Raw genomic sequence first — 55,704 nt, 5'->3', positions numbered from 1 at the left:
GCACCGCGTCATCAGTGGCTCCGAGCTGCGGGCCACGTTCGTGGAGCAGAACGCTACGGACAACCGCGTCCGGCTGCGGCGCAGGATCCTGCACGGCGTGGTCCTGGTGATGCTGGTCTGCCTGATCGCGGCGGCGATCATGGTGGCCCTCGCCATCATGAACGGCCAGATCAAGCTGCCCGCGGCGGAGCGGAGCAAGGCGGCAGTGTCGGTGTGCCCGGCGGCCACCTACGACTACACGCCGCCGGGTAAGGTCCACGTCAACATCTACAACTCCACGAGCCGGCCGGGCTTGGCCCGGACCGTGGCCGATCAGCTCGCCGCCCGGAAGTTCCTCGTGGGGGCCGTGGGGAACACGACGTCGAGCTACCGCGGCGTGGCGCTGATCGTCTCCGGTGCCGCCGGCCAGTCGGCCGCCTTCAGCGTCCAGCGCAACGTGCCGGGCTCGGACTATGTCCAGGACGGCCGCACGGACCCGAGCGTCGACGTCATCGTTACCGGCGACTTCAAGGCATTGGCCAAGCCGGCACTCGTGGACCAGACGCCGGGCCGGCTCAGCTGCCCTCGCGAGGACCGGCGCATCGTGGATGACTCCACGCTGCCCGTCGTGCCGACGGGCACGCCGGCGGCCACGCCGGCTAAGGGCTAGGGCACGCAGCCAGGGCGCGGCCGTCCGAGGGCGCAGCTTAGCTGCTGGTGCGGACCGGGCAGCCGGCGTCGTCGAACCTGGCCCCGGCGCCCAGTTGAATGAACCGCACCGTCCGGGCGAGCCGCGCCTCGGCCTCGGCGTCTTGGCCCGCGCCGTCGCCCCGGGCCGCGCTCGAGGAGAGCGTGCCGTGGATAAGCTGGGCGAGCTGGGCGATGTCCGACTCGGGCAGGTAGCCCTGGGCCATGCCGTCGCGCAGGATGCCCCGCAGGAGCACGCTGAGCTCGCCCACGTGGTCCGCGAGCTTGGCGAACGACGACGGCGAGAGCACCGCGGCCATGGCCGGCCCCGGCGGCAGGTGGCGCCGGCTCAAGTCCTCCACCTGGGCCCGGACGTACACGGCCAGCCGCTCCACCGGGTTCTCCAGCGCATCGAGCGATTCGCGCAGATCGAGCAGGAACCGCTCCGTCTCGTCCAGGGCGTAGGCGATCAGGAGCTCTTCGATGTCCGCGTAGTAGTTATAGACGGCGGTCCGGCCGATCTGGGCGTGGCGCGCGACGTCCGTCATGGTCAGGCCGGGCAGTCCATGGGTGAAGAGGAGCTCCCCGAATGCGGTCAGGATGCGTCGCTGGGTCTCGGCACGTTGGGCGGCGTTGCTCGCGGCCGAAATCCTAGGCATACGGACACTTTAGCGCGATCTGTCAGCAAAGCACCGGGGTGGCGGACTGTGACAAGCCCCGGCGCGGCTGACAGATCCGTCGGTAGATGAGTTTTTCTGTTGGCTAGCGCCGTCACCTGGGCGGGGACGCCGGTGTGTCGCCGAGACGGTCGACCTGTTCGGCCAGTGCGTCGATGACTGCCCGAAGCTGCACCTGTGCGACCTTCGTGTAGGTGCGGACGTACTCGATCTCGTCGATCGGTGTTGTATTGGCCGGGGCGGCAGCGGTCGTGGCCAAGGCCTGACTTCCGCTGCGCTTGGCCGCGGATTCCTCGGCGCGCCGGAGAATCTCGCTGTACTGGGTCCGGGCGCTAGCGACGAGATCCTTGGAGTACTCCTCGGCCTCCGCGACAAACTTCTCTGCCAGGACCTGCGCCTGGCTGATGATCTTGACCATCTCGTCCTTGGTGTTGACCTTCTGTGCCTCGATCTGGGCACGGTCAGCTTCCATCTGGGCAGAAACGGCCTGGAGGAAGTGCTGGACGGCGCCTGTATCGTAACCGCTCTCGACCACGTAGAACGTGGCGTTGCTGACCTCTGACGGGCTGATCCGTCCGCCGTGGCTGGTGGTGCTCATCGTGATCCTTCTAACTGGTCTTCTCCGGTCGGTGAGGAGTTGTCCTCGACACCGCTGTAATCCTCGTATCGGATGTCGCTGCGGGGAATTCCCGCCGCGATGAGTTCGTCGACCGTGTGTCGGACCATCGGCCCCGAGCCGCACACCAGGGCCAGCGGGCCCGCCGTCGACACGTGCGCGGCGGCGGCAGTCCCCACGTACCCGGTGAGGCCAGGGAAGGAGGGATCGTCCGAGACGACGGGGTGGAACGCGAACCACGGTTCTGTGGCCGCGAGCTCGGCGAACCGCGCCTGGTCGTAGAGGTTCCATGGAACCCGCGCTCCATGGAACAGGTCCACGTACGGTCCCCTGCCCGTTTCGCGCCACCGGGTGGCGACGCCGTCGAGCACTGCGGAAAGTGGCGCCAGCCCCGTACCGCCGGCGATCAGGAGGAGGTCGCGTTGGCCGTCTACGGTGAGCTGGTCGCCAATGGGGGCGCCGACCCGGAACGTGTCGCCCGGCTGGGTCTTCCGGACCGCGGCGGTGCTGAAGAGGCCCCCTGGGATCAGCTGGACATGGAACTGGACAACGCTGTCGGCTCGGGGAGCGTTCGCCGGGCTCAGATACCTCCACGTGCGCGGAAGGGCGGGAAGCTCAACAGCGGCCGACTGGCCAGGATCATAGGTGAAGCCCTCAGGCATACGGACCTCGATTACCGCCACGTCGAGGCTGCGGCGGTCCACGGAGAGGACCTCGCCTTCCCACCACGGCGGCGTCGTGTCCGAGGAATCCTCGGCAGCTACCACCATGACCTTTGCGATGAGCCCGTACGCCTCGGACCAGCTCCCCGCGACCTCGTCGGTCCACGCGTCGCCCAAGAACTTCTTCAGCGTCGCGAGGAAGGAGGCGCCGACCATGGAGTAGTGCTCGGGTGCCACCGAGAAGCGGCGGTGATCACGGCCGAGCTGGCCGATGAAACCTTCGACTTCGCCGATCCTGTCGGCGTGGCTGATGATATGCCCGAGCGCGGTGAAGAGCTTGTCGCGCTGGGCGCCCATGGCGACGGGGAACATGTCCCGCACCTCTGGGTGAAATGCGAACAAGTGGGAGTAAAAGTACAGCGGGACCTCGTCCCCAAGCGCAGCGGCCATCGACCACGTCCGTTTCAGCGCACCGGAGTCCACTCGGCCACCCCTCCTGCGCCGGAGCGCACCGTTGCTTGTTTCAGATAAAAATGGGCGGCCGGGGCACACCCCCATGCGGCACCTCGATCGACCCGAAGGACATTACACGCCACATTTACGGCATGTCGAGCCAGCATCCCACTCCTCGGGCGGGCTTGTCGGTGGTTGGCCAGCGTGTCCACCGATCCCCTGGAGGCCGTGGCATCGTCGTAGTCGCACGCCGCTTTGGCCGCCCGGGCATAGTCCTCGTCGCAGGTCAGCACGGCGTGCAGCTCTGGTTCCAGGGCCGCGTTTGCCGCCTTGAGCAGGCCCCGGATTCCCGAGTGCCCGAGCGTGACGGTGCCCATGGCGGCCACCCTTCCTGAACAAAAAAAGAAAAATTTCGGCAGCAGCGTAACCTTTCGGGGTTTCCCAGCGATTACCCCTCTGTAAGCGCCGCCGGAGCCCGGACCCCCATCAGTGATCCGGCTGGCCTTCCAAATTAAGTGCGGGCTGGCGCCTGCCCCCAATCAGGTGCCGGCCAGCCTTCACCAACCAAAGGATGAATGTCTCGTGAAGCGTGTCAGCAACTCATCCCGCACACGCTGGGCTACCAGCCCCAAGACTCGTTCGTCGTACTGAAGATCGATGACACGTAACTGGGCGCGACCCTGCGGCTCGACGCCCCGCAGGAAATCTCCCCCGTCCGACTCCGCGCCGGCAACCGTGACCTACCTCGCGGCACGCGACGCCGCCATGACGGCCCAGTTGGTTGTCCACTCCGACGAAATCGGGCCCGAGGGCCGGCGCCCCTACGGCGCCCACATCGACGCACTCATCCGGGAACTGTCAATCGCGTCGATGCCAATGCGGGACGGCTGGCGGGTCACATCACACCACCGGCGGACCCCGCTGTGCGAGGACAAATGCTGCCCGGATGAGCCGCCTGACGCGATCACCGGTTCGGTGGCCAGCGCCTCCCTGGTCTACACCGGAAGCAGCGCGGACACGTTCACCGCGCCGGCACCGTTCACCGGGGACGACGGAACCCGCGAAGCAATCGCGGCCTGCCGCCCCGATGGCTGGCCCGAGGAACTGGAGAACAGCCGGGCCCAATGGGCCCAGGTTCTGGAGAGGCCCGCCACCCTGACCGCGCGGACCGCGCAGGAGCTGGCAGGAGCATTCCAGCACTCCACCATCAGGGACTACCTGATGACCCACGTCCTCACCAATGCACCGGATCAGTTCACGTCCGTCATGCTCGGAGTGCTTCCTGCCCGTCCGGACTGGGCACGCGTGGACACAGCCCAGGAGGTCGCTTTCGAACTGATGAAGGCAACCCCCGAAGGACAGCGCGCCCCGATGCTGTGCCTGATCGGCTGGCTGGAATGGCTCAAAGGCAAGTCCAGCTTCGCCGCCCGCTACTTCAAGCTCGCCATGGACGACGTGCCGGGGTTCCGGCTCGCGTTCCTGCTGGCCGAACTGGTCAACCGCGGCATCGTCGCCGACGTCGCCCTGAACAAGGCCACCGCCTACGCCCCGCCCGCACGGACCTAAACCGCCCCGGTCGGACCCCTCACACAGGGGGGGCGGCCCAAGGCCCGTTTCCCGCCGTGAGTGCGCCCGGCGGCCTTCCCCGCATTTTAGGAGCGGTTGGTACTGAAGGGGCCGTGGCCGCGACCCGACCCGAGGCGCTTAGACCGCAGTCTCTGAGTCTCGGGCCTTTTCCATCTCGTATGAGCGCAACCCGTGCTTCACTCCCAGGCGGATGATCCAATACAGGGCCATTACAGCCAGGACTACAGGCACAGATAAAGCAGCGACTCTGATGACTATCGAAACCATGTCCAAAGCGTTTCCCCCATGTGAGATCTTTTCTGCAAGCTTCTCATGAGGCTCGGCCCTAGGAACATCTCCTTCGGCCGCCGGCAACGCTGTGCGGGCGAAGCAGCCTGCCAGCCAACCGGCAGGAACCGCCGCTAGGGTGAAAGTACAACGCCATCCGATCAAACCTGGAAGGACTCTTTGGCAGCAAATTTCCGCATGACCGAAGACGACACGGCCGGCCCCGACGCCAGCCTGGCCGAAGACCTGCTGGAGCTGCGCCTGCTCACCGCGGAAGACAAGGGACTCGGCCCCGTAGACTTTCCCGTCAAAGACCACCGGTTCGACGAGCTGCAGATCGACGACGAACGGTAACACCGGCAGCGACAACGCTGCCCCGAGGCGCCTGAGCGCACTCAGGCCAGCAGGCCAGCAGTCCCGGACATCGGACTCGAGTCCGGGGTGGCGGCCGCGAACCGCGGCGCCGCCCGCCTGCACCTCGGCGGCGCGGTCCTACGTGTAGGCCGCTGTCCTACCTATAGATGGTCGGGATGGCGGGCTCGCCGGGCTGGAGCTTGTCTACCACCCGGGGCAGCTCTGCCATGGAGGCCGTGTGCCGTTCCTGCGCCCGCCCCACCGCGTCCGGCCCGGTCCAGCCCGGCAGGATTTCGCCGTCTTTCATGAACTGCTGCAGGAGGGGGCGTCCGTTCCTGCCGGTGGCCGGCTGGTGGCCCACGCCGAGGACCTCGTGGGTGGCGATGCCGCGGTCATCGAGGCGGCGCACGGCGAACTTGCGCCCGCCCATGTTGATCTTGTCCTTCGAGGTCTTCGCCACGGCAGTCAGCTCACCGGAGTCACCGGCCCGGCTCACCAGCTTGTAGACCATCCCGGCCGTGGGCGCCCCGGATCCGGTCACCAGCGACGTGCCGATGCCATAGGAATCGGCCGGGGCAGACCGGAGCGCGGCGACGGAGAATTCGTCCAGGTCCGAGGTCACCACGATCCTGGTGTGCGTATTGCCTAGGCTGTCCAGGAGTTCGCGTACCCAGCGCGCCTGGGCTACGAGGTCTCCGGAGTCCAGCCGGATAGCCCCGAGTTTGTCTCCGGCGAGTCCGACGGCGGTGCGGACCGCCGCTTCGACGTCGTACGTGTCCACCAGCAGCGTGGTGCCGGGGCCCAGCGAGGCCAGCTGCGCCGCGAAGGCGTCGCGCTCGGAATCGTGGAGAAGGGTGAAGGAGTGGGCCGCGGTGCCGATGGTCCGGAGGCCGTAACGCCGCCCGGCGGCCAGGTTGGACGTGCCGGAAAAGCCGGCGATCACGGCCGCGCGGGCCGCCGCGGCGGCCGCTTCCTCGTGGGTGCGGCGGGATCCCATCTCGATGCAGGGCCTGCCGCCGGCGGCGCTGGTCATCCGGGACGCGGCGGACGCGATCGCGCTGTCATGGTTCAGCACCGACAGGACGTAGGTCTCCAGGACGCAGGCCTCGGCGAACGTCGATTCGACGATCAGGACGGGGGAGTGCGGGAAATACGCTTCACCCTCCGGGTAGCCCCAGATGTCGCCGGAGAACCGGAAGGCGCCCAGATGGTCCAGCGTGTCCTCGTGGACCACGCCGGCGCCGGCCAGAAAATCGAGGTCGTCCTGGTCGAAGCGGAAGTCCGCGATCCCCTCAAGGAGCCGGCCGGTGCCGGCCACGATGCCGTACCGGCGCCCGGGGGGCAGCCCCCGGGCAAAGGCCTGGAAGACGGACCGGCGGTGTGCGGCCCCGGAGTGCAGAGCCGCCTGGAACATGGTCAGCTCGTAGTGGTCGGTAAACAGGGAGGTCCGGCGTCCGCCCGGCCCGGCCGAAGTGTCCATGCTCCACTCTAGGCCGGGCTTCGCCCGGAGCAGCAGGGAGCGGCCAGGGCCGGGAGTTCGCCGAAAACCTGCGGCGTCGCCGGAAACTTCCAGCGAACTCGGGCGTTTCCGGCGAATTCGACGACGCCGGGTTCAGACGGCGCAGCCGTCAGGGCCGCAGGCGCCTGGGGCCTCGTCGCTGTCGGGTGCGTCGCCGGCACCGGCGGCATTGACCATGACCAGCGGGTTGCTGTCCTGCCACGCCTGCTCGAGGGCCGCTTTGAATGTCTCCGCGGGCTGGGCACCGGAGAGCCCGAATTTGCGGTCAATCACGAAGAACGGGACGCCGCTGATGCCGAGGGCGCGGGCCTCAGCGATGTCGTGGCGGACGGCGTCGGCGTAGGTGTCCGTGCTGAACAGTTCCGCCAGTTCGCCGGCGTCGAGCCCGAGGTCCAGGCCCAGGGCGGTCAGGTACTCGTGGCTGCCGATGTCCAAGCCGTGCTCGAAGTGGTCGCTGAGCAGGCGTTCCTTCGCGGCGTCCTGCTTGCCGTGGGCGGCGGCGAGGTGGATCAGCCGGTGGGCCGTGAAGCTGTTGGCCACCACGACGGCGTCGAAGCGGTAGTTCAGCCCCTCGGCCTTGGCCTGGGCCGCGACGTGCTCGAACATCTGGGATACCTGCGCCGGTGCCATGCCCTTGCGCGTGCTCAGGTAGTCCAGTTCGGTGCCGTCGTAGTGCTCCGGGAGCGCGGGGTCCAGCTGGTAGCTGCGCCACTGCACCTCCACGGAATCGCGGTGCGGGAAGGCCGCGAGGGCGGTTTCGAAACGGCGTTTGCCGATGTAGCACCAGGGACAGGCGACATCGGACCAGATCTCAATCTTCATGCCGCCAACAACCGCGGCGGCGCCGGGTCCATTCCCCGGCGGCCTGTCGGCTTCGTCACGGCTTGGTATTGGTCTCGGCTGGCCGGGCGGGCTCGCGCTCACGGCGCGACCGGGCGCTCCATCACGAAGTCGTGTTCCACGGTGTTGCCCAGCTGGAAGGACTTGGTGCCGACCTTGCGGAAGCCGGACTTCTCGTAGAACCGGATGGCCCGGGCGTTTTGGCTGTTCACGCCGAGCCAGAGCCCGCGGGCGCCGGTCGCCGCGGCCGAGCCGATGCTGGCGTGCATCAGTTCGGCCGAGGCGCCGAGCCCGTGGTGCTCCGGGTGGACGTAGCACTTGCTGAGCTCGGTGCACGGCACTTCGTTCAGGACCGCGGCGACATCCGGGTCCCGGGTGGGGCGGGCCACCAGCAGGCTGTAGCCGCGGAGGTCGCCGTCGGCGTCGATCACTAGCACCGTTACCGCGGGATCGGCCAGATAGGCGCGGAAATTGGCCTCGCTCAGGGTATTGGCCACGTGTGCCGCGATGTCCTCCGGCCGGGATTCCGGCGGGCACGCCAGCGGAAAGGTGATGGCCGCGAGTGCGGCCAGCCGCCCGGCGTCGTCCGCGGTGGCTGTCCGGATCTGGTGCGTCATGGCTAAAACCCTAGCCCCTGGACGGATCCGCCGGTCGGCCCACCGGGTAGGCGACGTACGCGAACCGTGCCGAGTCCGGGGACCAGCTGTTGACGTTGAGCGTCCCCTGGCCGCCGAACAGGGACCAGGAGTGCAGCGTCGCGGTCCAGTCCTGTACCGCGACGGCGACGATTTCGACCGGCAGGTCGGCCGGATGGCCAACGGTTCCGGGCGGGAACCTCAGGTAGGTGGCAAGGGAACCGTCGGGTGAGATGTGCGGGAACCAGTCGACCGTTTCGCTGTCGATCAGGCGCTGAACGCCGCTTCCGCCGCCCATGCGGACGCGGGCAATTTGGGCATGGCCCGGGCGGCTGGTGAACGCCTCCGCTCATCCGCCGTGATCCGGGTTGCCGGGCCACCTGCAAGTTCGGCCCGGTAGATGTGGCCGTCGTTGGCGGAGAGGTAGACCCGGGTGCCGGTGGGCCCGAGCACGTGATCATTGTTCAGATCCGGGATGCCGGTGATGGGCAGCCCGTCGAGCGAGCCGGTGCCGAGGTCGAGTCTCCACAAGGCCCCAGCCCCGTTGAGCACGAGCGCCGCATTGTCAGGTGTCCAGTTCGGCGCCTCGAGGAGCAGCTCCTTGGTGGTGAAGATGAGCTCGCGCGCCCCTGTTGCCGCTGAGGCCATCCAGACCTCGCAGCGCTGGCCGGGCTGCAGCTGGCGCGGCGCGATGGTGTTTTCCGCCATGGTTGGGGACGTAACGCCTTACTGCTTGAAGGCGGCGTCGAAGGAGGTGTTCGACGCCGGGAAGTCGAACTTCTTGAGCGCCGCGAGGGCTTCGGGGGCGCCGTGGAGCCGGTCCATGCCGGCGTCTTCCCATTCGATGCTGATGGGGCCGTCGTAGCCGACCGCGGCCAGGGCACGGAAGGACGATTCCCAGGGCACGTCGCCCCGTCCCGCGGAGACGAAGTCCCAGCCGCGGCGCGGGTCGCCCCAGGGAAGGTGGGAGCCCAGAACGGTGTTCCGGCCGGTGGGGCGCAGCTTGGTGTCTTTGCAGTCCACGTGGTAGATCCGGTCCTTGAAGTCCCAGATGAAGGAGACCGGATCGATGCCCTGCCACATGAAATGGGACGGGTCCCAGTTCAGCCCGAACGCCTCCCGGTGGCCGATCGCTTCGAGGGTGCGGACGGTGGTCCAGTAGTCGTAGGCGATCTCACTCGGGTGGACCTCGTGGGCGAAGCGGACCCCGCATTCGTCGAAGACGTCCAGGATGGGGTTCCAGCGGTCGGCGAAGTCCTGGTAGCCGGCCTCGATCACTTTTTCCGGCACGGGCGGGAACATCGCGACGTACTGCCAGATGGAGGAGCCGGTGAACCCGACCACGGTGTTGACGCCGAGGGCCTTGGCGAGCCGGGCAGTGTGTTGCATTTCCTCGGCGGCGCGTTGGCGGACGCCTTCGGGGTCGCCGTCGCCCCAGACTTTGGCCCCGACGATGGCCTCGTGCCGGAAGTCGATCGGGTCATCGCACACGGCCTGGCCCTTGAGGTGGTTGGAGATGGCCCAGACCTTCAGGTTGTACTTTTCCAGCACGGCGAGTTTGGACTCGACGTAGCCGGGCTCGTCCCAGCGCCAGGCGTCCAGGTGGTCGCCGGAGACGGCGATTTCCAGGCCGTCGTAGCCCCAGCCGGAGGCGAGCTTGGCGACTTCCTCGAAGGGGAGGTCGGCCCACTGGCCGGTGAACAGGGTGTACGGGCGGGGCATGTCAGGCTCCTTCGGTGGGGGCGGCGGGGGTGAGCTGGATGATGGAGGACTTGGCGTTGGCGGATTCTTCCACGGCGGCGAGGATCCGCTGGACGTTCAGGCCGTCCTCGAACGACGGCGAGGGCGCCGTTCCGTTGCCGACCGCCAGGAGGAAGTCGCGGATCTCGTGCGTGAACGTGTGTTCCCAGCCGATGACGTGGCCTTGCGGCCACCATGCTTCAAGATACGGGTGCTCGGGTTCGTTGACGAGGATGCGGCGGAAACCCTGCTCGCGGACGGGCAGCGTGGAGTCCAGGAAGCCGAGCTCGTTAAGGTCCTCCAGATCGAACAAAAGCGAACCCTTGTCCCCGTAGATCTCCAGCTTGAGTGAGTTCTTCTGGCCGGTGGCCACGCGGGAGACCTCCACCGAGGCGACGGCCCCGGAGGCGAGGGTCAGCGTGGCCCAGGCGGCGTCGTCGACCGTTACTTCTTCCGGTCCGTGGCGGCCGGGGCGCTGCGGGGTAAAGGTGTGCAGCCGGCCGGAGACCTCGGTGACCTGGTCGCCGAGGAGGAACAGGACCTGGTCGATCGCGTGCGAGGCGATGTCACCGAGGGCGCCGGAGCCAGCGGTCTCCTTGTTCAGCCGCCAGGTCATGGGCGACTCCGGATCCACAAGCCAGTCCTGCAAATACGCCGCGCGGACGTGCCGGATGGTGCCGAGGCGCCCCTCTGCGATCAGCTCGCGGGCCAGCGCCAGGGCCGGGACCCGGCGGTAGTTGAAGCCGACCATGGACTGCACCCCGTTGTCCTGGGCGCTCCGGGCCGCCGCCGCCATTGCCTCGGCCTCGGCCAGGGTGTTGGCCAGCGGCTTTTCGACGAGGACGTGCTTGCCGGCGGCCAGAGCGGCGATGGCGATTTCCGCGTGCATGAGTCCAGGGGCGCAGATATCGACGATGTGGACGTCATCGCGGGCGATCACCGCGCGCCAGTCAGTGGCGGACTCGGCCCAGCCGTATTTGGCGGCGGCCTCGGCGACCCCCGCCGGGTCGCGTCCGACCAGAACGCGCTGTTCGAAGGCCGGGACGTCGAAGAAGGAACCGACGTTCCGCCAGGCATTCGAGTGGGCCTTGCCCATGAACGCGTACCCGATCATGGCCACCCCCAGGGGGGTGTTGTCCGGGTTGGTGCGGTCCTTGCTGTCTGGGGAGTTCATTGCCTGATTCCTAGAGTGTGGACGCGGTGGGGTCCCAGTCCTCGGGGAGGGCGGGGGAGGCGGGGGCGGAGCTTTCGACATTGACAAAGGTGCCTGATTCCACGGATTCGGAGATTGAGACCATGGTGTCCAGCACGTGGTAGGCGAGGTTGCCGGTGGCGCGGTGCGGGATGCCGGCCCGGATGGAGCGGGCCATGTCCAGCACGCCCATGCCGCGGCCCTGGCTGGGGCCGGTGGCGGGAACGTTGGTCCAGTCCTCGTCGCCCGCGCGCCAAAGCTTGACGTCGCCGGTGAAATAGTTTGGATCCGGCAGCGAAATGGTTGCTTCCGTGCCCGTGATCTCCACAAAGCCCATCCGCTGCCGCGGCGACTCGAACGAAAAGACGCTGTGGGATGACGCGCCACCTTCGAACTGTGCCATCGCGGACACGTGGGTGGGGACGTCCACGATGAACTCCTCGCCCAGCTTGGGGCCGGAGCCGATCACCCGGACTTCCTTGGCCTTGGAGCCGATGGCCGCGACCCGGCGCACGGACCCGAACGTCTGCACCAGCGCGGTGAGGTAGTACGGGCCCATGTCGAACAGGGGCCCGGCGCCGTACTGGAACAGGAACGCCGGGTTCGGGTGCCAGGATTCCGGCCCCGGCGTCTGGAACGTGGTCATGGCCGTCAGCGGTGTGCCGATGTCGCCGCGTTCGATAATTCGCCGCGCGGTCTGCAGTCCGGCGCCGAGGAACGTGTCCGGGGCGCAGCCGAGCCGGAGCCCGGCGGCGTCGGCCGTTTTCAGCAGTCCGAGGCCGGATTCGCGGTCCAGCGAGAACGGCTTTTCCGTCCAGACGTGCTTGCCGGCATTGACGGCGGCCGTGGCCACTTCGACGTGGGCGGCAGGGATGGTCAGGTTCACGATGATCTCGACGTCGGGGTGGTTCAGGGCGGCGTCCACGCCGCCGGACTCGGGGATCCCATATTCTTTGGCGCGCGCCGCGGCGGCGTCCTCGAAGAGGTCGGCGATGACGTGGACCTTCAGGTCGGGGAAGACCGTCAGGTTGTCCAAGTACTGCTTACTGATGTTGCCGGCGCCAATGACCGCTACGCCCACCGGGCCGCGCCCGGTTGCCTGATTCGGTGCGGCGCTCATGCGTTCACGCCCTGCGCGCCGGCGGAACCGCTCTGCAGGTAATCGAGGCTCTGGGCGATGCCGTCGAAGATGTCGCCGGAGTAGTCGTCGAATTCCACGACGCCGACTTCGAGGGACTGTGCCGCGTTGATGACATCCCATACGGCGATCTTGCCCTGGCCGGCCGGCAGCTGCGCCTTGGTGTCCGTGGTGAGGGGGCCGTCCTTGATGTGGATAAACTTGACGCGGTCGCCGAGGCGTTTCAGCAGCTGGGCCGGGTCCTGGCCGCCGACGGCGGCCCAGTAGGTGTCCACTTCCAGGACGAGTTCCGGGTCCAGGAGCCCGGCGAAGTACTCCAGAGCGGTCTGGCCCTCGATGCTGGACTCCAGCTCCCAGGCGTGGTTGTGGTAGCCGACGCGGATGCCGTACTCGGCGCCCTTCTTGGCGGCGGCGTTGAGCTTCGCTGCGGTGGTCTGGATGTCCTCGGCGGACTGCCAGTGCTCGGCCGGGAGGTACGGATCGATCACTGTGCTGATGCCCAGTTCCTTGGCCGCGGTGAAGATCTCGTCCTGGTCTTGGCTCAGCAACGGGGCGTGCCCGGACGGGGCGGTCAGGCCGTTTTCCTTCAGGGCCGCGCCGAGCTCAGTGGCCGTCGCCACGAAGTTGTAGGGCTCAACCTGGGTGAAGCCGAGCTCGGCGACCTTCTTGATGGTGCGGGGCAGGTCTTCCTGCAGGGCGTTGCGGAGGGTGTACAGCTGAATTGAATACGACATGGGATTCCTTTGCGGGAGTTGGTTTCGAAGATGTGGGGGACGGGGGCGGGCCGGCCGGCGTCGGGGTTGTGGGTTGGGTGCCTAGCGGCCGGCGAGGGATCCGCCGATACCGCCAACGCTGAAGTACTTGTTGAGGGCGGCGAAGACGATGATGGGCGGGAGCATCATGACCACGGCCAGGGCCATGACGGATGTCCAGTCCGTTTGATTCTGCTGGAAGAAGGACTGCACGCCCATGGGCAGCGTGAAGATTTCTGTGGAGCGGAGGAACACAATGGCCACCAGGTAGTCGTTCCAGGCCAGCAGGAAGGCGAAGATGGCGGTGGAGAGGACGCCCGGGAGGGAGTTGCGCAGCACCACCTTGGTGAAGCTGCCGAAGACGGAGCAACCATCGATCCAAGAGGCTTCTTCCAGGCTGATGGGGATGGAGTCGAAGTAGGCGGCCATCATCCAGGTGGCCACGGTCATGGTCGAGCCGACGTAGATGATGGTCAGGCCCATCAGGTTGTCCACGAGGCCCATGCCGGCGAAGAGGATGAACAGGGGCACCACCGAGGTGATGATGGGCAGCGACTGCATGACGAACAAGAGCAGGGAATAGCCGGAGACTGCTTTGCTGCGGCCGCGGGAGAGGACGTAACCTGCCGGTGCGGCGACGGCCACCGCGACGGTCACAGTGGACAGCGTGGTGATGAGGCTGTTCTGCAGCCAGGTCGAGGCGAGTGTCTCGGAGAAGACGGAGCCGAAGTTTTCCAGCGTGAAGCCAGTGGCTGTGCTGGTGGGACCGGGCGTGACGGCGAGCACCACGGTGACCATGATGGGGACGAGCACGACGGCGGTGATGGCGAGGATCAGGGCGAATCGCCACCAGCGGCCGCGCAGGCCCGCGTCGGACAGGGCACGGTTGGGCTTGCCGGTGACTCCGAGTACGGGGCCGGACTGGGGGTGGGCGTGAACTACTGCGCTCATTATTCGACGCTCGACTTTCGGATCTGGCGGTACAGGATGACAGACACCACCACGAGGGTAATGGTCATGAGGAAGGCGATCGCGACGCCCGGTCCGGTCTGGAAGTCCTGGAAGACGGTCCGGTAGGCCAGCACCACGAGGGAGGTCGTGGCATCCACGGGTCCGCCGCCGGTGAGCAGGTAGATGGTGGGGAAGTCGTTGACGCAGAAGATCGTCATGAGGATCCAGCTGATGTAAGTGGAGCGGGCGATCAGCGGCAGCGTGAGCTGGCTGAACTGCTGCCAGCGGCTCGCACCGTCCATGCTGGCGGCTTCATAGACGGTTGTGTCCACGGACGCCAGGGCCGCCGAGGTCATCATCATCATGAACGGGAAGCTGATCCAGACCTTGAACACCATGACCGTGATGGCCGCGAGGGTCGGGTCGGCCAGGAAGAGCGGCGTGCCCAGTCCGAGGTTCCGGAAGATGCTCGGGATGAGGCTGTCCGGGGTGCCGACCAGCCAGTTCCAAGCGGTGGAGGACACCACGACTGGCACCACCCAAGGCAACAGCAGGAGAACCTTGAAGAGGCCGCCGGCCGGGATCTTGGTCCGCAGCAGCAGGGCCAGGCCCAGCCCGAGGAGCCAGGAACCGAAGACCCCCACGATCGTAAACAGCAGCGTGAAGCGGGCCGCCTTCCAGAATGCCTCGGAGGACAGGACGTTGGCGAAGTTTTCCAGGCCGACGAACTCGCCGGTGTCGAGGAGGGACCCGTCATGCGTGGCCTGCACGCCGGCGTACACGAGGGGGTAGCCGTGGATCAGGACGAGCAGTACGACCGAGGGCAGCAGCAGCCAGAAAAAGGTCTTGCGGGTCTGCGAGCTGAGTTTGCTCTTGCGGTTGGCGGGCTTGCCCGACCCGCCGGGGGCGACGCCCCGGCGGGCCCGGCTCAGGCCGGTCTGGGCTGTGGTCAATGCCATCGAAGGGTCCGCTTACTTCTTCAGGACGGATTGCAGTCCGGACTGGAACGTCTGAAGCGCGGACTTGGCGTCGGTCTTGCCCGTGAGGATCGTCTGCGTGAACTGGTTGAGGGCCTGGCCGCCGTCGAGCACGGCAAGGTTGGCATTAAGAGTGTTGCCCTGTGAGGCGAACGTCTTGGCGATGGGCTGCCAGTCGTTGACGATCTTGACGTTGTTGGGGTCGCTGGCAAACTCGGGAAGTTCAGTGATCGATTTGAAGACAGGCAGCGCAGACATCAGCTTCTGACGCCACAGTTCCTTCAGTTGCCCCAGGTAGGCGACCAGGAAGGCTTCGGACGATGCCTGCGACGGCGTGTTCGTGTACATCATGATGTTGTTGGGGAAGACAATTGTGGCTTTGTCCCCGTGCGGGCCTGTGATGGGGTCCGCAACAAGGAGGTCTCCCGAGGTGTCGCCCACGCGCTGCGGAACGTTGACCTGGAACAGGCCGAAGCCTGCCTTCTTGTCCTTCCACTGGGCGGACATGTTGTCGGTGGTGTAGCTGACTGCGGCGGGGTCCACGATGCCGTTGGAGACGAGTTCCAAGATGAACTCGATGGCCTCGACGTTGCGGTCGTTCATGACGTCCAGCTCGCCGTCCTTCGTAAACACGCCGCCGCCGTTGTTCACCATCATCATGATCATGGAGTGGTTGCCGTAGTTGTTGCCTGCACCGGACCCGGTGGTGAAGCCGAAGGCGCCGACCTTCTTCAGTGCCTTGCCCGCCTCCAGCAGGGTCGGCCAGTCGGTGGGGAGGGCCACTCCGGCCTTCTCGAAGAGCGACTTCCGGTACCAGAACACTCGCATGTCCAGCTGCCACGGCACGGCCACGTAGCCCTTGTCCGACTTGAATGGGTCCAGGACGCCTGGCAGGAAGTCGTCGTACATGCCGTTCTTCTTCAGGTCGTCTACTACTTTGTCCGCGTAGGCGATCTGGCCCTGCTGCGCGAACTGGAAGGCCTGGAAGCCGCCGCCGGTGGACACTGCCGGTCCGGTTTTGGAGGCGATGGCCGAGGAGAACGTCTGGTAGAAGTTGTTCCACTGGATGGTCTGGTAGCTGGCCTTGAGGTTGCCCGAGGCCGGCGCGTAGCCCTCTGCGATCTTCTTGGCGGCGTCGTTGTAGGCCGGCGTGGCCCACGGCATATCCCAGAACTTGATGACGCCGCTGCCGCCCCCGGACTGGGATGCGGAGCCGCCGCCGCACGCTGCGAGGAGCGGGGCACTGGCCGCAGCTGCGGCAAAGCCCAGGAATCCCCGGCGGGAGAAAGCGGTGGAGGTAACAGAGGACTTGATCGTCACGATGATTTCCTTTCATGACCGGCCCGCGACGTCGCGGGCCGGTCTTCTCGACAGTGAGTTGATGCGGAAGGTGTTGCTGGCCGTGCAGTGAGCTAGTGCAGTTAGTTAGTGCAGTTAGTTAGTGCGGCGGTGCGGGTTCGTCGTGGAGCTGCCCGACGAGTGCGGTCAGGGCGGCGAACCGTTCCAGATCGGCCGCCGGGACGCCGGAGTCGACGGCGGTGCGGAGCCGCCTCCAGCTGTGCCGGTGGGCCGATTCGTAGAGGGTGGGGAACGTGGCGGCCCCGGCGGACGTGACGGACCGGACCTCTGCCGGCCAGCCTGCGGAGGCGTCGGGCAGGGTGATGTCCGCCCGCCCGGAGGAGGTCAGGACGGAAACGGTGGCCGTGGCAGGGACCGAGGACGTGGTGATCCCCTGCAGGGCCGCCGGTGCGCCGCCCGGGAGGCTGCCGATCACGGTGTAGCCGTTGGCGTTGCGCTGGATGACCCGCAGGCCGGTCAGTTCGACACCGCAGGCCAGGACCGCTGCAAGATGCCGCGTGAGCAGCACCTCCGTGTCGATCCCGGGGGCGCCCCAGGCCACGGAGTCCAGCAGCACGGCGTCCGCCAGTGCGTCCGCGATGGCGTTCCGGGCCGCGCCAGCGGACTCCGCGAGGGCGGGGTTGCCGGCCCACGCCTGGTCAAGGACCACCGCGGTGCCGGCGTCGGCTGCCACCGCGGCCAGTGCCGCGGGGTCTTCGGCTACTGGATCAACGACGACGACGCCGCGGGCACCTGCGCGGACCGCCTCCGTTGCGCTGGCGGTCCAGCCGGCCGTGCCGGCGAGTGCGACGACGTCGGGCTGGCTGCCTGCCGGGGCGAAGGAAACGGGGAGGGAAGCGACGACGGCGCCGACGGCTCCCGCCTGTTCGGCGTCGGGGCCGGACTGGACCAAGAGCGGCGTTGTCATGCGCGGGCCTCCTCGTAGGCGGCGCCGGCATCGACGCAAGCGGCAGCGGCGTCGGCGATCGCGAGGGCGAATTCCAGATCGTGGATGAGCGTCTCCGGGTGCGGGGCCGTTCCGGTGCCGCGGGCGAGCTCGGCGAGTTTGCGCCATTCACCCTCGTAACCGTTGTGGCCGAAGGGGCCGAGGACGGTGGTGCTGGCAGCGGTCCGGATCCGGGCCGTCGCCGATCCCGCGTGAACGTAGGAAGGGGTGAAGTCGATGGACAGGGACGCGTCGTCGCCGATGGCCTCGAAGGTCCAGGACGGCTCCCAGGTTCCGTTCATGGCGGCGCGGAGTTCGATGGCCACGCTTCCCGCCCGCAGGGAGATGACATAGCCGAACGGCAGGACGGTCTGGGCGTGCAGGACCTCGACGGCCCGGAAGTCCGGGGCAAACCTGCGGACCAGGGGGAGGTCGTGGATGGCCAGGCCAATGACGCCGCCGGTCAGCTTGGCTTTCTCTGCGGCATCAGCGGCCGCGCCGCTCGCGGCCGCGTTGGCGCCAGCGGTCGCGGCTGCCGGCGGGGGAGTGCGGCCCACGATCTCTGTCGCAAAGTCCTCAAAACGGGGGTTGGGCGGCAGGACGATCGAGGACCGGATGGTGTGGACCTGGTCCGGCAGGCCGCCCCAGGCGGATTCCGCGGCCAGCCAGCCCGGGTCGAAGGTGTGCATGGCGCCGACCACGATCGGCACTCCGGTTTCGGCGGATATGGCGGCGATGGCCGCGGCTTCCTCGCCGTTCATGGCGAAGGGCTTTTCGCACAGGACTGCCTTCTTGCCGGCGCGGCAGGCAGCGATCACCTGGACGGCGTGGAACTGGTGCGGGCTGCAGATGGCGACGATCTCAACCGCCGGATCAGCCAGCAGCTCTTCCACGCTGGTACTGAAGCGTGCCCCGACCCGTGCCGCCACGGATTCGGCGACCGCAGGGTCGACGTCCATGATGTGGCGGACTTCCAGGATGTCCCGCAACCTTGCGAGGGACGGCAAATGGATCGCCTGCGTGACGGGGCCGGCCCCCAGGATCCCCACGCCTAGCGGCGCCGGTGCCGCATGTTCTTGGCTCGACAAGTTCCATACCCTTCGTAGTACCTGCGCCGTCCGCCGGCAGCGAGGCTGCCTGGGTTGGTGATCTGGCTCACAGCCAAAGCTAGAGATACTTTTGTCGAGCGTCAAGCAAAAGTTGAAAACTACGTGTCAATCTTTTCTCGGCGTGACATGCAGAAGATCTTCGTGCTATTCCTTACTCATGAGCACGCCCACCGGTACCGACCCCGCAGCCTCCGAGTCCGGCGGCAGCCTGTCCCGCGCCGGCGACCTCTTCCAGCTCCTGCGCGACGGCAAGGCCCGGACCCGCGCGGAACTGGCCCTGACCACCGGGCTGGCTCGCTCCACTGTCGCTTCCCGCATCGACGCGCTGATGGTCTCCGGGCTCGTCGGCCCCGCGGGGGAGGCGAGCTCCAGCGGCGGCAGGCCGCCGTCGCGCTTTGCCTTCAACCCGGCCGCCCGCGTAGTCCTGGCGGTGGATGTCGGAGCCACGCACGTGATCATCGCCGTCACAGACCTCAGTGGGAAGGTGCTCGCGGAGCGCCGGCTGACGCAGGATGTCGCCGACGGCCCGGTGGTTGTCCTGGACCGTGTGATCGATGAAGGCCTGCGGCTGCTCGGCGAGGCCGGCCGGGGCGTCGGGGATCTGGCCGGCGCCGGGATCGGGCTCCCCGGGCCTGTGGAACACGCCACGGGCATGCCGGTGAAGCCGCCGATCATGCCCGGCTGGGACGGGTTCGACGTCGTCCGTCACGTCCAGCGGTCGCTCCCTGTTCCGGTCCTGGTGGACAACGACGTGAACATCATGGCCCTTGGCGAGCGCACAGCGCACTGGCCCGAGGACGAAAACTTCCTGTTCATAAAGGTGGCCACCGGCATCGGGGCGGGCATCATCAGCAGCGGCCAGCTCCAGCGCGGGGCCAACGGAACCGCAGGCGACCTCGGGCACGTCCGGGTTCCGCGCGGCGATGACGTGCTGTGCCGGTGCGGCAACTATGGGTGCCTCGAAGCCCTGGCCTCCGGACCGGCCGTCGCCAGGGCGCTGACGCAGCAGGGCCTGCCGGCGCACGACGGCGGCGATGTGCTGCGCCTCGTCGCTGAAGGGAACCTGCAGGCCATCCAGGCGTTGCGGCAGGCCGGCAGAGACCTCGGCGATGTCCTCTCCACGGTGGTGAACCTGCTGAACCCTTCGGTGATTGTGATCGGCGGAAGCCTCGGCCAGGCCGGGGAACACCTCATGGCCGGTGTCCGCGAGGTGGTCTACCGGCGCTCGCTGCCCCTGGCCACGACGCACCTGCGGATCGGCCTGTCCCGGGCCGGGGACCAGGCCGCCATCCTCGGCGCCAGCCAGATGGTCACGCAGCACGTGCTCTCGCCCGCCGTCATTGAGGCAACCCTGCAGGCCACGGGTTAAGGGTGTCCCGGGCAGTGGTGCCTCCGGAAGCGGTGCCTCCGGCAACGTCACATACCGCAGGTGCGGCAGGGGCCCGTGATAGCAATGGGACTGATGAAATCACATTTCTGCCCGCCCGCCGCGCAACGGCCCACCCCATGAACAACCTGGCCCGGGCGCCGCGCGGCTGGCTCCTCATGCTCGCGATCGGGCTCATCGCGCTGAACATGCGCGGCCCGTTGGTGGCCGTGGCCCCGGTGATCGCGCAGCTGGAGGACGATCTCGGCTTCACCCCGGTGGAATTGGGATTCCTGACCGGGATCCCGGTCCTGTGCTTTGCCCTGGCCGCGCCGCTGGCCTCGCTGGCCGGGCGCAAGCTGGGCCCCGAGTTCGCCATCACCCTCACCCTGCTCGGTGTGCTCTTCGGCGTCGTGGTCCGCTCGGCAGGCGGGGGCGCCCTGGTCATGCTGGGCACGGTGATCCTCGGCGTCGCCATCACGATCGGCAACATCGTTGTCCCGCTGATCATCCGGCGTGACTTCACCCCCGCCCGGCAGGGCGCGGCGATGGGCACGTACACCGCGGCGTTGAATATCGGCTCGTTCCTGACCTCGATGGTGTCGGCGCCGCTGGCTGAGCTGCTGGGCTGGCGGCCCGCGATTGCCGCGAGTGGCCTCTTCGCGGTGGCGGCCGGCGCCGTCTGGGTGATCGCCGTCGGCCGGCAGGCCTTCATTCCTGCTCCCGTCCCCGCCTCGCACCCGGGCCGTCCGGGAGGCAAGCTCACGTCCCGGTGGATCACGGCAGCCCTGACCTTCGGGTTCGCCGGGCAGGCGTTCTCCTACTACGGGGTGACCGCCTGGCTGCCGAGCCTGCTGGCGGACGAACTCGGCATGGCGCCCGCCGCCGCCGGGGCAGGGTCCTCGCTCTTCCAGATCCTGGCCATTGTGGGCGGACTGGGCGTTCCGCTGGCGGCCCGTTTCGCCAGCACGACGGCGGTGGGCCTCACCCTGGGACTGCTGTGGCTCACGGTACCCCTGGGCCTGCTGCTCGCGCCGGAACTGTGGTGGCTGTGGTGTTCCTTCGGAGGTGTGGCCCAGGGCGGCGGCATCACGCTGATCTTCCTGGCCATTATCCGGCTGGCACGGGACCAGGCCTCGGCGGCCCGGATGTCCGCCGTCGTCCAGGGGACGGGGTACTCGTTCGGGGCAGTCGCGCCGACCCTGCTGGGCTACGTCCACGGGGTTACCGGCGCCTGGACCGGACCGCTGCTGATGATCCTGTGCTCCGTGGCCGCGTTCATCCTGGGCACCGCGCTGTCCCTGCGCCGCGTGCCGAAGCCGCACTAGGCTCGTCCCGCTCGCGCCCGGCTGCGTGCCCGCTGGGCCCGCGCCCGGCTGTGCCTGCGCCGGGACCACAGCTAAGGCCCATGTTTGCGGAACATGGGCCTTAGCTGTCAACTCGACGCCGTTGTCGAACTGCAGGGTGTTCCGTTGCTGGGCCGCCACCCGGATTTCGGGCTGCCTGTTGCGAAGGGCGGGCAAGCCCAGCGGACGGAATTCTTGTTACGCCGGGATCAGGGCGGCCTTCCCGCGGCCGGGGTCGGCGCCGTCGCGGGCTTCATGCAGGAAGCGGTCGTAGGCCGGCAGCGTCAGGAACGCCGGGAACTCGCTGCTGAGGGTGACTTCCTCGAAGATGTCCCGCGCATCGGCGAAACGGTCCCCCTCGAAGCGCTCCAGCTTGGCGAACTCCTCGTCCAGCATGTCCTCCACCCACTCCCGGGTGACCACATCGCCGTGGTCAGTGATGGCCCGGGAGAAGATCCACTGCCACAGCTGCGAGCGGGAGATTTCCGCGGTGGCGGCGTCCTCCATCAGGTTGTGGATGGCCACCGCGCCGTTGCCGCGCAGCCACGACTCGATGTAGCGGATCCCCACTTCGATGTTGTTCCGGATGCCGCGTTCGGTGATGGTTCCGGTGGTCGCGGAGATGTCGATCAGGGCGCGGTCGTCCGCGGTGACGTCCTCGCGGAGGCGTTCGAGCTGGTTCGGACGGTCGCCGAGGACGCCGTCGAACACCTCGCGGCAGACCGGCACCAGGTCCGGGTGCGCCACCCACGAGCCGTCGAAGCCGTCGCCGGCCTCACGGGTCTTGTCCGCGCGGACCTTCTCGAAGGCGATCGCGTTGGCGGCGGCGTCCTTGCGGTTGGGGACAGCCGCGGCCATGCCGCCGATCGCCATGGCGCCGCGCTTGTGGCAGGCCCGGACGAGCTGTTCGGTGTAGGCGCGCATGAAGGGCTGGGTCATGGTGACCTGGCCGCGGTCCGGCAGCACGAAGCGGGGGCCGCGGGTGCGGAAGTTCTTGATCAGGGAGAAGATGTAGTCCCAGCGGCCGGCGTTCAGGCCCGCGGCGTGGTCCCGCAGTTCGTAGAGGATCTCCTCCATCTCAAACGCCGCGGTGATGGTCTCGATCAGCACGGTGGCGCGGATGGTGCCCTGCGGGATGCCCAGCAGGTCCTGGGCCAGGATGAAGATGTCGTTCCAGAGCCGGGCCTCGAGGTGGCTCTCGATCTTGGGCAGGTAGAAGTACGGCCCCTTGCCCTGGGCGATCAGGCGGCGGGCGTTGTGGAAGAAGTACAGCCCGAAGTCCACGATCCCGCCGGCGACCGGTTCGCCGTCGATGAGCATGTGCTTTTCCGGCAGGTGCCAGCCGCGGGGCCGGACCACGACCGTGGGCAGCTCCCCCGCCGGGCGCAGCTTGTATTCTTTGCCCTCGGGTGAGGTGAAGTCGATCCGGCGTTCCAGCGCATCCGTCAGGTTCAGCTGGCCCTGGATCACGTTGCGCCAGGACGGGGTGGAGGAGTCCTCCATGTCCGCGAGCCACACCTTGGCGCCGGAGTTCAGCGCGTTGATGGTCATCTTCTTATCCACCGGCCCGGTGATCTCCACGCGGCGGTCCTCCAGGCCCGGGGCCGGGGGAGCGACGCGCCAGTTCGGGTCATTGCGGACGGCCTCGGTCTCGCGCAGGAACCGCGGGTCCTGGCCTTTGGAGATCTGGTGGCGGCGTTCCTGCCGTGCCTGCAGCAGCTCCTGCCGGCGACCGGCCGTGGCCCGGTGCAGCTTGGCCACAAAGGCCAAGGCGTCCGGCGTAAGGACCTCGCTCTGCCGGCAAATCGGCTGCGCGGTCAGCGTGATCCCGTTGATGGTGAAGTTGTCAGTGAAGCTGTTCATTTCAAATCTCCTTAGAGAAGAAGGAAGTTCGACGGCGACTGGCGACATACGCACCAGGCGTCGGGCCGTGTGCTCCGGAAGCGTGCGTAAAAGGGGCCCCATTGCCGCCCCGCTGAGTCGAAACGGAGCAGAGGCGGCAATGGGGAATAGCACGCGGAGGAGTGCGCGGTCCGCCGCCGGACGCAAGCGACGCCGTCGGGGATTAGTGGAACTGGCCTTCTTCGGTGGATCCCACCAGGGCCAGGGTGGATGCGTTCGGGTTGAGCGCGGTGGCGATGTCGTCGAAGTAGCCGGTGCCGACTTCGCGCTGGTGCTTGGTGGCGGTGTAGCCGCGGGACTCGGAGGCGAATTCCTTCTCCTGCAGCTCGACGTACGCGCTCATGCCTTCCCGGGCGTAACCGTGGGCGAGGTCGAACATCGAGTAGTTGAGGGCGTGGAAGCCGGCCAGGGTGATGAACTGGAAGGTGAAGCCCATGGCGCCGAGTTCGCGCTGGAACTTCGCGATCGTGGCGTCATCGAGGTGCTTGCGCCAGTTGAACGACGGCGAGCAGTTGTAGGCGAGCATCTGGTCCGGGAACTCGGCCTTGACGGACTCGGCGAACTTTCGGGCCAGCTCCAGGTCCGGGGTGCCGGTCTCCATCCAGATGAGGTCGGAGTACGGGGCGTAGGCCTTGGCGCGGGCGATGCAGGGTTCGATCCCGTTGCGGACCTTGTAGAAGCCCTCCGGGGTCCGGACGGGCTGTCCGCCTTCGCGGAGGATGAACTCCTGGTCGCGCTCGTCGACGTCGGAGGTGATCAGGGTGGCTGCCTCGGCGTCGGTGCGGGCGATGATGACCGATGGCGTGCCGGCGACGTCGGCGGCGAGGCGGGCGGCGTTCAGGGTCCGGACGTGCTGCTGGGTGGGGATCAGGACCTTGCCGCCGAGGTGGCCGCACTTCTTTTCCGAGGCGAGCTGGTCTTCCCAGTGCACGCCCGCCGCGCCGGCCTGGATCATCGACTTCATGAGCTCGTAGGCGTTGAGCGGGCCGCCGAAGCCGGCCTCGGCGTCGGCCACGATCGGGACCATCCAGTCTTCGACCGTCCGGATGCCCTCGGAGAACTCGATCTGGTCCGCGCGGAGCAGGGCGTTGTTGATGCGCCGGACCACCGTGGGGACCGAGTTGGCGGGGTAGAGCGACTGGTCCGGGTAGGTGTGGCCGGAGTTGTTGGCGTCCGCTGCGACCTGCCAGCCGGAGAGGTAGATGGCGCGGAGCCCGGCCTTGACCTGCTGCACGGCCTGGTTGCCGGTCAGGGCGCCCAGGGCGTTGGTGTACTTGCCTGCCGTGTGCTCCTCGGTGAGCTGCTTCCACAGCTTCTCGGAGCCGCGGCGGGCCAGCGTGTGTTCTTCGGAGACCCGGCCGCGGAGGCGGACGACGTCCGTTGCCTTGTAGTCACGGGTCACACCTTCCCAGCGGGGGTTGGCGGCCCACTCGAGCTCCAGTGCGGCGGCCTGCTGCTCGGGCGTCTGCTGGGTGGGCTCAAATGCTGCAGTCATCTTTGTCTCCTTGGTGGGTCCGGGTCGGCCAGTCTGCGTCTCTGCGGATCCTGGCTGGTTGTTCCGGATGGTGAATCTTGCCGTGAGATCTACTTTTCTTCACTTTCCGAGGGGTTTCTAGATCAAAACTCTGGAAAGAAATGCACTTCTTCGCATATTCTCAAGAAATGCACGCAACCAGCTGGAACCGCCAAGCTCTTTCTCCCTCCGCGCCCGCAGCGCCGGAGGTGGACGTCATCAGCCTGGGCCGCCGCGTCCGCCATTTGCGCAAGGCGGCCGGGCTCACACTCGATGACCTGAGCGCAGCCGTCGGGGCCGCCCCCAGCCAGCTGAGCCTGATTGAAAACGGCAAGCGCGAGCCCAAGCTCGGCCTGCTTCAGCAGCTCGCCGCGGCCCTCGGGGTCAGCATTGATGAGCTCCTCGGCGCCGAGCCGCCTAACCGCCGCGCGGCGTTGGAAATCGAACTGGAACGCTACCAGCGCAGCCCCATCTACGAGTCCCTCAATCTGCCGAAAATCCGCATCAGCTCGCGGCTTCCCATGGATGTACTGGAGTCCATGGTGGGGCTGCAGCACGAGCTCGAACGCCGGCTCAACGAGCAGGTGGCGACGCCGGAAGAGGCCCGCCGCGCTAACGGTGAACTGCGGGCGATGATGCGGGAGCGGAACAACTACTTCCCGGAGTATGAGGCCGAGGCGCAGAAGGTCCTGGCCTCGGTGGGCCACACGAGCGGTCCGTTGTCCCATCACGTCATTGCGGACATCGCCGGGCACCTCGGTTTCAGCCTCCACCATGTAGGGGATTTACCGCATTCCACCCGGTCCGTGACGGATCTTAAGAACCGCAGAATTTACCTGACGCAGAACCAGCGCAGCGATCACGACCCCCGTTCGGTGCTCTTGCAGGCGCTGGGCCACTACGTCCTGGGCCACCAGACGCCGTCGAACTACGGCGACTTCCTGATGCAGCGCGTGGCCACCAACTACTTCGCCGCCGCGCTCCTGCTGCCCGAGCAGGCGACCGTGGAATTCCTGCAGCGGGCCAAGCAGGCGAAGGAAATCGCCGTCGAGGACATCCGGGACGCCTTCGCCGTGTCCTACGAGACCGCCGCGCACCGGTTCACCAACCTCGCCACCCAGCACCTGGACATCCGGACGCACTTCCAGAAGACGCACAAGAGCGGCATCATCTACAAGGCCTACGAGAACGACGGCGTGACGTTCCCTCAGGACCACACCGGCGCCATCGAGGGCCAGTTCTCGTGCCGGAACTGGACCTCCCGGGTGGTGTTCGACGTCCCGGACAAGTTCAGCGCGTACAACCAGTACACCGACACCCCGGCAGGGACCTACTGGTGCACGGCCCGGACGGAACGCTCCGCGAACGGGGAGTTCTCGCTCTCCGTGGGTGTCCCGTATGCGCAGGTGAAGTGGTTCCGCGGCCGCGACACCACGGAGCGGTCCAAGTCCACCTGCCCCGACGAAAGCTGCTGCCGCCGCCCGCCGGCGTCGCTGACCGCCGAATGGGCCGGCAACGCGTGGCCCTCGGCCCGGGCCCACTCCCACCTGCTGGCAGCGATGCCGCCCGGCGCCTTCCCGGGCGTGGACGAGACCGAGGTCTACACCTTCCTGCAGGCGCACTCGGGGAGCTAAGGCTCAGGTTCCGCGCGGGAGGAGAGACTATATTGGCCTGTGTCAGCTCATCGATCCACCTCGCGGGAGCGTGCACCCATGGCCAAGGAACTTGCCACCCAGCTCATCGAACAACTCCAGGCTGCCGGCGTGCAGCGGATCTACGGGATTGTGGGGGACAGCCTCAACCCGATCGTCGACGCCGTCCGCAAGACCGGCGGCTCGCAGCAGGGCGGCATTGACTGGATCCATGTCCGGCATGAGGAGGCGGCCGCCTTCGCCGCGGCGGCGGAAGCCCAGCTGACCGGCCGCCTCGCTGTGTGCGCCGGCTCCTGCGGGCCCGGCAACCTGCACCTGATCAACGGACTCTACGACGCCAACCGCTCCGGGGCACCGGTGCTGGCCATCGCCTCGCACATCCCGAGCAAACAGATTGGCAGCAGCTTCTTCCAGGAAACCCATCCGGACCGGCTCTTCAACGAATGCTCCGTCTACTCCGAGCTGGTCAGCACCGCGGAGCAGGCACCCCGCGTCATGCACAGCGCCATCCAGCACGCCGTCGGGCTCCGGGGCGTCGCCGTCGTGACCCTGCCGGGCGATATCGCCGGCCTCGAGGCGACGGCGGAAACGCCGGCCCCGGCGACATTCCGGCCGGCGACGCTGACGCCGGACCCCGCCAGCGTGCGGGAACTGGCCGACGCCATCAACGCCGCCGAGAAGGTCGCGATCTTTGCCGGCGCCGGCGTGCAGGGCGCACACGACGAGGTGATTGCCCTCGCCGAACTGCTCGCGGCGCCGATCGGCCACAGCCTCCGCGGCAAGGACTTCATGCAGTACGACAACCCCTACGACATCGGCATGACGGGCCTGCTGGGCTACGGTGCCGCGGCCGAGGGCATCCAGGACGCGGACCTGCTGATCCTGCTGGGCACAGACTTCCCGTACGACCAGTTCCTCCCCGGAACCCGGACGGCGCAGGTGGACCGGGCCGCGCACAAACTGGGGAGGCGGACCGACGTCGACGTCGCCGTTCACGGGGACGTGCTCCCCACCCTGGCCGCGCTGATGCCGCGGCTGCAGCCGAAGAAGAGCCGCCGCTTCCTCAACCAGATGCTCAAGAAGCACGACCGTCTCATGAACAAGGCGGTGGGGGCCTACACCCGGAACGTCGGGAAGAAACAGCCGATCCACCCGGAGTACGCGGCCTCGCTGCTTGACCAGGTGGCGGCCGAGGACGCCATCTTCACGGCGGACACCGGCATGTGCAACGTCTGGACCGCCCGGTACATCAACCCGCTGGGCACCCGCCGGCTGATCGGCTCCTACCTGCACGGGTCCATGGCCAACGCCCTGCCGCACGCGATCGGCGCCCAACTGGCCTACCCCGGCCGGCAGGTGGTCTCGGTCTCGGGCGACGGCGGCCTGTCCATGCTGCTGGGCGAGCTCATCACGGTCGCGGCGCACCGGCTGCCAGTGAACGTGGTGGTCTTCAACAACTCCACGCTGGGCATGGTGAAACTCGAGATGCTGGTGGACGGGCTCCCAGACTTCGGCGTCGACGTCCCGGACGCCAACTACGCGGACGTTGCCCGGGCCCTGGGCTTCCACGCCGTCCGCGTCACCGACCCGTCCCGCATCGAGGCCGCGTACCGGGAGGCCTTCGCCCACCCCGGCCCGTCGCTCGTGGAGCTCATCACGGACCCCAAGGCGCTCTCCCTCCCGCCCAAGATCAAGGGCGCGCAGGTCCTGGGCTTCGCCACGGCCATGTCCAAGGTGGTCCTCAACCGGGGCGCCGGCGAGGCCGTCAGCATGGCCCGCAGCAACCTGCGCAACATCCCGCGGCGCTGAGGCCCTCCGAGTTCGCCGGAAGCTCCCCAGCTCGCCGGAAGTTTCCGGCGAGCTGGGGGCTTTCCGGCGAACTGCGCACCAATGAGACGACGGGAGTGGCAATGAAGAATCACCGGATGACGAGAATTGTGGCGGCGGGGACCATCGTGGCGCTCACGGCGTGTTCGCCCCCGGTGCCCGGACTCTTGAAGGCCGACGGCGTTGAGCGGGTTACGGTGGACCGCGCCGTGTACGCCGCCGAACTTCAGGCATTCCGGGCATCCGCCCTGACGTTGGGAGTCGCGCTGCTGGCCGACGGCGGTGACGGCTCCAACGGAAACGTGGTTTCCTCCCCGGGAAGCCTGCTGATCGCGCTCGCAATGCTCCGCTCCGGTGCGTCCGGGGATACCGCGGCGGAGCTGGATGGCGTTCTTGGACTCCCCGTGGCGCACCGTGACGAGGCCATGAATGCGCTGCTGTCCTCACTCGACGAGTTCGACGGCGACCCCGGTTCGGTTGACGAGAAGAACCCGCCACGGAAACCAGTCATGCACGCGGCGAACGGGCTGTTTGTGGACCGGAACGTAGCTACCGGGGAGGCGTACCTGCAAACCCTCGCCCGGCACTATGGCACCGGCGTGTACCCCGTGGACTTCCGGGATGAGCACACCACCAAACCGGCCCTGGATGCGTGGGTGGACAAGAACACAGGAGGGCGGATCAAGGCTGCGCCGACTACGTACGATTCTGAGACCACGTTCAGCCTCCTCAACGCGCTCTACTTCGCTGCTGCCTGGCGCTCGCCGTTCGACCCGAATGACACTTCGGACCTGCCGTTCACCACCGCTGAGGGCCGGGAAATTGAGGCTCCCGCCATGCATAACGAACTCGACATGAAATACGCGGAGGGCCGCGGTTGGCGCGGGGTCGACCTTCCGTACGCCGAGGGCTTCGTCATGCGGCTGATCCTGCCTGATGCCGTTTCCGGTTCCCGGCCCGCCGACGCCGCCCTGAACGCGGCTCAACTTATGGAAGTCGCGGAAGCTTTCGCCACGGCACCGCTGGAGACCGTCCAGATCCAGCTGCCCCGCTGGGACCACACCTGCAGTTTTGAGCTGCGCAGGGTCTTCGGCGCCCTGGGGCTGCAGAAGACCCTAACCACTACCGCGGACTTCGACGCCATCCAGCGCAGGCTCACCCTCACCCAGGCGGCCCAAGCAGCCAACATCACCGTGGCCGAAAAGGGGACCGTGGCCGCAGCCGTCACCCAAATCGAGGGGGCTGTGACCGGTGTCCCGCAGCCGCAGCGCACCATCGACTTCGACCGGCCGTTCCATTACCAGATCGTGCACGTTGAGACTGGGCTGCCGCTCTTCATGGGGAAGGTCTCGGACCCGCGCTGACGGGTGGCCAACCGGGATCCAAATCGCCGGAAGCTCTCCAGTTCGCCGCAAACTTCCGGCGAGCTGGAGAATCTCCGGCGAACTCGGCGGCTTAGGGCGCCCCGCTCCGGCCTACCCCGGCCAGGGCCGCGGCCACTTTTCCGATCAGCTCGAACGGGACAGGCTTCCGCAGCGGGAACTTCAGGGTGCCCTTCGCGGCGCGGTACGGCGCGAGTTCCTCGCCCAGCGACTCGTCGTTGTCGGGCACGGGGTAGACGGAGATGTGGTGCGCCCAGCCCGCGAAATACACCACGCATTTATCCCCGAGCGTGATCGTGGGGATGCCGTAACTGATCATCTCGCCTGAACCAGGTATCGCGGCATGGCAGCGCCGCCGGATCTCCTGCAGCATCTCCTGCTCCTCGGCAGGAAACGAGGCGATGTACTCCTCCACGGACTCAAAGTGCTGTGCCATTGCTGTTCCCTCCGACGATCCCCTGCAACGAGTTAGCGCGGGCCACCCTGCCACAAGGCATCGAACGGGGCGCCCGAGGCCACCCGGTTCCGGATGCCGGCGGTCACAAACGCCTTCGCGGTCCGGGCGGCGGCCAGCGGCGTCGCACCCTTGGCGAGCTCGGCCGTCACCGCCGCGGCCAGCGAGCACCCGGCGCCGGACACGGCCTCTTCGCCCACCTTCGGGGCGCACAGGACTTCCAGTGTTTCACCGTCGTAGTAGACGTCGACGGCGTCGGGGCCTTCCAGCCGCACGCCGCCCTTGGCGAGCACCGCGGCGCCGCTGAGCTCGTGGATGCGGACCGCGGCGGCCTTGAGGGTCTCGACGTCGGTGATTTCCAGCCCGGAGAGCGACTCGGCCTCGAAGTGGTTCGGCGTGACGAAAGTGGCCAGCGGCAGGATGTGGGACTTGAGCGCCTGGTCGGTGTCCAGGGCGTGGCCCGGCTCCTGGCCCTTGCAGATCAGCACCGGATCCAGCACCACGTTGGCAAACTGTCCGCCGGCCAGCGCCGCGGCCACGGTAGAAATCGTCGCGGGGCTGCCCAGCATGCCGATCTTGACGGTGTCCAATACGGCCGGTGCGCCGGCCGCGGCACCGTAGGCCGCCGTCGTCGCTTCCAGCTGGTCGGCGATGACCTGCTGGTCCACCGGGACGAAGCGGTGGTTCCAGTTGTCCTTGGGGTCGAAGGACACGATGCAGGTCAGGTTCGCGATCCCGAAGACGCCGAGTTCCTGGAACGTCTTCAGGTCAGCCTGCGCGCCGGCACCGCCGGTCGCTTCGGAGCCTGCGATGGTCAGCGCGACGGCGGGGGAGGAGACGGCGTCGGAGGCGGTCTCGGCAACTGCCAGGGCAGCGGAATCGAATGCGGTAGAAGTCATGGTCCCATCCTGCCATCCCGCCAAAACCACCCGCATTGTGCTCATGAACAGGTATTCCATGAACAGTATGAACAAAACATTAGTGTTCTGGATCACGCGGACTAGGGTGGCGGACGGCGTTGCTTACTGGCGGCGCCGGATCCAGGAAGGTTCATTGATGAGCACCCAACTGTCCGAGGCGGCCCAGACCCGGAAAGCCGTCGGCAACATCCTCAAAGGCTCGGCCGGAAACCTTGTCGAGTGGTACGACCTCTACGTCTACACGGTCTTCGCGGCCTACTTCCAGGCGCACTTCTTCAACTCGACGGACGAGCTCCAGGCCGGTCTCGAGGCGATGGCCGTCTTCTCGACGTCGTTCCTGATGCGGCCGATCGGTGCCTGGTTCTTCGGCCGGTACGCCGACCGCAAGGGCCGCAAGGCCGCGCTGACGCTGAGCGTGACCATGATGTCCGCCGGCTCCTTCGCCATCGCCGTGCTGCCCACCCAAGACGTGATCGGCCTGTGGGCCCTCATCCTGCTGGTCCTCATCCGCGTGATCCAGGGCTTCTCCGTGGGCGGTGAGTACGGCACCAGCGCCACCTACATGTCCGAGGCTGCCACCTCCAAGCGCCGCGGCTTCTTCTCCAGCTTCCAGTACGTCACGCTGATCGGCGGACAGATGCTGGCCCTGCTGGTGCTCGTGGTCCTTCAGAACGCCATGCCCAAGGCCGAGCTGACCGAGTGGGGCTGGCGGATCCCGTTCGCGATCGGCGGCGTGGCCGCCCTGGTGGTCCTGTGGCTGCGGCGCTCCATGGAGGAAACCGTCTCGGACGAACAGCTCGAGGCCGCAAAGGTTCCGGCCGCGGCCGGCGTCGCCCAGCCGGGCACCATGAAGCTGCTGTTCACCGGCTACTGGAAGCCGCTCATGATCTGCATCGGGATCACCCTTGGCGGCACCGTGGCGTTCTACACCTACACCAACTTCATCCTGAAGTTCATGAACGATACCTCCGGCATCGCCAAAACCGACACCTCGGTCATCAACTTCTGGGCACTGTTCATCTTCATGCTGCTCCAGCCGGTCTACGGCATCATCTCGGACAAGGTGGGCCGCAAGCCGCTGCTGCTGTGGTTCGGCATCACGGGCGTTCTGTTCACCTGGCCGCTCCTGTCCGCCCTTGCCGGAACCAAGGATTCGATGACCGCGTTCCTGCTCATGATGGGCGGACTGCTGATCGTGGGCGGCTACACCTCCATCAACGCCCTTGTAAAGGCCGAGCTGTTCCCCGCGTCCATCCGCGCCCTCGGCGTGGGCCTGGGCTACGCGATCGCCAACTCGCTCTTCGGCGGCACCGTCCCGCTCATCGGCGCGGCCCTGCAGAAGGCGGGCCAGGAAGAACTGTTCTTCACCTACGTCACCGTGGCCATCGGCATCTCCCTGCTGGTCTACATCTTTGCCCTGAAGAACAAGAAGTCCACGCACCTGGACGACGAGCAGGGTCACGCCTGGACGCCGGCTGCTGTCGACGCGGGCACGGACAGGGGCAACGACGAGGGCACGGGCACGGGCAAGGACGAGGACAAGGACCTCATCGACGCCCCGCGCCGCTAGGGCGGGCCGCCCCGCCGGCTTCGCCGTCTGAAGCCCGCCGCCCCGCCGCCCCGTCTTCGCCACCCGCCGTCTTCGAATTCGCCGGAAGCGCCCCGGATCGCCGTACATTTCCGGCGACCTCGAGCGTTTCCGGCGAACCCGAGGTTACTGCCCGCGGCCTTGCCCGCACTGTCGGGTGCGAGAATAGAGGCGGTTCCGGCGTCGTGTGTCACCGGGGCCGTCCAGTGCTAATACAGCCGGCCGCCCAGCGTGTTCCCCTTGAGGGCACGGGACGCCGAGCGAACCACTACGAATGGAATGCCCATGACTTCCGCCAAGACTTTCCCGGCGTCAGCGCCGCCGAGGTTCGCCTCGATCGGTTCCCCGCATTTCGGCATCATGCTGGCCGTCATGGCCGTGGTGCTGATCCTGTCCAACATCGGGGCGTCCAAGGGCGTGGCGATCGGCCCCGTCATCACGGACGGCGGGTTCTTCCTCTTCCCGCTGGCCTACATCCTGGGCGATGTCATCAGCGAGGTCTACGGCTTCAAGGTGGCGCGCAGGGCCATAATCACCAGCTTTGCGCTGTCCGTCTTCGCGTCCCTCTGCTACTGGGTCATCATCGCCCTTCCGGGGTTCGGCGACGAGTACGGCGCCTCCAAGCAGGCAGCCCTGGAAGGCGCCCTGGGACCGGTCCCGCAGATTGTCCTGGCATCGCTGCTGGCCTTTCTCGCCGGCCAGACCATCAACTCCTGGATCCTCGTGAAGATGAAGGCACGGACCGGGGAAAGGTCCCTGTGGGCGCGCATCATGGGCTCCTCCGTGGCCGGCGAATTCGTTGACACGCTGATCTTCTGCAGCATCGCCGCGTCCGTGATCGGCATTACCGACGCCGGGATGTTCGTGAACTACGTCCTCGTGGGTTTCCTCTACAAGACCCTCGTGGAGTTCGCCTTCGTGCCGCTGACCTCGCTCGCCATCGGCTGGGTCAAGAAGCGCGAACCGAGCTACGGGGCCTAGGACCTCGCCTCCGGCCGCCGCCACCCAATTCGCCGCTCGCCGCGGCCGCCGTCGCCCACTCCGCCGCCGGCCACTCCACCGCCCGCCGCCGCCAAACAATTCGCCGCCGCCGCGGCCGCCAACCAATTCGCCGGAAACCTGCGGGGTCGCCGTAATTTTCCGGCGACGTCGCTGGCTTCCGGCGAACTCGACGCTCAGGGATGCGGACGGCCGGCCAGCGCACTAAGCAGACGGCTCTTGAATTCCTGCTCGCGGAAGAGGTCCTTCCACTCAACGCGGACGAACCGCCAGCCCTCTTCAGTCAGGGCCTTCTCCCGGCGCCGTTCCTCGAAGAGCACCTCGGCTGTAGGACTGTAATCGAAGTACTTGATCTTGCCGTCGAACTCGAGGGCGACCTTCTCCTCCTTCCACGCAAAGTCCAGGCGATGGCGCCCAGCGCGGCTTGACACCTCAAGCTGCGGCTCGGGAGGCCTGATCCGGCACCGCAGGATCAGCTCGCGGGTCAGGGTTTCGCCGGGAGATTCGGAGCGCGGATCGGCCGAGGCGAGGACGCGGCGGAATGTCCGGATCCCCCGCCGGCCGTCCAGATTATCGGCCATGGCCTGCAGGGCGGCCGGGTCCGCGCCCAGGCGAAGCGCGTGGTCAGTGAGGATCAACGCCTGCCTGTAGGGCAGCAGCATGGCGCAATCGGCCGTTGTGCGCTCGAGGGAAGTCGTCCGGAGGCCGTTCACCACGGTGACGTCGTGTTCGGCGAAGGGGCGCGTGTGGCAGCGGACGTCCCTGCCGTGGCGCTCGTTCGAGGGGTTCACTTTCTGGAGCAAATGGATGGCGTCATCCACATCCCACAGGTAGAGGCGGCGGAGGCGCGCCGCGGACGTGTGGCTGTAGAGGAAGGTGCCCGTCGACGTCGTTCGCGTTCCGTGGGCATGCGCGTAGATAAGCTGCCTGCTCCGGGCGGCGGGGGATTGGGCCCGCCACAGACTGGCGCGGATGTAGCAGCCATGCCGGAGACGGACGAGGATGCCCGAATCCAGGAGCGAGCGGATGGCACGGGGTCCATAGCCAAGGTCGAGCAGTTGTTCGGTGCGCCAGAGGTTATCCGTGGGCGGCAACTCTGGCGAGCGGTTTTGCGGCATGGCACCAGCTTCACCTGCACTGGAGGCGCGCGGGAGGATCCACCGTCGCTATGTGGATTATGAGACGTTGGCGGCGGCAGCTCAAGCTGAGGCCGCGAGGTCGCCGGAAAGCTGCGAGATCGCCGGAAAGCTGCGGGGTCGCCGGAAACTTCCGGCGAGCTGGCACGGTTCCGGCGACTTCGACGCCCAGACGCGCAGACGCCGCGAAGCCCTCGACGCCGGGCCACCCAGACGCCGCGAAGCCCTCGACGCCGGGCCACCCAGACGCCGCGAAGCCCTCGACGCCGGGCCACCCAGACGCCGCGAAGCCATCGACGCCCAGCCGCCGGGACGCCCCAGACGACGCCGGGCCGGCCCCCGCGACGCCGGGACGCCCAGGCGCCGGGCCACCCAGGCGCCGGGACGCCCCTAGGAGTAGTAGCTCCGCAGGGTCTCGGCCTTGAACTCGAAGAAGTTGCCGGCCTCGATGGCGAGCCGGGCGTCGTCGACCATTTTCACCACGAAGCGCTCGTTGTGGATCGAGATCAGGGTGGCAGAGACCATCTCCTTGGCCTTGAACAGGTGATGGATGTAGGCGCGCGAATAGTTCAGGCAGGCGTAGCAGTCGCAGCCTTCCTGCAGCGGGCCGAAATCGCGCTTGTACTTGGCGCCGGAGAGGTTGTACCGGCCGGTGGGGTGGTAGAACGCCGAGTTGCGGGCCACCCGCGTGGGGGAGACGCAGTCGAAGGTGTCCGCGCCGTTCTCAATGGCGGTGAAGATGTCGTCCGGTTCGGAGATGCCCAGCAGGTGCCGCGGCTTGTTCTCCGGCAGTTCCTCGTTGCACCAGCGCACGATCGTTCCGAGGTTCTCTTTCTCCAGCGCCCCGCCGATGCCGAAGCCGTCGAAGTTCATGGCGCCGAGGTCGCGGCAGGCCTTGCGGCGCAGATCCTCGTACTGGGCACCCTGGATCACCCCAAACAGGGCCTGGTAGGGCTTGCCGGCGCGCTCGTTCGTGAGCCGGAAGTGCTCGGTGATGCACCGTTCGGCCCAGCGCCGGGTCCGTTCCAGGGACTCCTCCTGGTAGCCGCGGGAGTTCTGCAGCGTGGTGAGCTCGTCGAACGCGAACATGATGTCCGCGCCGATCTGGTGCTGGACATTCATGGAAATCTCGGGGCTGAAGCGGTGCCGGTCGCCGTTGAGGTGGCTCTTGAACCACACGCCTTCCTCGTCCACGTGGGCCAGGCGTTCCTTGCCGGGGGCGACGGCGTCGTCGGGTCCCGAATGGTCCACCGATTTCATGTCGATGACCTTCTTGAACCCCGAGCCCAGGCTCATCACCTGGAAGCCGCCGGAGTCGGTGAACGTGGGCCCGCGCCAGTTCATGAAGGCGCCCAGGCCGCCGGCCTCGTCCAGGATGTCCGCGCCCGGCTGCAGATACAGGTGGTAGGCGTTGGCCAGTACGGCCTGCGCGCCGAGTTCGGCAATGGACTCCGGCAGCACGGATTTGACCGTGGCCTTGGTGCCGACGGCGATGAACGCCGGGGTCTGGATCTCCCCATGCGGGGTGGCGATGGTGCCGGTCCGGCCCAGGAACTCACCGCCATTGGCGGCAACCTGCCCGGCCGACGGCGGGCACGCCTCACGCAGGCGTTTGCCCACGCGGAAGGAGAACTCGGACTGCCGGGCGGGCGCGGGGGGCAAAGACGCGAAGTCAGGATTGGCTGGCACGGTTCAAGTGTGCCAGCTAACGCAGCCCTTCCCTTAGTGGACGGGATCCGATGTGGGGTAGTTCTCAGCCCGCCACTTGTCCCAGTAATTGCGGACCGCCTCCAGCTGGTGGGCCCCGAGGTCGTAGGTGGAGACGATCGCGAGGGATCCGCCGTCGGGCCGGACATCAGCGATGGCGGGCTGATCCGCCACGATCAGCAGGCCGTCCCCGTGCTCGGCGTAGTGGTGGACCGTCAGGCCAACCTGGTGGTTGCTGCGGAACCACACCTTGCCGGAGAGCTCCTCGCCTGTGGGCAGGGTGAGCGAATACGGATCCCCCGGCGCCGGGACATCGTTGAGCCCGAGTTTTTCTATCGCGGACCCGCCGGTGCCGGGCACGGAGAAGAAAAAGGTCCGGCGCTTGCCGTGCGGGTGCCGTTCCAGGGCGAAGCGCAACTGGTGGAGGAAGGTCAACCAGCCCTGGGTGATGTCCTCGTCCCAGGCCGCCCACTCGGAATTGTGGTCGATCGCCGCCCGGGTGACGCTGACTTCCGTGCCCGCGGGGACAGGTTTCAACGTGAAGACGTCTCCGCCGTCGACCACCAGGGAGGTGTGGTCTGCGCCTTCGATCACATTGGGGCCGAAGTAGATTTCGCTGATTTCGGCCTCTTGGTCATCGGCTACCCAGCCGTGCCATTGGGCGATCTTGGCAGGTTCGCGCAGCATGGTCCAAACTTGCTGCGCGTCAGAATTAATCACAACGCTCAGATTGTTCGTCATGGGGTGAATCTACAACTCCCGGCCCCCTACGGGTAGGCCCCAACGCTAGCTCCCGGCGCTAGGCCCAACGCTAGCGCCCGGCGCTAGGGCGCAACGGGACAGACCACCCGGGTCTCAGGCGCGGACTGATTCGAGCTCGTTGCCGATCCGGCGTTCCAGCTCGGCGGTGCCGACCGTTTCGGAGCCGCCGTGCGCGCGCAGGAACAGGAGCGCCTCGAGCCGCAACAGGCGCCATTCGCGTTCCGCGTCCGGGTTCGCGTTGTCGATCGAGCGGAAGATTTCCTTGTCGTACAGGTTGGGCTCGTTGAGGGAGCGCTGGCGCACCTTGGCGTTGATCCTGGCCTTGAACGGGTCCGTTTCCATGGCCTCCGGCGCGCGGAGGAATTTCTCGTAGATCCCGGCGCGCTGGTCCTGCCCCTGCTGGCGGCAAATGTAGCTGGAGAGCGCAAGGGATGACTCCACGGAGGCCCAGCGGTCGGGGTTGCCGTCGAACGGCAGGACGTTGAGCAGGTCCGCGACCGCCAGGGCGTTTTCGGCGTCTTTGAGGGTGACGAAGAGCTCGTGCGCGAGGCCGCTGAGATCCTTGAGGCAGCTCCCGGACTTGGTGTTGATGCCCTTGGCGAGCCGTTCACTGAGCAGGAGCACACCGGCTGCGCCCGGATGGGCCTCGGCCGCGGCCTCCACGACGGATTCGGGCGTGCCGTCGGGGACCGGGATGAGCGCCAGGTCCGCGTCGCTGGGTCCGCCCACCGCGGGCGGGGCAACGGGCTGGGGAGGGACGACGACGGCGGCCGCAGCGTTGTCGGACTCAGTTGCGTCGGACACCTCCTCGTCCGGTTCGGGGGACGGGCCGGACGCCGGAAGTTCGGGGGCGCCGGCGCCGGGCGCGCCGCCGGCGGGCGGAGTTGGGGCGCCGGGCGCGCCGCCGTCGGAAGAGGTTGGGGCGCCGGGCTCGGCGTCGTCGGTGACCCGGATCATGGATCCCGCTGCGATCCGCAGCACACCGCCGCCGCTGAGAGTCGCCAAAACCATGGCGGGAGTACCAAAATCGTCGGCTTCGACATCCACGCGATGGATCTCGGCGGAGCGGTTTCCGTCGGGCAGGATCAGGTGGTCGCCGGCCCGGAGAGATCCAGCCTGCTGTTCGCTGTAGTTCCGGGAGGCTGGGGGGTGGGTCATCGGGAGTCCTTAAAGTTCTCTTGCGGTCCGCCCACCAGTCTACAAAATCGGGTGCGTGAAATCGGGGACGCCTGGGAGGCCCCGAGCGTCCCCGGACGGCGCGGGACCCAACGGGAGCCGGCTAGTTGCCGACTCCCGCGAAGGCCAGCGCCTGCCGGATCAGGGCCCCGCGGCCGCCGCTGAATTCCAGCTGCACGTCCGTGCTCATGACCTCCTGCGGCGTCATCCAGGTCAGCTCGAGGGCGTCCTGCCGCGGCGTGCATTCACCGGTGACGGGAATGATGTAGGCCAGGGCGACGGCGTGCTGGCGGTCGTCGGTGAAGCCGGTGTGGGACGGGGACGGGAAGTACTCCGCCACGGTGAACGGCACCGGGCTGACCGGCAGTTGCGGGAAGGCGAGCGGGCCCAGGTCCTTTTCCATGTGGCGCAGCAGCGCGGCGCGGATGGTCTCGCGGTACAGGATGCGGCCCGAGACCAGGGACCGGACCATGGTGCCGTCCTCGTCGGCCTGCAGCAGGGTGCCGACCTCGTTCACGAACCCGAGGGGGTCCAGCCGGACCGGAACGGCCTCGACATAGACCATCGGCAGCTTGCCCCGCGCTTCGAACAGGTCGTCGTCGGAGAGCCAGCCGGGATTCGGGTCAGGGGTGCGCACATTCATGGTTAAGTTCTACCCCATCCCCGCGTGTGCGGCCGGACGCTGCGTCACGGGGAGCCGCCCCGGCCCGTCACGCCCCGACGCCCCGGCCCGTCACGCCCCGACCGGCCCGGGCCGCCCCGACCGACCCGTCACGCCCAGGCGACGACGAGCCGCGCCGTCTGCGCCGGGACCGCCAGGTCCACGCCGGTCAGTTCCTGAAAGCGGCTGATCCGGTTGAGGATGGTGTTGCGGTGGCAGAACAATTGCTGCGCCGTGGCGGTGACGCTGCCCGTCGCAAGAAAGTGCCGCACCGTTTCTTCCAGCCGCTCCCGTTCGCCGCCGCGGCACCCGGACAGGCCGGCCTCAAGGTCGGCCAGCAGGTCCAGGCCGACGTCGAGCATTTGCTGCTTGGCCAGCCGGGCCCAGGCGGCCTCCGCTGACAGGGGCCCGGAATCGGAAGGCCGCAGAAGGGAAGCGAGGCTTCCGGCCGTGCGGGCGGCTGCGGGCAGCGCCCGCAGCCCGGCGACGCCCGGAACATAACCGCAGGGGATGTCGGTCAACGCGGCCGGAACAAAGTGCCGGGCGCCGTCCCGGTGCGGCGGGAGCGGCCAGAACGCGTAGGTGTTCCCGCCGAATTCGTGGACAAAGAACCGGCTGCGCGTCTGTAGCCCGGACCCCAGGCTGGTCGCGGCCGTTCGGAGGCTCACTGCGGCGTCGCCGCTGGCCGCCACGAGCCCGAAGCGGGCGGTCGAGTCCACGCCGAGGGCGGCGGCGACCTGGCTGACGGTCTCCGCGGTCGGGCTGGCCTGGTTGAAGAGCCGGGCAATGAATTCGAGGCGGATGCTGGACTCCTCCTGGGCCATCCGCGCGCGTTCGGTCAGGTAGCTCGTGTGGGTCCGGGTGGCGAATTGATCCACGACGCGCCAGACCCTGTCAACCCTGGATGCCAGCAGCCCGGCGTCCTCGGTATCGGCGATCTGCAGCAGGCCTTCCCAGATGATGCTGAAGTCCAGCCGGACGGCCGAGATGAGCGCCTCCGGCGGGATGCCGGCCCGGGCGCGTTTGGCGCCCAGATCGGCAGCGAATTCGAGGAGCGACTCCATCGCCGGGCCAAGGGTGGACTGCTGCCGGAGTTCCTGTCCGCGCAGCCCGTCCACCAAACGCCTGAACGTTTCGCGGGCGGTCACTTCGAGGTCGCCGGAGCCCACTTGTTTTTCGGCATACTCGGGGATGTCACGGACCCTCGCCTTGAATGTTTCGGCCAGCGTGTCCAGCCGCCCGTGAAGCAGCTCCACCAGCTCGGCCCATCGCTGGGAATCGCCTGGCGAATGGAAATTGTGCATTCACACATTCTAGGCGCAGATTTGCGTGATGCAATGCTAGTTATTTGGGTGAATTGTGATGGGAGAATGGGTGGAGAGAAATCGGGTGAGCGCAGTCACACCCAACCGGCCCGTCGGCCGTTTTCATCCCTTCCGCATTATTTGGAGTAATCATGGCAAGCAGCGCAAGCAACGCCACCACCACCGCCGGCCCGCAGTCGCCCGGGGTTGTCGATGAGAGCGTGGCCAAGAAAGTCGCCCTCGCGGCCCTCGTCGGTACAGCGCTGGAGTGGTACGACTTCTTCCTGTTCACCACCGCCGCCGCGCTGGTGTTCAACGCCCAGTACTTCGTGTCCCAGGACCCCTTCGTCTCGGCGATGAGCTCCTTCGCCACCCTGGCCGTGGGCTTCGTGGCCCGCCCGATCGGCGGCTTCATCTTCGGAGCCCTGGGCGACAAGGTGGGGCGCAAGAAGATCCTGATGGTCACCATCGTGGGCATCGGCCTCGTGACCGGGCTCATCGGCCTGCTTCCGAACTACATGACGATCGGCGTCGCAGCGCCCATCCTGCTGGTCGCGTTGCGCATCCTGCAGGGCCTCGCCGTCGGCGGCGAGTGGAGCGGCGCGGTGATTATCGCCGTCGAAAACGCCCCGGTCGCCAAGCGCGCCCGCTACGCCGCCCTCCCGCAGCTCGGCTCGCCGATCGGCACCATCCTGTCCTCCGGCGGCTTCTTCGGAATGCTCTACCTGGTGGGCCAGTCCAACTTTGATGCCTGGGGCTGGCGCATCCCGTTCATCGCGGCGATCCCGCTGCTGGCCATTTCGATGTGGATCCGCAGCAAGCTCAGCGAATCCCCGGAATTCGAAGCCCTCATGGAGTCCGGCGAGACCGAGCACGCCCCCATCCGCGGCGTCCTGACGAAGAGCTGGCGCCAGATCCTGGTGGGCATGTGCTCCGCGCTGCTGGGCATCGGCGGTTTCTACCTCATCACCAGCTTCGTGGTCTTCTATGGCACCAAGGTGCTCAAAATGCCCTACGAAACGCTGCTGCTCGGCTCGCTCCTGGCCGCCGTCGTGGAAATCTTCGCCCTGATCTGGGCCGGACGCATGGGCGAGAAATTCGGTGCCAGCAAGGTCATCCTCTGGGGCGGCGTCGCCTCCGCCGTCATCGCCGTACCCGTCTTCCTGGCCATCGACACCGCCAACCCCGTCCTGGTCATCCTGGCCATGATCGTCGGCGTGACCACGCTGTCCATCCCGTACGCCGTGTCCGGAACAGCCCTGACCGCACTCTTCGCCACGAAGGTCCGGTACACCGGCGTCGCCATCACCTCCAACAGCGCCGGCGTCATCTCCGGCTTCGTGCCGCTGATTGCCACAGCCCTCGTGGCCGCCAACGGCAACTCGTTCTGGCCCGGCGCCATCATCTTGCTGGTGGTGTCCGTGATGACGGCTCTGTCCGGCATTTTCCTCCCCGCCCTGAGCATCGAAGAAAAGGGAATGAAGCATTGAGCACAACAACCACCGCGGGGCACCTGATTGTTGCCCAGCTGGAACGAGCCGGTATCCAGCGCGTCTACGGCGTCCCCGGAGAAAGTTTCCTGGACGTGCTGGACGGCCTTCACGGATCCTCCATTGAAACCGTGGTGACCCGTCACGAAGGCGGCGCCGGGTTTATGGCCCTCGCCGAAGGCCGGCTCACCGAGCTTCCGGGCGTGGCCATGGTGACCCGCGGTCCGGGCGCCGCCAACGCCTTCATCGCCGTCCACACCGCGCACCAGGACGCCACTGCGATGATCCTGTTCGTTGGCCTGATCCCGGTCGAAGACCGCGGCCGGGAGTCGTTCCAGGAATTCGACATCAACGCCTGGTTCGGCAGCACCGCCAAGAAGGTGGTGACGCTCGACGACGCCGCCTCCGCCGCCCGCGTGGTGGACGACGCCATCTTCACGGCGCTCAGCGGCCGGCCGGGTCCTGTGGTGATCGGCCTACCTGAAGACGTGCTGGTCCACGCCATTGAATCGGGCACCGTTGAACCGCGCACCGTGGCCCGGCCCGAACCGGCAGCGGGGGACCTCGCCGGCCTCGAGTCCCGGCTGGCCGCAGCCAAGAAGCCCCTGATCGTGGTCGGCGGCGAAGGCTGGAACCAGGAATCCTCCGACGCGCTCGCCGGCTGGGCCGGCCGCCATGGTGTCCCCATGCTCGCGGATTTCCGCGCCTATGACGCCGTTCCGCACAGCAGCGACGCCTACGCCGGCTACCTCGGCTACGCCCGCAGCGACGCCAACGCCCGCCGCCTCGACGAGGCCGATCTGCTGGTGTTTGTCGGCTGCGTCCGCGCCGATGTGCTCTCCGACGGCTACAAGCGCGGACTGGACGCCGTCACGGTCGTCGTCCACCCCGGCGCCGACCTGCTGGGCCACTTCGGCCGGCTGGACCAGCACATTCCGGCCCACGTCGCCTCTTTTGCCAAGGCACTTGCCGCCACCGAATCCGCGGTGGAACCTTCCGCCGGCTGGCTGGCCGGGGCCCGCGCGGACTACGAGAAATTCTCCGCCGCGCAGCCAGACGGCGGGACGGGGGTGGACCTCGCCGTCGTGATGGAAATCCTCAAGCAGGAAATGGACGACGACGCCGTCATCACCTACGGGGCCGGGAACCACTCGCTGTGGCCGGCCCGCTACCTGAAGCACACCACGGCGAACTCGCTCGCCGCACCCCGGAACGGTGCCATGGGCATGGGGATCCCGGCCGCGGTGGCCGCCTCCCTGGCCTACCCCGGCCGGCAGGTGATCTCCGTGGCCGGTGACGGCTGCTTCATGATGAACGGCCAGGAAATGGCCACCGCCATGGGCCATGGCGGGAAGTTCATCGCGCTCGTGGTGGACAACGGCATCTTTGCCACGATCCGTGAACACCAGGAAGGCCACTACCCGGGCCGCCCCTCGGGTACCCACATGACCAACCCGGACTTCGCCGCGCTGGCCCGGTCCTACGGCGGCTACGGCGAACGCGTGGAGAAGGCCGAGGACTTCGGCGCAGCCTTCCGCCGCGCCGTCGAATCCGGGTTGCCGGCCGTCCTGCACCTCCCGCAGGACCCCACCACCCGCTCACCCAAAACTGCCAGCAACTGACCGGAGCCCGCCATGATCACCCTGCACAACATCATCAACGGTGAGATCGTCCAAAGCAGTGCCGCAGACGGTTCGGCCGCCGCCACCTTGCCGTTCTTCGACCCCGCTACCGGAATCCAGCTCGGCACCGCCCCGGACAGCGACGCCGCCACCGTGGACCGCGCGTTCCAGGCCGCCCACACCGCCTTCAAGAGCTACAAGCGGACCACCCCGGCCGAACGCCAGGCCATGATGCTCAAACTCGCCGACCTCATCGAAGCCAACGTCGACAGGCTCCTGGACGCCGAGGTGGCCTGCACCGGCAAGCCCCGCCAGGTCACCCGCGAGATCGAGATCCTCCGCGGCGCCGACCAGCTGCGCTTCTTTGCCGGCGCCTGCCGCGTGGTGTCCGGAACCGCGCAGGCCGAATACGTCCGCGGCTTTTCCTCCACCGTCCGGCGCGAACCCCTCGGCGTGGTCGCCCAGATCACACCGTGGAATTACCCGTTCATGATGGCCATCTGGAAGATCGGACCGGCGCTCGCCGCCGGCAACACACTCGTCCTGAAACCGGCGGACACCACCCCCTGGTCCACCCTGGTCCTGGGCGAGCTGGCGCAGGAGGCCTACCCCGCCGGCGTCGTGAACGTCATCTGCGGCGGCCGGGGGACCGGCGCCGCCATGGTGGATCACGAGATCCCGGAAATGGTATCCATCACCGGCTCCACCCGGGCTGGGGCACAGGTGATGTCCGCGGCGTCGAAGACCCTCAAGGACGTCCACCTGGAACTCGGCGGCAAGGCACCGGCGATCGTCTTCGCCGACACCGACATTGACCTGGCAGCTCGGGAGATCGCGCTCGGTGCGTTCTTCAACGCCGGGCAGGACTGCACCGCCGTGACCCGTGTGCTCGTGGAGGAATCCATCCACCAGGAGTTCGGCGCCGCGCTCGCCGCGGCGGCGGCGGCGCTGCAGGTCGGCGGCGACGCCGCGGACCTGGGGCCGCTGAACAGCGCCGCGCAGCTGGATAGGGTGGAGGGCTTCATGTCCCGGCTGCCCGCGAACGCCAGGGTCCTGGCCGGAGGCAAGCGGACCGGCACCGGCTTCCACTTCGAACCGACCGTGATCGACGGAGTGTTCCAGGCCGACGAGGTGGTGTGCGAGGAAATCTTCGGACCCGTCGTCACCGTCCAGCCCTTCCGGGACGAGGCCGAAGCCGTGGAGCTCGCCAACGGGACGAAGTACGCGCTGGCCTCCAGCGTCTGGTCCAACAACCACGGCGTCGTCACCCGGGTGTCCAACGAACTGGACTTCGGCGCCGTCTGGATCAACTGCCATCAGGTGATCCCGGCTGAGGCCCCGCACGGCGGTTTCAAGCACTCCGGCACCGGCAAGGACCTCTCTGTCTTTGGCCTGGAGGATTACACCCGCATCAAGTCAGTCACCACCTCCCACCGCTGAGAATCCACGCTAGGTAACCCATGAAACTCGATCTGCTGCTGCGTAACGCGGACATCATCACCATGGACGGCCGCCGCCCCCAGGCCACCTCGCTGGGGGTCTGGAAGGGCCGGATTGTGGGCCTCGACGATGACCTGGACGGGCTGGAGGCCGCCGAGGTCCTGGACCTCGGCGGCGCCACCGTGACCCCCGGCTTCATCGACGCCCACTGCCACACCACCTGGTTCGGGCTGGGCCTTGGCGAATTGGACGTCTCCGCCGCGCGGGGGCTGAACCAGCTCTACGCCCTACTCGAGGCCGGCGTCGCGGCCGACAGTGCTGCAGGGCTCGGGACCGGTCCGGCGCCGGGCTGGCTGCTGGCCACGGGTTTCAGCCAGCAGCAGCACGGCGGCGAGTTTCCGGACATCACCGTCCTGGACCGGATCACGGGCAACCGTCCGCTGTTCATGCGGCACAACTCCGGCCACATGGCCGTGGTCAACACCGCCACGCTCCGGCTGGCCGGCGCTGAACCGGCGTCGTTTCCGGACCCCGACGGCGGCGTGATTGTCCGCGACGCCGCCGGCCGGCCCACCGGGCTGGTCCAGGAAACGGCGCAGCAGCTCATCCAGCAGCTGATCCTGCCGTACTCGTCCGAGGCGATCGAAGCCGCGTTGGACCGGGCCACCAGCCACTACGCCGCGGAGGGCATCACGAGCTTCACCGAGGCCGGAATCGGCGGCGGCTGGATCGGCCACAGCCCCGTGGAGCTGGCCGCCTACCAGCGGGCGGCGGCCGCGGGCAGGCTCCACGCCCGGGCGCAGCTGATGCCGGTCCTGGATGTGCTCCACCCGCTCGGCGGACAGCACCCGCAGGAAGCGGCACCTGCCGGGCTGGACCTGGGCATTACCAGCGGATTCGGCGACGACTTCCTGTCCCTGGGCCCGGCGAAGGTGTTCCTGGACGGTTCACTGCTCGGCGAAACGGCCGCGGTCAGCCAGGACTACTGCAGCCACGGCGGGACGGACAACACCGGCAACACCGGCTACTTTCAGGCCGAACCGGAGGCGCTCCGGGCAAAGATCGAGGGCGCCTACGCCGCCGGCTGGTCGATCGCGGCGCACGCCATCGGCGACCGCGCCGTTGACCTCGCGATCGACATCATCGCCGACTGTGCCGCGAAATACGGGCCCCGGGCCGTGCCCAACAGGATCGAACACGCCTCGATGACCAGGCCGGAGCAGCTCCGCCGCCTGGCCGATGCGAAAATCGCCGTCACCCCGCAGGCCAGCTTCTTCTCCGAGGGCGGGGACGGCATGACTCTTTCCCTCGGTCCGGAACGGCTCGGCTGGGCCTACCGTGCGGCCTCGTTCCTGTCCGCGGGGGTGACGCTCGCCGGCAGCTCCGACCGCCCCGTGGCGGACGGAAACGTGCTCCGCGGGATGCAGGCCTTCGTGGACCGGCGCACCGCCTCCGGAGCCGTTTTCGGGAACCCGGCCGAACGGCTGAGCCCGCTCCAGGCCCTGGCGGCGTACACCACCGGAGCCGCCGCAGCCACCGGCACGTCGGGCATCAAAGGCTCACTGACCACCGGGAAGCTGGCCGATTTCACGGTCCTGTCCGGGTCGCCGCTCACCGCGGGCAGCATCGCCGACCTCGAGGTGCTGGCCACCGCCGTCGGGGGGAGCTTTACGTTCCGGGCCCCCGGCCTCACGTCCCCGGTTGCGGCCGATTCGGCCGCAACCGGTCCACTCTTCAGCGCAGCCACCAACCGTTCATAGGGGAACACCGTGACTACTCATTCCACTTTCAGCACCCGCGACGCCGCGTTCGTGCGGGACTTCCACATCATGAGCGAATTCGGTGCGACCGAGAACGGCGGCGTGGAACGGCAGGCGGCCAGCGTGCCGGACGGCCAGCAGCGGGAGTGGCTCACGGGCCTGTTGGAGGCCAAGGGCTTCACCGTGAGATTCGACCGGGCCGGCAACCAGTGGGGCCTGTATGAGGCCGTGCCGGGCGCCCCCTTCGTGGTGGTGGGATCCCACATGGATTCCCAGCCCACGGCGGGACGCTACGACGGCGCGTACGGCGTGTTGGCCGCAGCCCACGCGGCGTTCCGGCTCGTGGAGCAGTGGGCCGCGGCCGGGTCCGCCGGGCAGCCCCGGTTCAACATCGCGGTGGTCAACTGGTTCAACGAGGAGGGCTCCCGCTTCAAGCCATCCATGATGGGCTCATCCGTCTACACCGGAAAGCTCGAACTCGAGACCGCGCTGGCCACCACGGACGCGGCCGGAGTCTCGGTCCGCGAGGCCCTGGACGCGATCGGCTGCCGGGGCAGCTACGAGGGACCCGAAGCCGCGTACTGCGCCGAAATCCACATTGAACAGGGCCGGAGCATGGAGCGCGAAGGCATCACCATCGGCCTGGTGAACTCCAACTGGGCGGCCAACAAATACGAGTTCGTGGTCCACGGCGAGCAGGCCCACACCGGATCCACCGTAATTGCCGACCGGAAGGACGCGCTGCTGGGCGCGTCCATGATGGTGGTCGCCGCCCGGGAACTCGCCGACTCCTTCCCCGGCGTGCTGCACACCTCCGTGGGGCAACTGAACGTCTACCCCAACTCGCCCGTGGTGGTGCCGTCCCGGGTGAGCCTGCTGCTGGACCTGCGCAGCGCCGATGAAGCTGTCCTGGCCCAGGCGGACGCCCTGCTGCACGAGCGGATCGCCGGGATCGAACGGCTGGCGAACGTGACCGTGGAGCGCCACCACGCCCACTCCTGGCCCGTGACCCCCTACCAGCCCGAGGGCGTTGAACTCGCGGCCAAGGTGGCGGCGGACCTGGGCCTGGCGAACAAGCCGGTCATGACCCTGGCCGGGCATGATTCGACCAACATGAAGGATCTGGTCCCGACGGTGATGCTGTTCGTGCCCAGCGTGGACGGGATCTCACACAACGAGCACGAATACACCACGGACGAGGACATCGTGGCCGGGCTGACGATGCTCACCGAGGTTGCGAACCGGCTCTGCAACGGTGACCTGGCGGACGGCGCCGCGGCACCGGTCAGCGCCTGATGGAACCCGGCGTCCTGGCGGCCGGCGTCGTTGACCCCGCGGCGCTGGAGGCGGAAACAACCCGGGCCCGGCACGAAAGCCTGTGGGCCCTGCGCTCAGCAAACAGCGCCTCGACAGAGGTCGGGGATATCTTCGCACTGGCCGCGCGGCCGGGCACGATATCCCTGGCCGGTGGCAACCCGGACGTGGACTCGTTGCCACTGGATCTGCTGGGCCGGAGCGCCGCCCGAATCCTGTCCGGCCAGGGCTCGCGGGCGCTGCAATACGGCGGCGGCCAGGGAACCGAGGAGCTGCGCCGGCAGATCTGCGCCGTGATGTCGCTCGAGGGCATTTCCGACGCGGACCCGGAGGACGTCGCCGTCACCATCGGCTCCCAGTCCGGCCTCGACACCATCACCAAGATCCTCTGCGACCCCGGCGACACCGTCCTGACGGACGACGCCACCTACATGGGAGCGCTGGGAACCTTTGCCACCTACCAGGTCAACGTCCGGCCGGCAGCGACGGACGCGGACGGCCTCCTCCCCGAGCTCCTGGAACGTCGGATTTCAGAGTTGCGGGCGGACGGCCACCGGATCAAATTCCTCTACACCATTCCGAACTTCAACAACCCCACCGGCGTGACCCTGGCCGGCCACAGGCGGCAGCGCATCGTGGACATCTGCCAGGAGGCCAACATTCTGGTGGTGGAGGACAACCCCTACGGCCTCCTGCGCTACGAGGGCGGGCTGCTTCCTCCCCTGCGCGCCGGGAATCCCCTGGACGTCCTGTATCTGAGCTCATTTTCGAAGATCTTCGCCCCGGGCCTGCGGCTGGGGTGGGCCCTGATCCCGCGGCATCTGAAGCAACGGTTCCTCATCGCGGGCGGGTCCAGCACCCTGTGCCCGCCGGCGTTCAACCAGATGTTGACCTCGGCGTACCTGCGGGACTTTGACTGGCAGGGCCAGCTCGAGGTGTCCCGAGGCATCTACCGGCAGCGCCGGGACGCGACTTTAGCCGCCTTGGAGGACCAGATGCCGGCAGGGGTCACCTGGACCAGGCCACAAGGCGGTTTCTTCACCTGGCTGACGCTCGACGCCGCCGTGGACACGCATGCGCTGGTCCACCGGGCCGCAAGCGCCGGTGTGGTGGTCTTTCACGGAGCTCCCTTCATGCCGCTGAAGGAGCCCACCAACCAGCTGCGCCTGGCGTTCAGCGCCCTGACCCCGGAGCTTATCGCGGAGGGCATCGGCCGCCTGGCACCGGTGATCGCGGCCTCCTGAGACTGCCTGACATCTTTTATAACAAAAGCAAAGGGCGGGTCCGGGCTCTTGGCCCGGACCCGCCCTTTGCTTGGCCTCGCGGCGGGTGCCCTTAGGTGAGCGAGGGCCCTCCGGGAAGAACATCGCTAATCGGCTCCCCGGACCGGAGCCGAGCCAGGATCGCTGGCTCCGCCCGGTCGGCGGCGAGGGCCGCGTCCACGACGGCTGCAGCCTCGTCGGTAGACAGGACCAGGACCCCGTTGTCATCCGCCATCACCACGTCGCCGGGGTTTACCATCACGCCGCCGCACATGACAGGAACGTTGACGGCACTGCGCGCACGGGCGATCCGCTTCGCGGTCAGGACGCTCGTGCCGCGGGCGAAGACAGGCAGGCCTGCCGAGCGAAGCTCAACGACGTCGGTCACGACGCCGTCGACGACAACTCCTGCCGCACCCCGACACATCGCTGCGCACCCCGTGACCGCCCCGACCGGCGCATGGGCGAGGTCACCCCCGGTCTCAATCATCAGCACATCGCCGGGTTCCAGCAGCGCCAGGGCCCGGTTGGTGGCGTAGGCGTCCGCTTCGGCCACCCGCACGGTGACCGCGCGCCCCACAACCCGGACGTCCCGGAGCAGGGACCGGATGCCCGAGTCGAGAAAGCCCTCTTCCAGGAAATGCCCGATGGTGGGAAAACTGACCGAGCGGAGGCGCCGGACCAGTTCGGCATCCAGCGCCATCTGTGCCGATCTCATGCTCCGACCTCGTCTCTTAGGACTGCGATGCATTGGATTTCGAAAGTGAAGTCCCAGATACCGACGCAGACGGAAGTCCGGGCGGGCAGCTGGGCGGCGCCGAAGACCTCGGCGAAGATGCTGTCGTACTCCTCGAATTGGTCCGGACCGCTGAGGTACGTCGTGATGTTGACGACGTGCGCCAGAGATGAGCCGGCTCCGTGCAATACCGTCTCCAGGTTGCTGAGGACCTGCCGGACCGATCCGGCAAAGTCGGCCGGCCTGTCGTCGGTGCCCGAAATCAGCGGAATCTGTCCGGTAGTGAAAACGAAGCCGCCCGCTACGACTGCCTGCGAGAACGGTCCGACGGCGGGGGCCATGCCGGGGAAAGAGGCGAGCCTTTTCATGATCCCGCCACCTCGTCCCGCGTACGCCCGGACCGGGAGGGTTCTTCCGGCCCATGCTCTGGGGCAACGACCGCAATACACTCGATCTCGAGCGCAATATCCCAGATGTCTACGCAACACGAGGTGCGTGCCGGCAGGCACGAACCAAAGAAGTCCGCATAGATGCCGTTGTATTCATCGAGCTGGTCCGGATCCGTCAAGTAGGTGGTGACCTTCGTGACCCGGTCCAGCCCCGAGCCGGCCTCGATGAGGACGGACTCCAGATTGTCCAGGGTCTGGCGGACTTTGCCGCCGAAATCCTCCGGCTGGTCCGCCATGCTGCTGCGCGCGGGGATCTGACCCGAGGTGAAGACGAAGCCGTTGGCAACCACGGCCTGGGAATACGGGCCCAGGACCGGAGCCATGCCCGGAGCGTTCGCAATTCTGCGGATCCCGCCCGTGTGATCAGGGCCGGGGACCGCGGCGATGCACTGGACTTCGATAGCGAATTCGCCGCCGGCCACCATGACGGTGGTCCGGGCAGGCAGTTCGTCACCGAAGACCTCGGCATAAACTTCGTTGTACTCCGCCAGCCGCGGATCCGTCAGGAACGTCGTGATTTTCACGGCATGCTTCAGGCTTGAGCCGGCGGCCTCCAGGGTCGCGGACAGATTCGAGAGCACTAGTCGCACCTGATCGGCGAAGTCCGCTGGCGGTTCGTTCGTATCCACCGCCAGGGGGACCTGCCCCGACGCAAATACGAACCCATTGGCTACGACGGCCGGGGAGGCGGCGCCCCTGGGCGCGGCGACGCCGCTGACGGCATTAAGGCGCCTCATGAACCCACCTGTACTTCTTCGGGGCCAGGGGTCGAAGCGGCCCGGACGGGAGCCTCATGCACGGAATCGAGATTGGAGCGCAGGGTCTCGGAAAGCAGCAGCAGGCCGACGAGGGACACAACCGCGGAACCGATCAAGAACCACGCCACTGACGACCCCTGGCCGGTGGCATTCAGCAGTGCAGTGGTGACCACGGGGGTGATGGCACTGCCGAGCAACCCGGCCAGCATGTAGGCGACGGAGAGGCCGGAGTACCTGACCCGGGAACCGAACAGTTCGGCCAGGAACGTGGCGATGGGGCCGTAGTTGGCACAGAAAGCGGTCATCATCAGAACGTAGGCGCACATGAGGCCTGCGATGGATTTCGTATCCATCAGCCAGAACATTGGGAACGCCAGGACAATCTCCGCGATGATGCCGCCCACAATGATCGGCTTTCGGCCGAGACGGTCGGAGAGGCGGCCGAAGACGGGGAGCATCACGAGCCCTACCGCACATGCGACGAGTACGGCCCAGAGCATCGTGTTGGTGGAATATTTCAGTTCAGTCTTGCCGTAGGTCAATCCGAAGGCGACAAGGATGTTGAAGGAGGTGCCGGTCGATACCGTAGCGAGTGCTCCGAGGATGACTTCCTTCCAGTATTTGCGCAGCAGTTCCGCCAGCGGGATTTTGGCTTTGGCTCCGGCGTCCTTCACCGCTTGAAACGAGGGAGTCTCCTCGAGAGTGAGGCGGATGTAGAGGCCGATGGCAACCAGCAGGATGCTGGCCAGGAAGGGCACACGCCAGCCCCATGCCAGGAGTTCCTGTTCCGGCATGACGGCCGCGATCACCAGGAAGACGAGGTTGGCGATCAAGGTCCCACCGGGGACCCCGACCTGGACGAGCGACCCGTAGAATCCACGCTTTTCCTTCGGGGCGTGTTCGACCACCATGAGGACCGCGCCGCCCCATTCTCCGCCTAAGGCCAGGCCCTGGATGATTCGGAGGGTCAGCAGCAGGATGGGGGCCGCGATCCCGATCGTGGCGTAGTCCGGCAGCAGACCGATCGCGAACGTGGCGGCACCCATCGTCAGCAGCGAGATCAGCAGCATTGACTTGCGCCCCATCCGGTCGCCGAAGTGGCCGAACAGTGCGGCGCCGACGATCCGCGCCGCATAGGCGGCTGCGAAAGTGCCGAACGCCAGCATCGTTCCCACCAGCGGATCAAAGCTCGGAAAGAAGATCTTGTTGAACACGAGGGCGGAAGCGGTGGCGAAGAGGAAGAGGTCGTACCACTCCACCGTGGTGCCGATGACGCTGGCAACTGCGATCTTTCGCATCTTGCCGGTGTCAGAGAGGGCCTTGCGTGGGTCGACGCGGGTTTGGGTCATGAGGGCTCCAGGATGCGAGGGAGGTAATGATCGACGGCGACGGTCGCCGGATCCCTCTCACTCTGACGTGCTGCAGATCACCTTTCAATGGAAGTTTCCACCCGTTTGGGCCCCCTGAAATGGGCAGATACCCAATGCCGCGGCGCTGACAGCGTGGCAACCGGGCAGCACGCCACGCTTCCGGCTCAGTGCACCGCCGTGGCCGAGGCGATCCAGAGGGCGAGAGGGTGGGCGGCGCTGTCGGCCGCGTCGGGGTTGGCCACGTGCAGGGTCCGCCCGAACGCCTCTTCCGTCAGGTTGACCTTGTGGCCCGCGGCTGCCAGCCGGTCCCGCAGGGCGGCGAGGTCGCCGGTGTATTCAAAGCCCAGGCCGGCCCGGGCCGCGCCGCTGGCGGGGCGCACCATCAGCACTCCGCCGTTCTTCGCCGTGAAATCCGCGGTTTCGTCATCGTCCGGGGACGGGCGCAGCCGGGCGCCCATGTTCCGCAGCGTTTGAGCGGCGGAAGCAGCGTCCGGGGTGAACCAGACTTCGACGACGGCGAGGGCCGGGTCGGCGTCCGCGCACTGCGCGCCGTGGGCGGCCTTGTCCGCGAAAAACCCGAACCCGTCCTCGCCCGTGATGCGGCAGGTGTCGCCGTGGGCCGCCCGGACCAGCTCGGCCGGGGTGGTCCCGTCCTCCACACCGGCCAGGTTGGTGCGGCGCGCGAATTCTGCCAGGTCTCCGACCTCGACGCCGAAGTCCGTCCTGCCGTCCAGCACAGTTCGGTCCAGCGAGTTTCCTTGTACTCCGTCCCCGCCGGTCCCGGCATCGCCACCTGCCGCAACGCGGTGCAGCGCGAGGCGGCCGGAGCCGGCGTCGAACTCCTGCCAGTCCCCGTCGTCGACCGTCCGCACCATGCCGAGGGCGGATAGAAGCTGCCCCCACTGGTCCATGCGGGAGGTGTAGTGGATCGGGCGGACGCGCAGCATGGGATCTCCTTGCGAGGGACGGGGTTGGCTCCACATGACATGGTGCCACCAAAGCACCCCTCCGGTCAGCCACCCGGAGCACAATGGTGCCATGGCTGTTGAACTTGAGGAACTGCTGGTGAAGGACGCCGCCGAGTGGCGCGCATGGCTGGAGCAGCACCACTCGCAAAGTCCCGGCGTGTGGCTCGTGCTGCACAAGAAGGGCGGATCCGTGACCGGGCTGGACTACGAGGCCGCACTGCAGGAAGCGCTGTGTTTCGGCTGGATCGACGGGCAGGGCCGGCGGCGGGACGGGGAGAGCTCCTTCCAGCGGATGACCCGGCGGGGACCTAAGAGTATGTGGTCCGCGCGGAACGTGGAGCGGATTGAACGTCTTGAGGCGGCGGGGCGGATGGTCCCGGCCGGGCAGGCCGCCGTGGCCGCCGCCAAGGCGGACGGGCGCTGGGAGGCCGCCTATTCGGGCGCAGCGACGGCGGAAGTCCCGGATGACCTCGCCGCGGCCATCGCGGCGGAGCCCCGGGCGCAGGCGATGTTCGAGGTCCTGACGTCCGTGAACCGGTATGCCCTGATCTACCGCACCAACTCGGCCAAGCAGGCCTCCACCCGGGAGAAGAAGATCGCCGGGTTCGTGGAGATGCTCGCGCGGTTCGAAACGCCGTACCCGCAGACCAAGCGGCCCCCAGAACCAAAACAGCCGGAACAAAAACAGCCAGAACCAAAACAGCCGGAACCGTAACAGCCAGAACCGTAACAGCCAGGTGCGCGCCTCCCAGAGAATTCCCAGCTACCGTCCGGGCTGCAGGTAGTTGCCGCTGGCAGGATTGGGCGGATGCTCCGTGCCAAGCGTGCCCCGCGACCCCCTGCCCGCCTGCCGCTGCCGTCCCAGCGGCGGCTCTTCTTCGTGGCAACAGCCCTGCTGATCGCAGGGGAGACGATCTTCTGGACCGTGCTCGCCGCCGTGCAGTCGAACAGCGGCGTGGCCGACCTGGACGCGCCCGTGCACGATGGGCTCGTGGCGTCCCGGACCCCGCTCGCCACCGCCATCCTGACGGCCGTGACCACTGTGACCTCGCCGCTGTGGATGACGGTGATCGGCTGCGTGTTGGCCCTGGTCTGGGCGGTCTGGAAACGGGAAATCTGGCGTCCCGCCCTGCTAATCGGCGCCATGGCGGCCACCTTCGCGGTGTCCACGCTGATCAAGCACGGCGTCGGCCGGGGCCGGCCAGCCGCCAGCGACTTCATGCTGGGACCGGACGACGCCCTGTCATTTCCCTCCGGCCATACCTTCGGTGCCGGCGTCTTCCTGTGCGTCCTCTGCTACCTGCTGGTGGCGGCCCGTGGGACGCGGACGAGCAAACGGACGACGTCGGTGCTCGCCTTCGCGGCCGCGGCCGCCGGGACGCTGGTGGTTGCCCTCAGCCGCCTGTACCTGGGCTATCACTGGCTGACGGACGTGGTCGCCGCCATGGGCCTTGCGCTCGCCGTTACCGGCATCGTCATCTTGGCCGACGGGTTGCGCGCCACCATGGCTCCGCGGCCCGAGCCGCTGACGCCGCCAATGCGCCTGTCGCCGCCCGTGCCGGCGGAGGTTCGCCCGGCGGAGGTTCCCCCGGCAGAGGTTTACCGGCAGGGGCAGGCCCGTTAGAGCCCGACGCCCATCGCCTGGGCGATGACAACCGCCGAGGCTGAGGACCACGCCTGCGGGTGGCATGACGCCGGATAGGGCACAGCGACGCCCGAGTCCTCGGCCCGCACCCCTGCGAACACCTCCGGCAGCCGGTGGCCGAAGGAGGCTGCCGCCGCGAGCAAGCCATCGGCGAGGGTCCGGCCCTCGGCGATGAAACCATCGGCGAGGAGGCCGCGGATCGCGATGGCGGTGTCGTGGCTCCACACCGAGCCGCAGTGGTAGCTGAAGGGCCAAAATCCTGCGGCCCGCCGCGAAATCGTGTGCACCCCATAGCCGGAGAACAGCTCGGGGCTCACAAGCCGGTCCGCCACGATCCGGGCTTCGTCGGCGTCCAGGATGCCCGTGCCCAGCAGGTGTCCCATGTTCGAGCCCGGGATGTCCAGGGGAACCCCGTGCCCGTCCAGGGCCATCGCCGGGAACGGCCCGCCGTCGTCCTCAACCCAGAAGCGCTCCCGGAACCTGAGCCGGAGGGCAGCGGCGAAGTCACGCAGCGCCTGCCCGCCAGGTTCGCCGAAGGCGTCGAACAGCTCCGCCGTTTCCATTGCTGCCTGGTACGCATAGCCCTGCACCTCGGACAGGGCGATAGGCCCCTCGGCCTGGCGGCCGTCGCGGAACTGCATGGCGTCCCGGGAGTCTTTCCAGCCCTGGTTGCTCAGGCCGTGCCCCGACGCGTCACGGTAGCTGAGGAACCCGCGGTTACCCGCTGCGCCGTTGCCCGCCGCGCCGTCCGCTGCACCGTCCGTTCCGGTGGTGCC

The 55,704-nt window shown here is 67.7% G+C and carries 53 protein-coding genes (2 of these 53 cut by a window edge); 19 read left to right on the top strand and 34 right to left on the bottom strand.

The genetic code is table 11. From position 1 onward, the window contains the following. Positions 1-649 carry the 3' portion of a LytR C-terminal domain-containing protein gene (locus BLQ10_RS12550; protein ID WP_091562440.1) on the top strand. Its footprint begins 38 nt before the window's first position, so only the last 649 of its 687 coding nucleotides appear in the window; its start codon lies off the left edge, out of view; it ends in the stop codon at positions 647-649. Positions 650-686: 37 nt separating this feature from the next. On the opposite strand, the gene BLQ10_RS12545 is transcribed toward BLQ10_RS12550, so the two are convergent. The 4 genes from BLQ10_RS12545 to BLQ10_RS12530 form a co-directional block, all read right to left on the bottom strand. Then, a complete protein-coding gene (locus tag BLQ10_RS12545) occupies positions 687-1,325 on the bottom strand; it encodes a TetR/AcrR family transcriptional regulator (protein ID WP_091562438.1) in 639 nt (212 codons plus the stop codon). A gap of 112 nt (positions 1,326-1,437) precedes the next feature. Further along, positions 1,438-1,941 (bottom strand): DivIVA domain-containing protein, encoded by a 504-nt coding sequence (locus BLQ10_RS12540; RefSeq protein ID WP_091562436.1) that lies wholly within the window; start codon positions 1,939-1,941, stop codon positions 1,438-1,440. Beyond that, positions 1,938-3,071: a globin domain-containing protein gene (locus tag BLQ10_RS12535; protein WP_217635814.1), complete on the bottom strand. Its 1,134-nt coding sequence runs from the start codon at positions 3,069-3,071 to the stop codon at positions 1,938-1,940. Before BLQ10_RS12535 ends, BLQ10_RS12540 begins: the two co-directional genes overlap by 4 nt. Positions 3,072-3,085: 14 nt before the next feature. Further along, a complete protein-coding gene (locus tag BLQ10_RS12530; protein WP_091562432.1) occupies positions 3,086-3,451 on the bottom strand; it encodes a hypothetical protein in 366 nt (121 codons plus the stop codon). Between the two features lie 280 nt (positions 3,452-3,731). Here BLQ10_RS12530 and BLQ10_RS12525 point away from each other — a divergent pair, with 280 nt between their 5' ends. Then, on the top strand, positions 3,732-4,640 hold the full coding sequence (locus BLQ10_RS12525; RefSeq protein WP_254785539.1) for a DUF4192 family protein: 909 nt from the start codon (positions 3,732-3,734) through the stop codon (positions 4,638-4,640). A gap of 486 nt (positions 4,641-5,126) precedes the next feature. Next, the gene (locus BLQ10_RS22390) at positions 5,127-5,282 is read left to right on the top strand and encodes a hypothetical protein (protein WP_175558589.1); all 156 of its coding nucleotides are present in this window, start codon (positions 5,127-5,129) and stop codon (positions 5,280-5,282) included. Between the two features lie 157 nt (positions 5,283-5,439). Here the strand turns inward: BLQ10_RS22390 and BLQ10_RS12520 are convergent, their stop codons facing one another. From BLQ10_RS12520 to BLQ10_RS12460, 14 genes are all read right to left on the bottom strand, one after another. Then, complete coding sequence (locus tag BLQ10_RS12520) at positions 5,440-6,762, bottom strand: nicotinate phosphoribosyltransferase (RefSeq protein ID WP_091562429.1); 1,323 nt, start codon at positions 6,760-6,762, stop codon at positions 5,440-5,442. Between the two features lie 132 nt (positions 6,763-6,894). Then, complete coding sequence (locus tag BLQ10_RS12515; protein ID WP_091562427.1) at positions 6,895-7,623, bottom strand: DsbA family oxidoreductase; 729 nt, start codon at positions 7,621-7,623, stop codon at positions 6,895-6,897. Positions 7,624-7,721: 98 nt separating this feature from the next. Continuing rightward, positions 7,722-8,258: a GNAT family N-acetyltransferase gene (locus BLQ10_RS12510; protein WP_091562425.1), complete on the bottom strand. Its 537-nt coding sequence runs from the start codon at positions 8,256-8,258 to the stop codon at positions 7,722-7,724. A 10-nt stretch (positions 8,259-8,268) separates the two neighbouring features. Then, positions 8,269-8,574, bottom strand: a complete 306-nt coding sequence (locus tag BLQ10_RS23095) for a TolB-like translocation protein (RefSeq protein WP_368086517.1) — start codon at positions 8,572-8,574, stop codon at positions 8,269-8,271. Beyond that, positions 8,544-8,984: a TolB family protein gene (locus BLQ10_RS23090; RefSeq protein WP_368086516.1), complete on the bottom strand. Its 441-nt coding sequence runs from the start codon at positions 8,982-8,984 to the stop codon at positions 8,544-8,546. The genes BLQ10_RS23095 and BLQ10_RS23090 overlap by 31 nt, the downstream gene beginning before the upstream one ends. Before the next feature lie 18 nt (positions 8,985-9,002). Next, positions 9,003-9,998 carry a sugar phosphate isomerase/epimerase family protein gene (locus BLQ10_RS12500; RefSeq protein WP_091562423.1) on the bottom strand — a complete coding sequence of 332 codons (996 nt, stop codon included), beginning with the start codon at positions 9,996-9,998 and terminating at the stop codon, positions 9,003-9,005. Position 9,999: 1 nt separating this feature from the next. Further along, positions 10,000-11,190: a Gfo/Idh/MocA family protein gene (locus tag BLQ10_RS12495; protein ID WP_091562420.1), complete on the bottom strand. Its 1,191-nt coding sequence runs from the start codon at positions 11,188-11,190 to the stop codon at positions 10,000-10,002. Positions 11,191-11,200: 10 nt separating this feature from the next. Beyond that, complete coding sequence (locus BLQ10_RS12490) at positions 11,201-12,328, bottom strand: Gfo/Idh/MocA family protein (RefSeq protein ID WP_091562419.1); 1,128 nt, start codon at positions 12,326-12,328, stop codon at positions 11,201-11,203. Next, complete coding sequence (locus BLQ10_RS12485; protein WP_091562416.1) at positions 12,325-13,080, bottom strand: sugar phosphate isomerase/epimerase family protein; 756 nt, start codon at positions 13,078-13,080, stop codon at positions 12,325-12,327. Before BLQ10_RS12485 ends, BLQ10_RS12490 begins: the two co-directional genes overlap by 4 nt. Before the next feature lie 81 nt (positions 13,081-13,161). Further along, positions 13,162-14,049, bottom strand: a complete 888-nt coding sequence (locus tag BLQ10_RS12480; RefSeq protein ID WP_091562414.1) for a carbohydrate ABC transporter permease — start codon at positions 14,047-14,049, stop codon at positions 13,162-13,164. Continuing rightward, entirely contained in the window at positions 14,049-15,008 is a 960-nt protein-coding gene (locus tag BLQ10_RS12475) for a carbohydrate ABC transporter permease (RefSeq protein ID WP_091562413.1), read from the bottom strand. Before BLQ10_RS12475 ends, BLQ10_RS12480 begins: the two co-directional genes overlap by 1 nt. A gap of 12 nt (positions 15,009-15,020) precedes the next feature. Then, on the bottom strand, positions 15,021-16,346 hold the full coding sequence (locus BLQ10_RS12470; RefSeq protein ID WP_175558597.1) for an ABC transporter substrate-binding protein: 1,326 nt from the start codon (positions 16,344-16,346) through the stop codon (positions 15,021-15,023). 118 nt (positions 16,347-16,464) lie between these two features. After that, positions 16,465-17,292: a hypothetical protein gene (locus BLQ10_RS12465; protein ID WP_091562411.1), complete on the bottom strand. Its 828-nt coding sequence runs from the start codon at positions 17,290-17,292 to the stop codon at positions 16,465-16,467. After that, entirely contained in the window at positions 17,289-18,398 is a 1,110-nt protein-coding gene (locus BLQ10_RS12460) for a Gfo/Idh/MocA family protein (RefSeq protein WP_175558596.1), read from the bottom strand. The genes BLQ10_RS12465 and BLQ10_RS12460 overlap by 4 nt, the downstream gene beginning before the upstream one ends. Before the next feature lie 178 nt (positions 18,399-18,576). Between BLQ10_RS12460 and BLQ10_RS12455 the strand changes: the two genes are divergently transcribed. Both BLQ10_RS12455 and BLQ10_RS12450 read left to right on the top strand, forming a co-directional pair. Next, on the top strand, positions 18,577-19,788 hold the full coding sequence (locus BLQ10_RS12455) for an ROK family transcriptional regulator (protein WP_091562408.1): 1,212 nt from the start codon (positions 18,577-18,579) through the stop codon (positions 19,786-19,788). A 137-nt stretch (positions 19,789-19,925) separates the two neighbouring features. After that, on the top strand, positions 19,926-21,113 hold the full coding sequence (locus BLQ10_RS12450) for an MFS transporter (protein ID WP_091562406.1): 1,188 nt from the start codon (positions 19,926-19,928) through the stop codon (positions 21,111-21,113). 216 nt (positions 21,114-21,329) lie between these two features. On the opposite strand, the gene aceB is transcribed toward BLQ10_RS12450, so the two are convergent. Continuing rightward, the gene (gene aceB, locus BLQ10_RS12445) at positions 21,330-22,994 is read right to left on the bottom strand and encodes a malate synthase A (protein WP_091562403.1); all 1,665 of its coding nucleotides are present in this window, start codon (positions 22,992-22,994) and stop codon (positions 21,330-21,332) included. Between the two features lie 202 nt (positions 22,995-23,196). Continuing rightward, a complete protein-coding gene (aceA, locus tag BLQ10_RS12440) occupies positions 23,197-24,528 on the bottom strand; it encodes an isocitrate lyase (RefSeq protein ID WP_091562401.1) in 1,332 nt (443 codons plus the stop codon). Positions 24,529-24,668: 140 nt separating this feature from the next. Here aceA and BLQ10_RS12435 point away from each other — a divergent pair, with 140 nt between their 5' ends. The 3 genes from BLQ10_RS12435 to BLQ10_RS12425 all read left to right on the top strand — a co-directional run bounded on the left by BLQ10_RS12435 (position 24,669) and on the right by BLQ10_RS12425 (position 29,389). Next, positions 24,669-26,180, top strand: coding sequence for a helix-turn-helix transcriptional regulator (locus BLQ10_RS12435; RefSeq protein ID WP_091562398.1), 1,512 nt, complete (start codon positions 24,669-24,671; stop codon positions 26,178-26,180). Positions 26,181-26,258: 78 nt separating this feature from the next. Beyond that, complete coding sequence (locus BLQ10_RS12430) at positions 26,259-28,007, top strand: pyruvate dehydrogenase (protein ID WP_091562396.1); 1,749 nt, start codon at positions 26,259-26,261, stop codon at positions 28,005-28,007. A gap of 116 nt (positions 28,008-28,123) precedes the next feature. After that, a complete protein-coding gene (locus BLQ10_RS12425; protein WP_091562394.1) occupies positions 28,124-29,389 on the top strand; it encodes a serpin family protein in 1,266 nt (421 codons plus the stop codon). A 91-nt stretch (positions 29,390-29,480) separates the two neighbouring features. Here BLQ10_RS12425 and BLQ10_RS12420 read toward each other — a convergent pair whose 3' ends face one another. Together BLQ10_RS12420 and BLQ10_RS12415 are read right to left on the bottom strand one after the other, a co-directional pair. Next, positions 29,481-29,843 carry an iron chaperone gene (locus tag BLQ10_RS12420; protein ID WP_091562391.1) on the bottom strand — a complete coding sequence of 121 codons (363 nt, stop codon included), beginning with the start codon at positions 29,841-29,843 and terminating at the stop codon, positions 29,481-29,483. 32 nt (positions 29,844-29,875) lie between these two features. Next, on the bottom strand, positions 29,876-30,760 hold the full coding sequence (locus BLQ10_RS12415; protein WP_254785538.1) for a hydroxymethylpyrimidine/phosphomethylpyrimidine kinase: 885 nt from the start codon (positions 30,758-30,760) through the stop codon (positions 29,876-29,878). Between the two features lie 157 nt (positions 30,761-30,917). Here BLQ10_RS12415 and BLQ10_RS12410 point away from each other — a divergent pair, with 157 nt between their 5' ends. Then, positions 30,918-32,351, top strand: coding sequence for an MFS transporter (locus BLQ10_RS12410; protein ID WP_091562388.1), 1,434 nt, complete (start codon positions 30,918-30,920; stop codon positions 32,349-32,351). A gap of 303 nt (positions 32,352-32,654) precedes the next feature. After that, positions 32,655-33,350 (top strand): queuosine precursor transporter, encoded by a 696-nt coding sequence (locus tag BLQ10_RS12405; protein ID WP_091562386.1) that lies wholly within the window; start codon positions 32,655-32,657, stop codon positions 33,348-33,350. Positions 33,351-33,544: 194 nt separating this feature from the next. Here BLQ10_RS12405 and BLQ10_RS12400 read toward each other — a convergent pair whose 3' ends face one another. Further along, positions 33,545-34,486: a type IV toxin-antitoxin system AbiEi family antitoxin domain-containing protein gene (locus tag BLQ10_RS12400; RefSeq protein WP_091562384.1), complete on the bottom strand. Its 942-nt coding sequence runs from the start codon at positions 34,484-34,486 to the stop codon at positions 33,545-33,547. Between the two features lie 52 nt (positions 34,487-34,538). Between BLQ10_RS12400 and BLQ10_RS22055 the strand changes: the two genes are divergently transcribed. Further along, positions 34,539-34,898 (top strand): hypothetical protein, encoded by a 360-nt coding sequence (locus tag BLQ10_RS22055; RefSeq protein ID WP_139164225.1) that lies wholly within the window; start codon positions 34,539-34,541, stop codon positions 34,896-34,898. Here BLQ10_RS22055 and tgt read toward each other — a convergent pair. From tgt to BLQ10_RS12375, 5 genes are all read right to left on the bottom strand, one after another. Next, positions 34,895-36,193 (bottom strand): tRNA guanosine(34) transglycosylase Tgt, encoded by a 1,299-nt coding sequence (gene tgt, locus BLQ10_RS12395; RefSeq protein WP_091562381.1) that lies wholly within the window; start codon positions 36,191-36,193, stop codon positions 34,895-34,897. The two genes, BLQ10_RS22055 and tgt, sit on opposite strands and share 4 nt — an antisense overlap. A gap of 33 nt (positions 36,194-36,226) precedes the next feature. Beyond that, positions 36,227-36,952, bottom strand: coding sequence for an SRPBCC family protein (locus BLQ10_RS12390; RefSeq protein WP_091562378.1), 726 nt, complete (start codon positions 36,950-36,952; stop codon positions 36,227-36,229). Positions 36,953-37,066: 114 nt separating this feature from the next. Continuing rightward, positions 37,067-38,131, bottom strand: coding sequence for a DUF6707 family protein (locus BLQ10_RS12385; protein WP_091562377.1), 1,065 nt, complete (start codon positions 38,129-38,131; stop codon positions 37,067-37,069). 121 nt (positions 38,132-38,252) lie between these two features. Continuing rightward, on the bottom strand, positions 38,253-38,792 hold the full coding sequence (locus tag BLQ10_RS12380; protein WP_091562374.1) for an NUDIX hydrolase family protein: 540 nt from the start codon (positions 38,790-38,792) through the stop codon (positions 38,253-38,255). A 128-nt stretch (positions 38,793-38,920) separates the two neighbouring features. Further along, the gene (locus BLQ10_RS12375; RefSeq protein WP_091562371.1) at positions 38,921-40,114 is read right to left on the bottom strand and encodes a PucR family transcriptional regulator; all 1,194 of its coding nucleotides are present in this window, start codon (positions 40,112-40,114) and stop codon (positions 38,921-38,923) included. Between the two features lie 152 nt (positions 40,115-40,266). Here BLQ10_RS12375 and BLQ10_RS12370 point away from each other — a divergent pair, with 152 nt between their 5' ends. From BLQ10_RS12370 to BLQ10_RS12345, 6 genes are read left to right on the top strand one after another with little or no spacing between them, the layout of a single operon-like run. Beyond that, positions 40,267-41,604, top strand: coding sequence for an MFS transporter (locus tag BLQ10_RS12370; RefSeq protein ID WP_091562370.1), 1,338 nt, complete (start codon positions 40,267-40,269; stop codon positions 41,602-41,604). Further along, entirely contained in the window at positions 41,601-43,226 is a 1,626-nt protein-coding gene (locus BLQ10_RS12365; protein ID WP_091562368.1) for a thiamine pyrophosphate-dependent enzyme, read from the top strand. The genes BLQ10_RS12370 and BLQ10_RS12365 overlap by 4 nt, the downstream gene beginning before the upstream one ends. A gap of 12 nt (positions 43,227-43,238) precedes the next feature. Then, a complete protein-coding gene (locus BLQ10_RS12360; protein WP_091562365.1) occupies positions 43,239-44,666 on the top strand; it encodes a gamma-aminobutyraldehyde dehydrogenase in 1,428 nt (475 codons plus the stop codon). 20 nt (positions 44,667-44,686) lie between these two features. Next, complete coding sequence (locus tag BLQ10_RS12355) at positions 44,687-46,426, top strand: amidohydrolase (protein ID WP_091562363.1); 1,740 nt, start codon at positions 44,687-44,689, stop codon at positions 46,424-46,426. Positions 46,427-46,435: 9 nt separating this feature from the next. Beyond that, a complete protein-coding gene (locus BLQ10_RS12350) occupies positions 46,436-47,722 on the top strand; it encodes a M20 family metallo-hydrolase (protein ID WP_091562360.1) in 1,287 nt (428 codons plus the stop codon). Then, positions 47,722-48,984 carry an aminotransferase-like domain-containing protein gene (locus BLQ10_RS12345; RefSeq protein WP_091562357.1) on the top strand — a complete coding sequence of 421 codons (1,263 nt, stop codon included), beginning with the start codon at positions 47,722-47,724 and terminating at the stop codon, positions 48,982-48,984. Before BLQ10_RS12350 ends, BLQ10_RS12345 begins: the two co-directional genes overlap by 1 nt. A 91-nt stretch (positions 48,985-49,075) precedes the next feature. On the opposite strand, the gene BLQ10_RS12340 is transcribed toward BLQ10_RS12345, so the two are convergent. The 5 genes from BLQ10_RS12340 to BLQ10_RS12315 form a co-directional block, all read right to left on the bottom strand. Beyond that, complete coding sequence (locus BLQ10_RS12340; protein WP_217635813.1) at positions 49,076-49,720, bottom strand: RraA family protein; 645 nt, start codon at positions 49,718-49,720, stop codon at positions 49,076-49,078. Beyond that, positions 49,717-50,106 (bottom strand): RidA family protein, encoded by a 390-nt coding sequence (locus BLQ10_RS12335; RefSeq protein WP_091562352.1) that lies wholly within the window; start codon positions 50,104-50,106, stop codon positions 49,717-49,719. Before BLQ10_RS12335 ends, BLQ10_RS12340 begins: the two co-directional genes overlap by 4 nt. Next, positions 50,103-50,924, bottom strand: a complete 822-nt coding sequence (locus BLQ10_RS22765) for a RidA family protein (protein WP_254785537.1) — start codon at positions 50,922-50,924, stop codon at positions 50,103-50,105. Before BLQ10_RS22765 ends, BLQ10_RS12335 begins: the two co-directional genes overlap by 4 nt. Next, entirely contained in the window at positions 50,921-52,294 is a 1,374-nt protein-coding gene (locus BLQ10_RS12320) for an MFS transporter (RefSeq protein WP_254785536.1), read from the bottom strand. Before BLQ10_RS12320 ends, BLQ10_RS22765 begins: the two co-directional genes overlap by 4 nt. Before the next feature lie 185 nt (positions 52,295-52,479). Continuing rightward, a complete protein-coding gene (locus BLQ10_RS12315; protein ID WP_091562350.1) occupies positions 52,480-53,262 on the bottom strand; it encodes a hypothetical protein in 783 nt (260 codons plus the stop codon). A 91-nt stretch (positions 53,263-53,353) separates the two neighbouring features. Between BLQ10_RS12315 and BLQ10_RS12310 the strand changes: the two genes are divergently transcribed. After that, on the top strand, positions 53,354-53,998 hold the full coding sequence (locus BLQ10_RS12310; protein WP_091562347.1) for a YdeI/OmpD-associated family protein: 645 nt from the start codon (positions 53,354-53,356) through the stop codon (positions 53,996-53,998). Positions 53,999-54,091: 93 nt separating this feature from the next. After that, complete coding sequence (locus tag BLQ10_RS12305) at positions 54,092-54,907, top strand: phosphatase PAP2 family protein (protein ID WP_091562345.1); 816 nt, start codon at positions 54,092-54,094, stop codon at positions 54,905-54,907. Here BLQ10_RS12305 and BLQ10_RS12300 read toward each other — a convergent pair. Further along, on the bottom strand, positions 54,904-55,704 hold the final stretch of the coding sequence (locus tag BLQ10_RS12300) for a glycogen debranching N-terminal domain-containing protein (protein WP_091562343.1). Its footprint extends 1,155 nt past the window's final position; the window shows 801 of its 1,956 coding nt (coding positions 1,156-1,956); its start codon lies off the right edge, out of view; its stop codon occupies positions 54,904-54,906. The genes BLQ10_RS12305 and BLQ10_RS12300 overlap by 4 nt on opposite strands.

Origin of the sequence: Arthrobacter sp. ok362 (genome assembly GCF_900102785.1) — a bacterium.
GTDB lineage: Bacteria > Actinomycetota > Actinomycetes > Actinomycetales > Micrococcaceae > Arthrobacter.
The sequence above is the reverse complement of the archived record's forward strand: the minus strand, read 5'-3'. Positions and strand labels throughout refer to the sequence as shown.

Coding starts and splice junctions, on each gene's coding strand:
- BLQ10_RS12545 (WP_091562438.1), bottom strand. CDS start 1,325: ATGCCTAGGATTTCGGCCGCGAGCAACGCCGCCCAACGTGCCGAGACC.
- BLQ10_RS12540 (WP_091562436.1), bottom strand. CDS start 1,941: ATGAGCACCACCAGCCACGGCGGACGGATCAGCCCGTCAGAGGTCAGC.
- BLQ10_RS12535 (WP_217635814.1), bottom strand. CDS start 3,071: ATGGCCGCTGCGCTTGGGGACGAGGTCCCGCTGTACTTTTACTCCCAC.
- BLQ10_RS12530 (WP_091562432.1), bottom strand. CDS start 3,451: ATGGGCACCGTCACGCTCGGGCACTCGGGAATCCGGGGCCTGCTCAAG.
- BLQ10_RS12525 (WP_254785539.1), top strand. CDS start 3,732: ATGACACGTAACTGGGCGCGACCCTGCGGCTCGACGCCCCGCAGGAAA.
- BLQ10_RS22390 (WP_175558589.1), top strand. CDS start 5,127: ATGACCGAAGACGACACGGCCGGCCCCGACGCCAGCCTGGCCGAAGAC.
- BLQ10_RS12520 (WP_091562429.1), bottom strand. CDS start 6,762: ATGGACACTTCGGCCGGGCCGGGCGGACGCCGGACCTCCCTGTTTACC.
- BLQ10_RS12515 (WP_091562427.1), bottom strand. CDS start 7,623: ATGAAGATTGAGATCTGGTCCGATGTCGCCTGTCCCTGGTGCTACATC.
- BLQ10_RS12510 (WP_091562425.1), bottom strand. CDS start 8,258: ATGACGCACCAGATCCGGACAGCCACCGCGGACGACGCCGGGCGGCTG.
- BLQ10_RS23095 (WP_368086517.1), bottom strand. CDS start 8,574: ATGGGCGGCGGAAGCGGCGTTCAGCGCCTGATCGACAGCGAAACGGTC.
- BLQ10_RS23090 (WP_368086516.1), bottom strand. CDS start 8,984: ATGGCGGAAAACACCATCGCGCCGCGCCAGCTGCAGCCCGGCCAGCGC.
- BLQ10_RS12500 (WP_091562423.1), bottom strand. CDS start 9,998: ATGCCCCGCCCGTACACCCTGTTCACCGGCCAGTGGGCCGACCTCCCC.
- BLQ10_RS12495 (WP_091562420.1), bottom strand. CDS start 11,190: ATGAACTCCCCAGACAGCAAGGACCGCACCAACCCGGACAACACCCCC.
- BLQ10_RS12490 (WP_091562419.1), bottom strand. CDS start 12,328: ATGAGCGCCGCACCGAATCAGGCAACCGGGCGCGGCCCGGTGGGCGTA.
- BLQ10_RS12485 (WP_091562416.1), bottom strand. CDS start 13,080: ATGTCGTATTCAATTCAGCTGTACACCCTCCGCAACGCCCTGCAGGAA.
- BLQ10_RS12480 (WP_091562414.1), bottom strand. CDS start 14,049: ATGAGCGCAGTAGTTCACGCCCACCCCCAGTCCGGCCCCGTACTCGGA.
- BLQ10_RS12475 (WP_091562413.1), bottom strand. CDS start 15,008: ATGGCATTGACCACAGCCCAGACCGGCCTGAGCCGGGCCCGCCGGGGC.
- BLQ10_RS12465 (WP_091562411.1), bottom strand. CDS start 17,292: ATGACAACGCCGCTCTTGGTCCAGTCCGGCCCCGACGCCGAACAGGCG.
- BLQ10_RS12455 (WP_091562408.1), top strand. CDS start 18,577: ATGAGCACGCCCACCGGTACCGACCCCGCAGCCTCCGAGTCCGGCGGC.
- BLQ10_RS12450 (WP_091562406.1), top strand. CDS start 19,926: ATGAACAACCTGGCCCGGGCGCCGCGCGGCTGGCTCCTCATGCTCGCG.
- aceB (WP_091562403.1), bottom strand. CDS start 22,994: ATGAACAGCTTCACTGACAACTTCACCATCAACGGGATCACGCTGACC.
- aceA (WP_091562401.1), bottom strand. CDS start 24,528: ATGACTGCAGCATTTGAGCCCACCCAGCAGACGCCCGAGCAGCAGGCC.
- BLQ10_RS12435 (WP_091562398.1), top strand. CDS start 24,669: ATGCACTTCTTCGCATATTCTCAAGAAATGCACGCAACCAGCTGGAAC.
- BLQ10_RS12430 (WP_091562396.1), top strand. CDS start 26,259: ATGGCCAAGGAACTTGCCACCCAGCTCATCGAACAACTCCAGGCTGCC.
- BLQ10_RS12425 (WP_091562394.1), top strand. CDS start 28,124: ATGACGAGAATTGTGGCGGCGGGGACCATCGTGGCGCTCACGGCGTGT.
- BLQ10_RS12420 (WP_091562391.1), bottom strand. CDS start 29,843: ATGGCACAGCACTTTGAGTCCGTGGAGGAGTACATCGCCTCGTTTCCT.
- BLQ10_RS12415 (WP_254785538.1), bottom strand. CDS start 30,760: ATGACTTCTACCGCATTCGATTCCGCTGCCCTGGCAGTTGCCGAGACC.
- BLQ10_RS12410 (WP_091562388.1), top strand. CDS start 30,918: ATGAGCACCCAACTGTCCGAGGCGGCCCAGACCCGGAAAGCCGTCGGC.
- BLQ10_RS12405 (WP_091562386.1), top strand. CDS start 32,655: ATGACTTCCGCCAAGACTTTCCCGGCGTCAGCGCCGCCGAGGTTCGCC.
- BLQ10_RS12400 (WP_091562384.1), bottom strand. CDS start 34,486: ATGCCGCAAAACCGCTCGCCAGAGTTGCCGCCCACGGATAACCTCTGG.
- BLQ10_RS12390 (WP_091562378.1), bottom strand. CDS start 36,952: ATGACGAACAATCTGAGCGTTGTGATTAATTCTGACGCGCAGCAAGTT.
- BLQ10_RS12385 (WP_091562377.1), bottom strand. CDS start 38,131: ATGACCCACCCCCCAGCCTCCCGGAACTACAGCGAACAGCAGGCTGGA.
- BLQ10_RS12380 (WP_091562374.1), bottom strand. CDS start 38,792: ATGAATGTGCGCACCCCTGACCCGAATCCCGGCTGGCTCTCCGACGAC.
- BLQ10_RS12375 (WP_091562371.1), bottom strand. CDS start 40,114: ATGCACAATTTCCATTCGCCAGGCGATTCCCAGCGATGGGCCGAGCTG.
- BLQ10_RS12370 (WP_091562370.1), top strand. CDS start 40,267: ATGGCAAGCAGCGCAAGCAACGCCACCACCACCGCCGGCCCGCAGTCG.
- BLQ10_RS12360 (WP_091562365.1), top strand. CDS start 43,239: ATGATCACCCTGCACAACATCATCAACGGTGAGATCGTCCAAAGCAGT.
- BLQ10_RS12355 (WP_091562363.1), top strand. CDS start 44,687: ATGAAACTCGATCTGCTGCTGCGTAACGCGGACATCATCACCATGGAC.
- BLQ10_RS12345 (WP_091562357.1), top strand. CDS start 47,722: ATGGAACCCGGCGTCCTGGCGGCCGGCGTCGTTGACCCCGCGGCGCTG.
- BLQ10_RS12340 (WP_217635813.1), bottom strand. CDS start 49,720: ATGAGATCGGCACAGATGGCGCTGGATGCCGAACTGGTCCGGCGCCTC.
- BLQ10_RS12335 (WP_091562352.1), bottom strand. CDS start 50,106: ATGAAAAGGCTCGCCTCTTTCCCCGGCATGGCCCCCGCCGTCGGACCG.
- BLQ10_RS22765 (WP_254785537.1), bottom strand. CDS start 50,924: ATGAGGCGCCTTAATGCCGTCAGCGGCGTCGCCGCGCCCAGGGGCGCC.
- BLQ10_RS12320 (WP_254785536.1), bottom strand. CDS start 52,294: ATGACCCAAACCCGCGTCGACCCACGCAAGGCCCTCTCTGACACCGGC.
- BLQ10_RS12315 (WP_091562350.1), bottom strand. CDS start 53,262: ATGCTGCGCGTCCGCCCGATCCACTACACCTCCCGCATGGACCAGTGG.
- BLQ10_RS12310 (WP_091562347.1), top strand. CDS start 53,354: ATGGCTGTTGAACTTGAGGAACTGCTGGTGAAGGACGCCGCCGAGTGG.
- BLQ10_RS12305 (WP_091562345.1), top strand. CDS start 54,092: ATGCTCCGTGCCAAGCGTGCCCCGCGACCCCCTGCCCGCCTGCCGCTG.